Consider the following 53,113-nt stretch of genomic DNA (forward strand, 5'->3'; position numbering starts at 1 on the left):
GCCGAGGCCGCCGCCGTCCGCGAAGCCGCCGACACCCACGCCGAACGCGTCCGCACCGAGGCCGAGACCGCCGCCGCCGACCTCACCGAACGCACCACCGCCGAGACCACCCGCCTCCGGGCCGAGGCCGAGGCCGCCGCGGCGGAGCTGCGCGAGCGGGCCGAGGCCGAGCGGACGCTCGCCGACGAGCAGGCCGCGACGGTCCGCGCCGAGGCCGGCCGCGAGCTGTCCGAGGCCCGGGCCACGGCCGCGACGATCCGGGCCGAGGCCGGCGAGGAGCTGGAGCAGGCCCGGCGCGACGGCGAGGAGCTGGTCGCCGAGGCCAGGACCGAGGCCGCCGCACTGGTCGAGGCCGCCGAGGAGGGGGCCGCCGAGGTCCGCCAGTCGGTGGCCGGGCTGCACGAGACCGCCTCGCAGCAGATCGCCGAACTCCGGGCCACCGCCGAGCGGGAGTCCGCGGAGCTGCGCGAGCAGGCCGAGCGGGCCGCCGCCGAACTGCGCGACACCGCCGACCGCGAGACCACCGAACTGCGGGCACTGGCCGACCGCGAGACCGCCGAGCTGCGCGACACGGTCGAGCACGAGGTGGCGGAGCTGCGCGCGACCGCCGAGCGGGAGACCGCCGACCTGCGGGCCCGCACCGACGCCGAGACGACCGCGCTGCGCGAGCAGACCGAGCTGGAACTGGCCGCCGAGCGCGAGGCCGCCGAGGCCGAGCTGGCCCGGCACCGGGCCGAGGCCCTGGCCTGGGACGAGCAGCTGCGCGCCGAGGCCGAGGACACGCTGCGGGCCGCCCAGGAGGCCGCCGAGCGGCAGCGCGCCGAGGCCGAGGAGCTGGCCGCCCGGACGGTGGCTGCCGGCGAGGACCGGGCCGCCGCCGGCATCGCCGAGGCGGAGGAGTTCGCCGCCGCGCTGCGGGCCGAGGCCGAGGAGTACGCGCTCGCCACCCGCACCCTCGCCGACGACTACGACGCCGACACCCACGCCCGCGCCGACGCCTACGACGCGGACACCCGCGAGGCCGCCGAGCAGTTCGACAAGTCCACCCGCGAGCACGCCAAGTCCGTACTGGAGAAGGCCTTCGCGGACGCCGAGTCGCTCGGCGAGGACGCCCGCACCACCGCGCTGGCCACCACCGCCGCCGCCGAGGAGCAGGCCGACGCGATGGTCGCCGCCGCCCGCAAGGAGGCCGACCGGCTGGTCGCGGCCGGCGAGGCCACCGGGCAGGAGGCCGTCGAGAAGGGCCGCTCGGACGCCGACGCGCTGCTGTCCGAGGCCCGCCGGGACGCCACCGCGATCCGCGAGCGCGCCGAGGAGCTGCGCGAGCGCACCGACGCCGAGGTCGAGGCCCTGCACGAGCGCGCCCGCAAGGAGAACGCGCAGGCCATGAAGTCGGCCGGCGAGCGGGTGGACGCCCTGGTGACGGCCGCCCAGGACCAGCTGACCGAGGCCGAGGAGCAGGCGGTCGCCACCGTCGCCGAGGCCGAGGACCGGGCGGCGGCGCTGGTCGCGGGCGCCGAGGACCGCGCCAACGAGCTGACCTCGGAGGCGTCGAGCGAGGCCAGCAAGGTCCGGCTGTCCGCCGTCCGCAAGGCCGAGGGCCTGCTGAAGGAGGCCGAGACCAAGCTCGCCAGCTCCACCGACCGCGCCGAGGCCCTGATCGTCAAGGCCGAGGCCAAGCTGAAGTCCGCCCAGGACGAGGCGGAGGAGCGGCTGGAGTCGGCCGCCGCCGAGGCCGAGAAGCGGCTGCGGGCCGCCGACCGGACCGCGGACGAGCAGATCGAACTCGCCCGGGCGGAGGCCGAGCGGCTGCTCGCCGAGGCCAGGGCCGAGGCGCAGCGGGTCACCGACGAGGGCCGGCGCGAGCTGGACGAACTGGTGCGCCGGCGCAAGGACATCAACACCGAGATCTCCAGGGTGCAGGACGTGCTGTCCGCGCTGGAGGCCTTCGAGGCACCGTCACCGGTCGCACAGGCAAACGGGGGAAGTACCAAGAAGGACGGGGGTGCCAAGGCCGGTGCCGGAATTGGCTCTCCCCGATCGGGTGGCAATCGCTCCAAGAGCGCACCACCCGATTGAGCGGACATTGTCCGCGGGACAACGGCGTTTCGCCGCCGACACTCCGGTACCGTGTCAGGATTCCCTCAACCACCTCAGCGGTTTGACGACAGGAAGCCCAGAACCCCATGAGCGACAGTCACTCCCCTCACGGCTTCGACCTGGTGCGCCGTGGGTACGAGCGTGCCCAGGTCGACGAGCGGATCACCAAGCTGGTGGCCGACCGTGACAGTGCCTTGACCCGGATCAGCGCACTCGAGAAGCGCATCGAGGAGCTCCACCTGGAGACCCAGACCGCCCAGGCGGCGGTCGCCGAGGCGGAGCCGTCGTACGCCGGTCTCGGTGCCCGGGTCGAGAAGATCCTGCGCCTCGCCGAGGAGGAGGCCAAGGACCTGCGCGAGGAGGCGCACCGCGCCGCCGAGCAGCACCGCGAGCTCGCCGAGGCCGCCGCCCAGCAGGTCCGCACCGAGGCCGAGAACTACGCCAAGGACCGCAAGGCCAAGGCGGAGGACGAGGGTCTGCGGATCGTCGACAAGGCCAAGAGCGACTCCGCCCAGCTGCGCGCCGAGGCCAACAAGGACGCGCAGAACAAGCGCGAGGAGGCGGACGCCCTCTTCGAGGAGACCCGCACCAAGGCCGCCCAGGCCGCGCTGGAGTTCGAGACCAACCTGGCGAAGCGCCGCGAGCAGTCCGAGCGCGACCTGGCCGCCCGTCAGGCCAAGGCCGAGAAGCGGCTGGCCGAGATCGAGCACCGGGCCGAGCAGCTGCGCCTGGAGGCCGAGAAGCTGCGCACCGACGCCGAGCGCCGCGCCCGCCAGACCGTCGAGACGGCCCAGCGCCAGTCCGAGGACATCGTGGCCGACGCCAACGCCAAGGCCGACCGCATCCGCAGCGAGTCCGAGCGCGAGCTGGCGGCGCTCACCAACCGCCGCGACAGCATCAACGCCCAGCTGACCAACGTCCGCGAGATGCTGGCCACGCTGACCGGCGCGGCCGTGGCCGCCGCCTCGCTGCCGAACGACGACACCATGGGCGTGCCCGCCCAGCAGTCGCGCTGACGCGATCCGCGAGCCCCGACGGCCCCCGCCCCTCCCGGGCGGGGGCCGTCGGGCATTCTCGGACCGGGTGGGCGGCTCAGCGCGGGTAGGCGCCGTCCGGCCGCTGGTGACCGTGGCTCAGCTGGTTGCCCTCGTCGTCCGAGACGGTGCCGAACCACGAGGTGCACCAGACCGACACCGAGTCCGGCCAGTACTGCACCTCGAACGGGTGCCCCGGTCCGTAGTCGCCGTACGAGGTGACGATGAACGTCTCCCCCGGGCGCATCCAGTAGTCCTCCCCCAGCGGCTCCAGGGTCAGTTCGAGCAGCCCCTCGCCCCGGTTGGTCAACGGGATCCGGCCGGTCACCTCCAACGCGGAGAAGTCCCAGCCGCCGGCCTCCGCACGTTCCTCCCTCATCCCGCCGCCACCACCCGCTCCAGCAGCCGGCGCGCGACCGCGTCGAAGGCCTCCGGCGCCTCGATCGCGCTCAGGTGCCCCACCCGGGGCAGCACGGTCAGCTCGGCGTCCGGCAGCGCCCGGGCCATCGACTCGGCCTCGGTGACGGGCATCAGCGCGTCCTCTGCGCCCGCCAGCACGGCGGCCGGCACCCGCACCCCGGCCAGGACGTCCAGCCGCTCCGGACGGGCCGCCATGGCCCGCTGCGCCCAGGCGACGGTGGCCGGCGGGGCGGCGGCGATCATCCCCTCCACCCGGTCCACCAGGTGCTGGGAGTCCGGCCCGAGCTGGACGGCCGCCATCCGCTCGTCGAGCAGCAGCCGCACGCTGTCCCGGGCCAGCACCGCGGCGGCGATCCGCTCCCGGTTGGCCCTGGCCGGCTCGGGGTCGGCGGTGGCCTTGGTGTTGGCCAGCAGCAGGCCCGCCAGCCGGTCGGGGTGGCGCTCGGCGAAGGCCAGCGCCACGTACCCGCCCATGGAGAGCCCGCCGAGCACCGTCCGGTCGATCCCGGCGGCGTCCAGCAGTCGGGCGACGTCGTCGGCGACGGTGTCCAGCGAGGGCTCCTCGGAGCCCAGCCCGGCACCGCCGAAGCCGCGCTGGTCCGGGGCGATCACCCGGGCCCGGTCCCCGGTCGGACCGGGCAGCGCCTCCAGTTGGGCGGACCACATGGCGGCACTGAGCGGAAAGGCGTGCAGCAGCACGAGGGGAGTTCCGGTACCGCTCTCGCGGACCGACACTGCGGAGGGGAGCTGGGTCATGGGGCCACCGTATTCCGGTGCGCCCGGCGGGCCCACTCAGCGGGCCACCTTGTCCGCTTTGTCATAGCCTGACGGAGAGTAAGGGAGCAGCGATGATCGAGTTGCACGACCTGACCAAACGTTACGGCAAGACCCTGGCCGTCGACCGGCTGAGCTTCAAGGTCCCGCAAGGCGTGGTCACCGGGTTCCTGGGGCCCAACGGTGCCGGGAAGTCCACCACGATGCGCATGATCCTCGACCTCGACCGTCCCACCGGCGGCCGGGTCACCATCGACGGCAGAAGATACGGACAGCTGAGCGAACCGCTCAAGTACATCGGCGCGCTGCTGGAGGCCAAGGCCGTCCACCCCGGCCGTACCGCCCGGGACCACCTGCTCTGGCTCGCCCAGAGCAACCGGATCCCGGTGCGCCGGGTGGACGAGGCGCTCGCCCTGGTCGGCCTCACCCCGGTCGCCCGCAAGCGGGCCCGCGGCTTCTCGCTCGGCATGGGCCAGCGCCTCGGCATCGCCTGCGCGCTGCTCGGGGACCCGGAGATCGTGATGTTCGACGAACCGGTGAACGGGCTCGACCCGGAGGGCATCCTCTGGATCCGCAACCTCATGAAGCGCCTCGCGGCCGAGGGCCGGACCGTCTTCGTCTCCTCCCACCTGATGAGCGAGATGGCCGTCACCGCGGACCACCTGGTGGTCATCGGCCGCGGCCGGCTGCTGGCCGACCTGCCGATGGCCGAGTTCATCCGGCGCAACTCGCGCTCCGCCGTCCGGCTGCGCAGCCCGCAGCCCGAGCGGCTGCTCGACGCGCTGGCCGGCGCCGGACTGCGGCACGAGGCGGGCCCGGCGGGCTCGGTCGAGGTGGTCGACGGCGACCTCGCCGCGCTCGGCGAACTGGCCGCCGCGAACGGCGTGGTGCTGCACGAACTCAGCCCGCAGCAGGCCTCGTTGGAGGAGGCGTTCATGCAGATGACGGCCGACGCGGTGGAGTACCACGCCGGCGACGGGCCGGGCCGGGACGCGGCCGGCGCACCCGGCGTCTGGGGCGCCGACTGGAAGGGCGGGCCGGCGGGGCAGCCGGCCGCCCGCGGCACGGAGGAGAACTGAGATGGCGTCCTTCCCCGCGGTCCTGCGCTCCGAGTGGACCAAGATCCGCAGTGTCCGCTCGACGATCTGGACCCTCGCGCTGACCTTCGTGGTCACCCTCGGCGTCGGTGCCCTGCTGTCGCTGCTGACCAACAACAACTTCGAGGAGTTCCGCAGCGACAACACCCCGTTCGACGCCACCGGCACCGCCTTCTCCGGCATCCTCCTCGGCGAGCTGGCCATCATCGTCTTCGGCGTACTGGCGATCGGGAACGAGTACAGCAGCGGGATGATCCGGGTCACCCTCGCGGCCGTCCCGCAGCGCGGCACCCTGCTCACCGGCAAGGCCGTGGTGCTCGGGGGGCTCGCCCTGGCCGTCTCGCTGGTGACGGCCTTCCTGACCTTCTTCACCGGCCAGGCGCTGCTCGGCGACCACTCCACCTCGCTGGGCGAACCGAACGTGCTGCGCGCGGTGTTCGGCGCCGCGCTCTACCTCACGATGCTCTGCCTCTTCTCGGCCGGGGTCACCACGATGCTGCACAACCAGACCCTCGCGCTGGGCGTGCTGGTGCCGTTCTTCTTCCTGCTCTCGCCGATCCTCTCGGCGGTGCCGGGCGCCAAGACCGTCGCCCACTACTTCCCCGACTACGCGGGCTCCCGGATGCTGCTGGTCTACGAGCAGGAAGGCCAGCCGTACGGGCCGTGGGCGGGCTTCCTGATCTGCCTGGCCTGGACCGTCGCCGCGCTGGTCGGCGGCGCGCTGGTGCTGAAGCGGCGCGACGCCTGAGCCGGGCGGGACGTCAGGACCGGTCGGTGCGGGTCAGTAGCGGGGAGCGCCGCGGCCGCGGAGCAGGTTCGAGGCCCGGCGCTCCCGAGCGCCCCAGCAGGCCCGGTGCCAGTGCCGCCGGTCGTCCACGCCCGCGCCGTGCAGCGGCCACGCCACCAAGTGCCCCGTCCCGGGCGGGATCTCCTGGTCGCAGCCCGGGCAGCGGTAGTGCCGTCCGGCCGTCCCGGCGACCGTCTGCACCACCCAGTCGTCGCCCTGGTAGCTCTCGGTCCGTCGCATCGAGCTGCCCATCGGGGCGGCCGGCTCCGCCCGGTCCGGTTCGGCGGCGCTCTTGATCCGGTTGCGTCGGGGCGACACGTCGGGCTACCTCTCTGCGGGGTGTCGGGAACCGTTCCAGCGTACGGCCGCTCACCGCCCGGGTGGGCCACTATCACGGCATCGGAGGATGATCGGCTGTTTCCCGTGAGATCCACCCGATTCTCTGGGAAATTGGTGGTTCGGCGTGCCATTGGCACATGACATGGGCTACTCACGAGGGGACAGGCGGGGCCCGCAGACCCTGCGCGCACCCGAGGAGGCCTCACCATGACCCGAACCAGCACCCGCGCCGAGACCCGCCGGCCCATCGGGGTCCGCCCGCCGGCCCCCGGCCCGGCGCTGACCCCCACCACCGTGACGGCCGCCGCCGGCACCCCGCTGCCGGCGGACCGGCGCACCGGCGCCGCCACCGCGGACACCGCCCCCGTCCAGGTCGGCGCGTTCCTGCTCTCGGCGCAGTTCCCCGGCCAGACCCACGGGGAGGCGCTCGACCGCACCGTCCGCGCCGCCGTCGCGGCCGAACAGGCGGGACTCGACAGCGTCTGGCTGGCCGAACACCACTTCGTCCCGTACGGGGTCTGCCCCAACGCCGCCACCCTGGCCGCACTGCTGCTCGGCCGGACCAGGCGGATCGGCATCGGCACGGCGGTCAGCGTGCTCTCCACCACCCATCCGGTGGCCCTCGGCGAACAGGCGGCGCTGCTCCACCTCACCTCCGACGGACGCTTCACGCTCGGGGTGGGGCGCGGCGGCCCGTGGATCGACCTGGAGGTGTTCGGCGGCGGTGTCGACGCCTTCGAACAGGGCTTCCCGGAGCGGCTCGACCTGCTGCTGCGCTGGCTGCGCGGCACCCGGGTGGGCGCGGCCGGGCCGCAGTTCACCTTCCCCGAGGTCGCCGTGGTGCCCCGGGCCACCGAGCCGCCCCGGCAGCCGGACCTCGGCGCCTGGCTGGGCCTCGACGACCGGACCGGCACGCTGCGCTTCCCCCGGCAGCGCCAGGACGCCGACGGCTCCGCCGAGGAGCTCACCGCCACCGGCCGGCCGGTGGCCGGCCCGCCGATGGTGGTCGCCTGCACCTCGCCCGGCGGGGTCCGCACCGCCGCCGAACGGGGTCTGCCGATGCTGCTGGGCATGCACTCCGGCGACGAGGACAAGCTGAACATGCTGGAGCTCTACCGTTCCGCCTGGCTGGCGGCCGGGCGCGGCGAGGAGCAGCTGCGGCGGATCACCCGCCAGCACGTCGCGGCCGGGGTCGCCCAGGTCGACGACCGTGCCTCGACGGCCCGGGCCACCCTGCTGCGCGCCATGCCCGGCTGGTTCGAGTTCGGGCTCGGCGCCCACCGCACGGTGGACGGCCGGGAGCGGAAGATGCGGGACCCGCACCAGTACACCGAGCTGCTCTGCGACCTGCACGCGGTCGGGACCCCCAGGCAGTGCGCGGACCGGCTGCTGGCCACCGCCGAGCGGACCGGCATCCGCCGGTTCGCGCTGCTCGCCGAGGGCAGCGGCGACCGGGAGGCCACCCTGCACAACATCGCCCGGATCGGCTCCGAGGTCCTGCCGCAGCTGGGATGACACCCGGCTGCCGGGCCCCCCGCGACGGGGCCCGGCAGCCACCCGGAAACAACAGGCGAGCGGGCGACCCCGCCCCGAGGCCCCACAGACGAGCGGGCGACTACGACTAACAGTCCCGGAGTTCGTCGGACTGGTTGAGGAGCTGCTCACGGACCGAGGTGAAGCGGTCGTACCGCTTCTTGTTGGCGGAGGACGGCCGGAAGACCGCCACCCGGTGACAGTTCTGGAAGGCGAGGCGGACGCCGAAGTGCCGTTCCAGGGCCCCCCGGATGGCGTCGCTGGCCAGTGCCCGCAGGAGCTGGCCGCGGGCCTGCTCGCTGGGCGGCGGTACGTGGTTGTCGGCGAAGTCGGTGCCGTCGACCTCGGCCCGGGCGACCAGCGAGCTGATCAGCTCCCAGGCGTACGGCAGGGAGACGCGGACGCAGTCGACGAACTCCCGCTCGTCGACCTCGTCCCGCGCGGCCTTCTCCAGCAGGGCCGGTGAGACGTCGAGCGACATGGATTCTCCTCTCGCGGTCCGCCCACGCGGCGCGCGGGCGGTGATGCGTAGTCCAAGTCAGAGCTGAGGGTGAGGGTGCAGGCGCGTCTGTGTCCGGAACACCGTCGGACGGGTGTGACGCCGTCGGACGACCGTGTTTCCGGCAACACGCCAGGCAGGGGCGCCGCTGGTCCGTCGAGGGACGCGGCCGGGGCGCCGCCCGCTCAGAACAGCGTGGCAGCCAACGACGGACCAGACCGGTGGTTCCGGCGGATTCCTCCGGGAATACGCCCCCGTGCACCGGATTGGCCGGAACCTGTCGGATCGTTCATCTGAAGTCTCCATCCCCGTTGACAGCGCTCCCGCAAGCAAGCCGTCACACACCGTAGCTGTCTATGGTGATGGCCGCCAGGGTGCCGACAGGCTTTGACGGGATCGCAGGGCATCCATCGTGGCGGGGTTCGCGGATTCTTCACCCCGTCGTCGTGGAATCGCATCAACTGGCCCCGGTGGGCTAGCGTGGTCGACCGTGCGTCTCGTAATTGCCCGCTGCTCAGTCGACTATGCCGGTCGGCTCTCCGCCCATCTGCCCTCCGCCACCAGGCTCATCCTGGTCAAGGCCGACGGCAGCGTCAGCATCCACGCCGACGACCGCGCCTACAAGCCGCTCAACTGGATGTCCCCGCCGTGCGTCCTCAAGGAGGCCGACGGGGTCTGGACGGTGGAGAACAAGGCCGGCGAGAAGCTCATCATCACGCTGGAGGAGGTGCTGCACGATTCCTCCCACGAACTCGGGGTGGACCCCGGACTCATCAAGGACGGTGTCGAGGCACACCTCCAGGAGCTGCTCGCGGACCGGATGGAGGTGCTCGGCGCCGGCTGGTCGCTGATCCGCCGCGAGTATCCGACCGCGATCGGCCCCGTGGACATCCTGTGCCGCGACTCCGACGGCGCGACGGTCGCCGTGGAGATCAAGCGGCGCGGCGAGATCGACGGCGTCGAACAGCTCACCCGGTACCTGGAACTGCTCAACCGGGACCCGCTGCTGGCCCCGGTGAAGGGCATCTTCGCCGCGCAGGAGATCAAGCCCCAGGCCCGCGTGCTGGCCACCGACCGCGGCATCGGCTGCGTGGTGCTGGACTACGACGGGCTGCGCGGCATCGACGACGACAAGCTCAAGCTGTTCTGACCCCCGGCCGGCCGGTCAACCGGCCGGCGAGGACGCCGGAGTGGACGTCGTCGGGCTCGCCGAGCCCGACGGCGTCGTCGGTTCGGTAGGCGTCGGGGGCTGGGTCGGGGTCTGACTCGCCGTCGGGGAGGCCGTGGAGGGGGACGGGCTGGGCTCCCCGGTCGGCGGGGTGCCGCCGCCACCGGTCGTCCCGCCCGTGGTCCCACCGGTCGTTCCGCCGCCGCTCGTACCGCCCGTGCCACCGCCCGTACCGCCCCCGGTGCCGCCCCCGGGGGGCTGCGGCGGGTTGGGGGCCTGGGTCTGCGGCGGAGTGGTGCCGGTGCTCGCCCCCGGGCTCGGCGAACCGCTCGGCTTCTTCGAGGCCGAGGCCGAACCCGAGGCCGACGGCGAGCCGGAGGGCGTCCGGGAGGCCGTGGCGCCACCGCTCGACGGGGTACCGGCCGCCGACTGCTCCAGGACCGGCCCACCCGTCGCTCCGGTGGCCGGCAGGGTGACCGGCGAGGAGGCCCCGGAGGCCGTCGGCCGGGGCGAGGAGGGACGCGGCGAGGTCTCGGCACCGGGCAGCGTGGAGCCGTCGTCGCTGCTGCTGTGCGGGTCGTTGCCGCGGTCCTCCCCGGTCACCGTCAGCCCGACCGCCGTCCCAAGCACCCCCAGCGCCAGCACCGCCGCCGAGGCGGCGACGACCGCCCGCCTGCTCCGGCCGGGACCGGCCGCCGCGGCGGCGCCGATCCGCAGCGGCACCCGCGCGATGGCCCGGATACCGGGCCTGCGGACCGACGCCGAGCCCGCGGGCGCCGCGGCCGACAGCTGGCGGCCCTCGGCCCGCAGCAGATCGAGCATCCGGCGCGCCCCGGCCGCCCCGCGCACCTCGCCGAGCGCCGACCGCAGCGTCAGCGCGGCCTCCAACTCGGTGACGGCCCGCCCGGGTTCGTGGACGCAGAGGGCGTACACGCCGAGCTCGTGGTGGAACCAGGCCTCGTCGGCCCCGGCCCCGGTCCGCCGGGCCGCCTCCAGGCCGAGCTGCAGCGCCCGCTCCCAGGCCCCCCAGCGCAGCGCCAGGGCCAGGGCCGGGGCCGCCGCCCGGGCCAGCCGCCGCACCGAGTCGTGCCGCCCGGCGGCCCGGTCGGCGAGCAGCACGCCGATCACCACCTCGGCCTCGGCCGCGATCTGCGGCAGCGAGACCGAGGAGTGCCCGACCCACCAGGAGAAGTGCTGGGCGGCACCGTCCACGCTGTCCCGGGCCGGCCAGTGCGGGGCGAGCAGTTCCAGCGCCCCGGCGGTCAGCCGGTGGTGGCCGCCGATCGAGACCGCGAGTCCGGCGTCGGCGAGTTCGGCGAGCGCGCTCTCGCCCTGGCCGACGTCGATCAGGGCGGGCAGGTGCGGGGCGGTCGGGCACTCGCCGCCGAGGGCCACCGAGAGCCTCAGCACGGCCTGCGCGGTCTCGCTCAGCCCCTCGGCCAGCCGGACGGCGGGGAGGGTGGACTCGGCGACCGAGGGCAGCGGCACGGTGCCCCGCAGCGCCGCCTCGCGGACCGCCGGGTCGGGGTCGTGGACGGGCTCCCGGACGGCGCCGAAGACGTCCATCCGGTCCTCCTCGGCGGCGACCAGCGCGTCCACCGCGACGTCCCGCTGCCGCAGCAGTGCGGCGGCCTGGACGAAGCGCAGCGGCAGGCCCTCGGACTCGAACCAGAGGTCCACCGCCCAGGCCTTCTCGGCCGCGTCCAGGGGCCGTCCGGCCAGCCGGGCGGCGAGGGCCAGGCAGGCCTGCCGGGAGAGGCCGGCCACCAGGTGGTCCTGGAGCCGGGAGTCGGCCGGGAGCAGCGGGCCGTCGGCGGCGGAGGAGATCAGGAAGGCGCAGTCGGGGGCGGTGGCGAGCAGCGCCTCCAGTTCGGCGCCGTCGGGTTCGACCTCGTCGATGACGACGATCGCGCCGACGCCCGCGAGGTGCTCGGCGAGCTGGCCGGGGTCGGGGCGGAAGCCGGGGGCGTGGTGGGTCGCGGCGAAGAGCTCCTGGAGCAGGTCGGCGGCGGTGCGCCGGTGGCCGCGGAGCTGGACCACGCCGCCGGGGGCGAGGTCGCCGGCGGCCGCGGCGACGGCCGACAGCAGGGTGCTGCGGCCGGAGCCGGCCTGGCCGACCAGGCGTATCGAGCGCCCCTCGGCGAGCAGGCCGAGCAGTTGGGCGATGTCGGCCTCGCGGTCGAGCAGCAGGAGGTCGGCGGGGCCGGCGCCGAGCGCGAGCGGGCCGACCTGGCGGCCGGGGTCGCCGGCCGGGCCGCGGGCGGGTGTTCCCGGCCCGGTCCGGCGGGGGCGGGGGCGCCACTCCTCGGGACAGGGCCGGACCTCGGAGCCCTCGGGGCCGCCGACTCCCACCAGCAGTCCGCCGGAGACGAGTTCACCGTTCCGGGTGCGCACTGACTCCTGCCGGAAGTCCCCGGTTGGCTGTGCCACGTTCTGCTCCGCCCCGCGCTCGCGCCGTCGCTCCGTACCGGCCGGCGTCGTCCGCGGCCCGGGGCCGGGCCCCGGCGGCCGTTTCCTGACGCCAGACTCTCGCACATCAGCGCCCACCCGCGCAGCGTCGGGCCGTCACCGGCCGCCCGGCGCAAGGGCTTGCGGGGGCCGGGGCCGGGCCGGGGGTGTGTCCGGGGCTGTCGCCGGGGATGTGTCCGGGGCTGTCAGAGGGCCGGCAGGGTGGCGCCGAGGGGTTCGGCGGTGACGCCCTCGACGGCGAGGATGCGGTGCAGCCGGGTGGCCACCAGGAGGCGCTGGAGCTGGGCCGGGACGGAGCGGAGCACCAGCCGGCGCCCGATCCGGCCGGCCCGGCGGTGGGTGCCCATGATCACGCCCAGACCGGTGGCGTCCCAGAACTCCAGCCGGCCGAGGTCGAGCACGAGGTCGCCGAGGCCGCCGTCGACGGCCTGGTGCAGCCGCGCCCGCGCGTCGGCGGCGGTACGCACGTCGAGGCGGCCTTCGAGGGCCAGCGCCACGTGGTTGCCGGTGATGCGCATGCTCTCCTCCTCCGCGGGGCGGGCCCGGCGTGCCGGGGCGGACCGGGCTCGGCGCCGGTCCTGGCGGTCGGTGCCGCCGGGTGTCGGTGGCCGGGTGGGTCTCGGTGGGGACGGGTGCCGCCGGCGGTGCCGGGCCGGGGGCGGTGACGCTCCGGGCGCCGGGCGGGCCCAGCGGCCCCGCGCGCCGGCCCCGGACGGAATGCCGGGTTCCCCGTCATCCATCTGACGGCGTGCCGGGCCCTCGGGTTGCTGGTTCCGGCCGGATCTGAAGCAACTTCACTCGTCCGAGGGAATATACGCAGGAACTCTCCACACTTACGCTCGATTACCGCCCAAATCACCCGTCTGCGGCACCGGCGTGAGGAAACTCACCAGGCTCGGCAGAACGGGCCGCGCGGTCCCACGACCGCACGGCCCGTCCGATCCGTCGGCTCAGCCGGCGGCGGTCACTTGCCCGGGTACGGGTAGAAGCCGCGGCCGCTCTTGCGACCCAGGTCACCGGCGGTGACCATGCGCGCCATGATCTCCGGGGCGGCGAACTTCTCGTCCTGGGTCTCGCTGTAGATGTTCCGCGCGGCGTGCAGCAGGATGTCCACGCCGGTCAGGTCGGCGGTCTCCAGCGGGCCCATCGGGTGGCCGAAGCCGAGCCGGCAGGCGGCGTCGATGTCCTCGGCGGAGGCGACGCCCGACTCGTAGAGCTTGGCGGCCTCGACGACCAGGGCGGTGATCAGGCGGGTGGTGACGAAACCGGCCACATCGCGGTTGACCACCACGACGTCCTTGCCGACGCCCTCGGCGAAGGCCCGGGCGGTGGCCAGCGTCTCGTCGCTGGTCTTGTAGCCGCGGACCAGCTCGACCAGCTTCATCAGCGGCACCGGCGAGAAGAAGTGCACGCCGACGACGGACTCGGGGCGCGAGGTGGCGGCGGCGATCCGGGTGATCGGGATGGCGGAGGTGTTGGAGGCGAGCACCGCGCCGTCCTTGGCGAGCTTGTCGAGCTCCTTGAAGACGCCCTCCTTGACCTCCAGCTGCTCGAACACCGCCTCGACCACGATGTCCGCCTCGGCGACCGCGCCGAGGTCGGTGGTGGTGGTGATCCGGCCGAGCGCCGCCTCGGCGTCCTCGGCGGTGAGCCGGCCCTTGGAGACGAACTTGTCGTACGAGGCGCGGATGCCGTCGAGGCCCCGGCGCAGCGCCTCCTCGGTCACGTCGCGCAGGACCACCGGGTGCCCGGCCTGGGCGGAGACCTGGGCGATGCCGGCGCCCATCAGGCCGGCCCCGATCACGGCGATCTGCTTGCTGGACGCACTGCTCATGGCTTGGTCTCCCGATGCCGTCGCCGCCCTGGTGGGCGGGCCCTGAAGGCGGCTCAAGGCAGGGGTCACCCGCCGAGCCGCATCACTCATGGGCGGGACTTTAATGCCGATTCGGCGCCCGTGGTGGCTTCCGGGGGTGTGATCTGCGACAGACCTGAGCGGGCGAGAAGGTCAGCTGATCGGATCGATCGGACCAGTCAGATCATCAGCCCCAGATCCTGGGCCAGGATCGCCGCCTGCACCCGGCTGCGCAGCCTCAGCTTGGCCAGGATCCGGCTGACATGGGTCTTGGTGGTCGCCTCCGCCATCTCCAGCCGCCCGGCGATCTCACCGTTCGACAGCCCGGCGCCGATGCAGGCCAGCACCTCCCGTTCGCGCGGCGTCAGCCCGGCCACCGCCGCCCGGACCTCCGGCCCCACCTGCCGCTCCGGACGGGCGAAGGTCCCGATCAGCCGGCGGGTCACCGAGGGCGCCAGCATGCCGTCCCCGCGCGCCACCGTGCGGATGCCGTCGACCAGGGCGTCCGCCTCCAGGTCCTTCAGCAGGAACCCGGCCGCCCCGGCCCGCAGCGCCCCGTAGACGTACTCGTCCAGGTCGAAGGTCGTCAGCACCAGGACCTGCGCCGCCCCGGCCGCCACCACCTGGCGGGTCGCCGAGACCCCGTCCAGCCGGGGCATCTGCACATCCATCAGGACCACGTCGGGCCGCAGCTCCAGCGCCAGCCGGACGGCCTCCTCGCCGTCCGCCGCCTGGCCGACCACCTCCAGGTCCGGCTCGGCCCGCAGGATCATCACCAGCGCCGCCCTGACCGCCGCCTGGTCCTCCGCGACCAGCACCCGGATCGTCATGACCGTCCCGCCCCTTCGTCCGTCGCCTGCTCCCGCGGCAGTACCGCGCGCACGTTCCAGCTCCCGTCCTTCGGGCCGGCCTCGAAGCTGCCGCCGAGCAGCGAGGCCCGTTCCGCCATGCCGACCAGCCCGGCCCTGGCACCCGGCAGCGCCTGCCCGGCCCCGCTCCGGAACGGGCTGTCCACACTGATCCGCAGCTCCTCGGCCCGGAAGTCCAGCAGCACCCGGACCTCCCCCGGGCCGGCGTGCTTGAGCGCGTTGGTCAGCGACTCCTGCACGATCCGGTACGCGGCCAGCCCGACCGGCACCGGCAGGACCCCGCGCTCGCCGCACTCGGTCAGCTCGAAGTCCAACCCGACGTCCCGCCCGGCCGCCCGGGCCTTGGCGAGCAGCGCGTCCACCGCCGACAGGTCCGGCGCGGCGTACGACTCGTCGGCCTCGCCGCCGCCGCTGTCCCGCAGCAGCCCGACGATGCGACGCATTTCGGCCAAACCCTGGACGCTGTTCTCGCGGATCACGCCGAGCACCTCCAGCACCGGATCCTCCGCCGGCCGCCCCTGACGCCGCGCCATCGACTGCGCGCCGGTCGCGTGGATCGCGATCGCCGACAGGTGGTTGGCCACCACGTCGTGCAACTCGCGTGCCATCCGAGCCCGTTCGGTGACCACCGCCTCGCGCCGGTCCATCTCCGAGAGCAGCGCGGTCTGTTCCGCCCGCAGCCGCTGGGTCTCCGCCTCCTGCCGGTGCTTGCGCACGATGTCGGCGCTCCAGAGCGGGCCCAGGAAGACCAGGGTGCTGATCACCACCACCGTGACGGCCGTACCGGTGTCGCTGTAGACGAAGGTCAGGGTGGTCAGCACCAGCACCGAGATGGTGCCGCTGATGTGCAGGATCGGCGACATCCGCCGGGGTCCGTACAACACCGCCGCGTAGAGCAGGTCGGTGTACATGATGGTGGTCGCCAGCAGGGCGCCGGAGAAGATGCTCCCGGCGAAGACCAGCCCGCCGAGGACCGCGATGGTGATCGGCCTGGTCCGCCGGACCAGTTCCAGGGCCGCCATCGCCAGCAGCGCCGGCAGCACCTGCCAGCGGGGGATGGCCGAGGAGTGGTCGTACACCTGGAAGGCGATCAGCAGCAGTCCGCCGGTCAGCCCGGCCAGCGCGATCGTGGCATCGACCTGCCGTGGGGTGGGTGTGGGTCTGCGCACGGCCCCATCAGATCATCCCCGGCCCCGCGGCCGACTCCGGAGGCGGGAGGAGCGCCGCTACATCGAAAGATGCAGAACGGGTCCGTCCCCGCCGACGACGCGCGCGCGGGGGTACCGCGGGGAGGCTGGGAGCGTCGTCGAGAACTGGAGCACACCATGATCGTCACTCTTGTCCTCGCCGCCGAGGTCGCCTTCTGGGTGGTTCTCGCGCTGGGCCTGGCCGCCCGCTACCTGCTGCGGTGGCAAAGGGTGAGCACCGTCCTGCTGGTCGGGCTGCCCGTGATCGACCTGGCGCTGTTCCTGCTCACCTTCCTCGACCTGCGCGGCGGCGCCACCGCCTCCTGGACGCACGCGCTCGCCGCGAGCTACCTGGGCTTCTCGGTCGGCTACGGGCCGTCGGTGGTCCGCTGGGCCGACGACCGGTTCCAGCACCGCTTCGGCGGCGGCCCGAAGCCGCTGCCCGCGCCCAAGTACGGCACCGCCCGGAGCCGGCACGAGTGGCGGATCTGCCGGCGCACCCTGGTCTCGGTGGCGATCACGCTCACCCTGATCACCGCGCTGAAGCTCTTCACCGACGCCACCGGGACCGGGGTGTTCGACCAGTGGTACTGGCGGCTGGGCATCGCCGCGGTGGTGAACCTCGTCATCGCCACCAGCTACACCCTCTGGCCGAAGCAGCCGCCGGCCGGCGCGATCGTCGAGGACGGCCGGATCGTCGGCCGGCAGATCCCCGAGCGGGCGGAGCACCACTAGGACAGCGGCGGACGCAGGTACGGGTGCGGGTGCGGTGGACCGGACGGGAGACGGTCCACCGCACCCGCGCGCGGTCGTCTCAGCGGTTCTCGCCCGGCACCCAGAGCACGTCGCCGCGCTCCTTGTTGGCGGCCCGGGCCAGGATGAACAGCAGGTCGGACAGCCGGTTGAGGTACTTGGCGGTCAGCGGGTTGACGGTGTCCCCGTGGGTGTCGATCGCCGCCCAGGTGGCCCGCTCGGCCCGCCGCACCACCGTGCAGGCCAGGTGCAGGTACGCGGCGCCCGGGGTGCCGCCGGGGAGGATGAAGCTGCGCAGCTTCTCCAGCTCCGCCAGGTAGTGGTCGCAGTCCGTCTCCAGCTTGTCGATGTAGGACTGCTCGACCCGCAGCGGCGGGTACTTGGGGTCCTCCACCACCGGGGTGGCCAGATCGGCACCGACGTCGAAGAGGTCGTTCTGCACCCGGGTGAGCACCGTGACCACATCGGCCGGCAGCGCGCCGGCCGCGATGGCCACGCCGATGGCGGCGTTGGCCTCGTTGGCGTCCGCGTAGGCGACCAGGCGGGGATCGGTCTTGCTCGTGCGGCTCATGTCACCGAGCGCCGTGGTGCCGTCGTCGCCGGTACGGGTGTAGATGCGCGTCAGATTGACCATGCGGCCACCCTAGCCGGGCCGGTTAGGCGGCGTTAACCCCCGAAAACGTCGCTGCGCGACGTTGACCTCCCCCACCCCGAGGGTCCGTCGCTACGCGACGTTGACCTCCCCCAGCCTCCGGCCGGGGGGACCCCCACCCCGAGGGTCCCGTCGCTACGCGACGTTGACCCTCTGCCCGGGCGGGGCCGCTTCGAGCCAGGCGAGGAAGCCGGTGAGCGCGTCCTCGCTCATGGCGAGCTCCAGCGGGGCGCCGTCGTGCAGACAGCGCAGCACGACCGAGCCGGAGAGCAGGGCGAGCTCCTCCTGCCCCTCCGGGTAGCGCCGGCCCAGCACCTCGATCTCCCGGCGCGGCAGCACCTTGCGGGGGCGCGGGGCGTAGGAGAAGACCCGGAACCACTCGATGGAGTCGCCGCTGTACCGGCCGATACCAAAAACCCACCCCTTGCCGTCGGTCTGGGGAACCGGGGCCGAGGTGGGTTTGCCGTTCTCGTCGAGGTCGGGCTGCGTGGAGGCGTCGACAGGCATTTTGAGCCGGTAACTGCAGTCGAAGGTGCCGCCGACCCGCTGGATCACACGGCGGCGTACCGCGAACGCGACCAACCCGATCACTCCGAGCGCCACGACCGCCGCACACACCACAAGGGCGAGGACCATGCTCACCTACCTCCTCGCTACCCGCGTTCCCCGTTCGGCCGTACCAGGCGACCGCGTTGACCTACCAACTGAGACGACAGTCCCGGGGTCACGCTCACGCGTCCCCGGGACCGTCGGTCGACCCCGCTCAGGCGGGGTCCGGCACAATCAGGCGCGGGCCTTGAGGCCGCGCGCCGCGAACAGCCGGACCTCGGCGCGCCGCTCGGCGTGCTCGTCCAGGTCGGACTTGGCCTTGTCCAGTGCGCGCTCGGCGCGCGCGACGTCGATCTCGTCCGCCAGCTCGGCGATCTCCGCGAGCAGAGACAGCTTGTTGTCGGCGAAGGAGATGAAGCCGCCGTGCACCGCAGCGATCACGGTGCCGCCGTCCGTGGTGCGGATGGTGACCGGACCGGTCTCCAGCACGCTCAGCACCGGGGTGTGACCCGGCATGATGCCGGTGTCACCGGAGGCCGTACGGGCGACGACGATGGTGGCCGCACCGGACCACACCTTGCGGTCGGCTGCGACCAGCTCGACGTGCAGCTCAGCCAACGTGGGCTCCTAGGCTCATGCAACCCCCGATTACTCGGGAGTTTCGGTAAGAATAACGGGCCCGCGCCCCCGGCATGAAACCGGCGGCACGGATTTGACCGGAATCACAGCCGATGCGACGCGAGGGGTGGGTCCCAGGGCTGGGGCCCACCCCTCGCGATCACGCTCGGCTGCTACCGGCCGCGACTACTTCTTCGCGAGCTCGGCGGCGTTGCGCTCGAGGTCCTCGATGCCACCGCACATGAAGAACGCCTGCTCGGGAACGGCGTCGTACTTGCCGTCCGCGATCGAGTTGAAGGCCTCGATGGTCTCGGACAGCGGCACGGTCGAACCCTCGACACCGGTGAACTGCTTCGCCACGTAGGTGTTCTGCGAGAGGAAGCGCTCGATGCGACGGGCACGGTGGACCGTGATCTTGTCCTCCTCCGACAGCTCGTCCATACCGAGGATGGCGATGATGTCCTGGAGGTCCTTGTACTTCTGCAGGATCCCCTTGATACGGATGGCCGTCTCGTAGTGGGTCTGCGCGATGTACCGCGGGTCGAGGATGCGGGACGTGGAGTCCAGCGGGTCGACGGCCGGGTAGATGCCCTTCTCCGAGATCGGGCGCGACAGAACGGTCGTCGCGTCCAGGTGGGCGAAGGTGGTGGCCGGGGCCGGGTCGGTCAGGTCGTCCGCGGGGACGTAGATCGCCTGCATCGAGGTGATCGAGTGACCGCGGGTCGAGGTGATGCGCTCCTGCAGGAGGCCCATCTCGTCGGCCAGGTTCGGCTGGTAGCCCACCGCGGAGGGCATACGGCCGAGCAGGGTCGACACCTCGGAACCGGCCTGGGTGAACCGGAAGATGTTGTCGATGAAGAGGAGCACGTCCTGCTTCTCGACGTCACGGAAGTACTCCGCCATGGTCAGCGCGGAGAGCGCGACCCGCAGACGGGTGCCCGGCGGCTCGTCCATCTGGCCGAAGACCAGCGCGGTCTTGTCCAGAACGCCCGAGTCGACCATCTCGTCGATGAGGTCGTTGCCCTCACGGGTACGCTCGCCGACGCCGGCGAAGACCGACACACCACCGAAGTTCTCGGCGACGCGGTAGATCATCTCCTGGATCAGAACGGTCTTACCGACACCGGCACCACCGAACAGACCGATCTTGCCACCGGTGACGTACGGGGTGAGGAGGTCGATGACCTTGATGCCGGTCTCGAACATCTCGGTCTTGGACTCGAGGTCCTTGAAGTCGGGGGCCTTGCGGTGGATCGGCCACCGGACCTGGACCTGCGACTCGAACTCGTCCTTGTCGACGTTCAGCACCTCACCGAGGGCGTTGAACACCTTGCCCTTGGTGATCTGGCCGACCGGCACCGAGATGGCGGAACCGGTGTCGGTGACCTGCGAGCCACGGACCAGGCCGTCGGTCGGCTGCATCGAGATGCCGCGGACCAGGCCGTCGCCGAGGTGCTGGGCGACCTCGAGGGTGAGGATCTTCTTGCCGCTGCCGTCGGGGTTGTCCACCTCGACGTGCAGGGCGTTGAACATGTTCGGGATCGCGTCGACGGGGAACTCCACGTCGACGACCGGGCCGATGACCCGCGCGACGCGGCCCGTCGCCGTGGTCGGCTCAACAGTGGTAGTCATACTCATTCGCTCCCGCGGCTCGCGTCAGCGAGCGCGTTCGCGCCACCGACGATCTCGCTGATTTCCTGGGTGATCTCGGCCTGGCGGGCCGAGTTGGCAAGCCGCGTGAGCGACTTGATGAGCTCGCCGGCATTGTCCGTCGCGCTCTTCATCGCGCGGCGGCGGGCGGCGTGCTCGGAAGCGGCCGACTGCAGCAGCGCGTTGTAGATCCGGCTCTCCACGTACCGCGGCAGCAGCGCGTCGAGGACGCCCTCCGCCGACGGCTCGAAGTCGTAGAGCGGGAAGATCTCCTTCGCCGACGACTCCTCGCTGACCTTGACCTCGTCGAGCTTCAGCGGCAGCAGCCGCGCGTCGACGGCGGTCTGCGTCAGCATCGACTCGAACTTGGTCGAGATCACGTGGACCTCGTCCACCCCGCCGGTCTCGGCCGTGAAGGCCTCGATCAGCGCGGCCGAGACGAGCTTGGCGTCGGCGTAGGTCGGCTTGTCCGAGAAGCCCGTCCACGACTCCGCGACCGCGAGGTCACGGAAGCCGTAGAACGAGACGCCCTTGCGGCCGACGGCGTACGTCACCACGTCCTTGCCCTCGGACCGCAGGCGCTCGGCGAGCGCCAGCGAGGCCTTGATGGCGTTGGACGAGTAGCCGCCCGCCAGACCGCGGTCCGCCGTGATCAGCAGGACTGCGGCACGCGTGGCGTTCGGGTTCTCGCTGGTGAGCGGGTGCTTGGCGATGGACCGGGTGGCCACTGCCGTCACCGCCCGGGTGAGCTCATCGGCGTACGGGGTGGAGGCGGCCACCGCGCGCTGCGCCTTACCGATGCGCGCCGCGGAGATCATCTCCATCGCCTTGGTGATCTTCTTCGTCGCGGTGACAGAGCGGATCCGGCGCTTGTAGACCCGAAGCTGTGCTCCCATGGGTCGTTACGTCCTTTCCCTCGCTACCGGACTCAGGCCTGCTCGGAGAGCAGCTTGCCGTCAGCGGTCTGGTAACCCTGCTTGAACTCGCCGATCGCGGCGGTCAGGGCGTCGACGGTGCCGTCGGCGAGCAGACCGGTCTCGACGATGCCCGCGAGCAGGTCCTTGTGCTGCAGGCGCACGTAGTCCAGGAACTCGCGCTCGAAGCGGCGGATCTCGGCGACCGGGACGTCGTCCAGCTTGCCGTTGGTACCGGCCCAGATGGAGACGACCTGCTCCTCGACCGGGAACGGCTGGTACTGGCCCTGCTTCAGCAGCTCGACCATGCGCGCACCGCGCTCCAGCTGGGCCTTGGAGGCCGCGTCCAGGTCGGAACCGAAGCCGGCGAAGGCCTCCAGCTCACGGTACTGGGCGAGGTCCAGGCGCAGACGGCCGGCGACCGAGCGCATGGCCTTGATCTGGGCGGAGCCACCGACGCGGGAGACCGAGATACCGACGTTCACGGCCGGGCGGATGCCGGCGTTGAACAGGTCGGACTCCAGGAAGCACTGGCCGTCGGTGATCGAGATGACGTTGGTCGGGATGTACGCCGACACGTCGTTGGCCTTGGTCTCGATGATCGGCAGACCGGTCATCGAGCCGCCGCCCAGCGCGTCGTTCAGCTTCGCGCAGCGCTCCAGCAGACGGGAGTGCAGGTAGAAGACGTCGCCCGGGTACGCCTCGCGGCCCGGCGGGCGGCGCAGCAGCAGGGAGACGGAACGGTAGGCCTCGGCCTGCTTCGACAGGTCGTCGAAGATGATCAGGACGTGCTTGCCGTCGTACATCCACTCCTGGCCGATGGCGGAGCCGGTGTACGGAGCCAGGTACTTGAAGCCGGCCGGGTCGGAGGCGGGAGCAGCCACGATGGTGGTGTACTCCAGCGCGCCGGCCTCCTCCAGGGCGCCACGGACGGACGCGATGGTCGAGCCCTTCTGGCCCACGGCGACGTAGATGCAGCGGACCTGCTTCTCCGGGTCGCCCGAGCGCCAGTTGTCGCGCTGGTTGATGATCGTGTCGACAGCCACCGCGGTCTTGCCGGTCTGGCGGTCGCCGATGATCAGCTGGCGCTGGCCGCGGCCGATCGGGGTCATCGCGTCGATGGCCTTGATGCCGGTCTGCAGCGGCTGCTTGACCGACTTACGGGCCATAACACCCGGGGCCTGCAGCTCCAGGGCGCGGCGACCGGTGGCGGCGATGTCGCCCAGACCGTCGATCGGGTTGCCCAGCGGGTCCACGACGCGGCCGAGGTAGTTGTCGCCGACCGGCACGGAGAGGACCTCGCCGGTGCGACGCACCGTCTGGCCCTCCTCGATGCCGCCGAACTCACCGAGGATGACGACACCGATCTCGCGGGTGTCGAGGTTCAGCGCGAGGCCGAGCGTGCCGTCCTCGAACTTCAGCAGCTCGTTCGCCATGACCGAGGGCAGGCCCTCGACATGGGCGATACCGTCCGCCGCGTCAGTGACCGTGCCGACCTCTTCCACAGAGGCGGCGTCCGGCTGGTACGACTGGACAAAGTCGGCCAGCGCGTCCCGGATCTCCTCCGGACGGATCGTAAGCTCCGCCATCAGGCTTCCCTGCTCTCCTAGTTTGCGATCCTCGGCCCGCCATTGAGGGCCGCAAGTGCTCGACTCTCGGCCGGGTCGTATGAACCGGCCGTACGTTTTGCCGACTCCGGTGGAGCCGGTTTCCCGACCGAGGGTCGGATGTGCTGCTTCGGTGCTCAGCCTTCGAGTACCTGGCGAGCGCCCTCAAGGCGGCTCGACACGGTGCCGTCGATGATCTCGTCACCGATCTGCACCCGGACACCGCCGACGACCTGGGGGTCGATATCGATGTTCAGGTGGACCTGGCGGCCGTACAGCCGGCCGAGGGCGCCCGACAGGCGCTCCTTCTGGCTGTCCGACAGCGGCACCGCGGTGGTGACCTGGGCCACCATGCGATCGCGCCGGGCGGCGGCGAGCTTGGAGTAGGACTCCAGTCCCTGCTCCAGGCTACGGCCACGCGGGTTGTTGACGAGGCCGGTGACCAGCCGCACGGTGCCCGCGTTGGCGCGGCCGCCGAGCAGCTTCTTGATCAGGCCCGCCTTGGCGACAGCGCCCGCCTTGGGCTCGGTCAGCGCGGCGCGCAGCTCGTGCGAGCCGCTCACCACCCGGCCGAAGCGGAAGAGCTCGTCCTCGACGTCGTCCAGGGCGCCGGCCCTGTCCGCGGCGATGACCTCCGCGTACGCGGCCAGCTCCTCCACGGCGTCGACCAGGTCACGGCCACCCGACCAGCGGGAGCGGACCAGGCCGGAGACCAGGTCGGCCGTCTCGCCGGAGACCTGGCCGGCCAGCAGCGAGGAGACCAGCTGAGCCTTGTCCTGACCCGACCGGGACGGGTCGGTCAGGACCCGTCGCAGCGAGACCTCGCGGTCCAGCAGGACCGTGACGGCGGTGAGCTCCTCGGCGAGCCGGGCCGCGTCCACCGAGGTGGAGTCGGTCAGGCTCTCGAGGTTCTGCCGCCCGGCGGCGAGGGCCTCACGGCTGGCGCCGATCACTTCGCCGCACCCTGAGCAACGGCGGCCTTGGCCTCCAGCTCGTTCAGGAAGCGGTCGACAACGCCGCTCTGCCGCGTCTGGTCCTCGAGGGACTCACCCACGATGCGGGACGCCAGCTGGGTGGCCAGCGAGCCCACGTCCTGGCGCAGGGCGGCGGTCGCCTGCTTCTTGTCGGCCTCGATCTGGGCATGGCCGGCGGCGACGATGGCCTCGCGCTGACGCTGGCCCTCCTCGCGCAACTCGTTGAGCTGGGCGGCGCCCTGCTCGCGAGCCTGCTCGACAATGCGGGCAGCCTCATGACGCGCGTCGGCGAGCTCGGCGCGGTACTGCTCAAGCAGGGCCTGGGCCTCGGCCTGAGCGGCCTCGGCACGCTCCATGCCACCCTCGATGGCGTCCCGGCGCTCCGACAACACCTTCTCGATGCTGGGGAGGAGCTTCTTGCCAAGGATGCCGAAGACGATGAAGAAGCAGAGCAGGCCGATGATGATCTCGGGCCACGCGGGGAGGAGAGGATTCATGATCTCCTCCTCCTGCGCGAGCTTAGCCGCGATGCTCATATCTGGACCTTCCTCGAAGGGTCTACGGCGGGGATTACTTGGGGCCCTGGCCGAAGACGAACGGCATGACGATGCCGATGAGGGCGAGCGCCTCGGTCAGCGCGAAGCCGATGAACATGTTGGAACGGATCAGGCCGGCGGCCTCGGGCTGGCGGGCCATGGCCTGGACGCCGTTGCCGAAGATGAGACCGACACCGATGCCGGGGCCGATCGCGGCGAGGCCGTAGCCGATGGACGCGACGGAACCGTAGACGCCGACCTCAGCGAGCATGCTCATTGCAATGTGTCCTTTGCAGGGGTGGTGAACCGGCGGTGATTGGCCACCGGGCGATCATCGGGGGGTGGTTCGGGGAGGGCCGGGGCCCTCAAGCTCAGTGCGCCTCTTCGAGAGCACCGGCGATGTAGCTGCTGGCCAGCATCACGAAGATGTAGGCCTGCAGGAACTGGACCAGCAGCTCGAAGGCGGTCAGGCCGAGGGTCACGACGAACGAGACCGAGCCGTACAGCGCGCCCAGGGTCGGGCTGAGCAGGTACCAGGAGGCGATGGAGAACATCACGATCAGCAGGTGGCCGGCGAACATGTTCGCGAAGGCTCGGACCGCGAGCGTGAAGGGGCGCACGAAGATGTTCGAGAAGAACTCGATCGGCACCAGGATGAACATGACCCAGCCGGGAATGCCCGACGGCCAGCAGAGGTTCTTGAGACCGCCGACGAAGCCGTGCTTCTTGAAGGTCAGCGTCATGTAGGTGACCCAGACCACGGCCGCGAGGCCGGCCGGGAACGCGATCGCCGCGGTCACCGGGAACTGGGCGAACGGGATGATCGACATGATGTTCATCAGCCAGATGAAGAAGAACATCGAAACGAGCATCGGGACGTACTTCTCGCCCCGCTTGCCGATCGTCTCCAGCACGATGGAGCGCTTGACGAAGTCGTAGCCGATCTCACCGACCAGCTGCAGCTTGCCGGGGACGAGACGCGGCTTGGCGAAGGCGGCCCAGAAGAAGCCGATCACCAGAACCGAGACGACCATCGACAGCAGCATCGGCTTGTTGAACTCGAAGCTGCCGATCGTGAAAATCGGCTCGAACTGGAACTCGTTCAGACCCGGGGCCGGGAAGCCGCAGCCAGCGTCCCCGAAGTGGCAACTGCCTGAGGCGAGGGACGTGAGTTCAGCACTCACCACGGACTCCTTCGTCGTGACGCATGGTTACGGCAACCTCGGTGTGTCGGCGTGGCCTGCGACCACGGAGCGGCACTGGAACTTGATGGATTTCTCGCCGACCCCACCCGGCGGTGCGCTGCACCACCGCGGGATCATCGAAGACTTCGCGGATCCGGGGGGCGATCGATCCGCGCTGCGGATGGACCTGGCCTCTTCCCGTACTCCGTTGTTGCGACGGACGATAGCAGTCCGTCAGCGCGGCATAAACACCGCCCCCCTCGTTGGGGGGACAGTGGGCCGTCGTCACTGTTGACGCCCCTTGTCCGAGGGCTTCTCGGCCTTGTTTTCGGAGGCGTCGGCCTCGACGTAGAAGGTCTTGGCCTTGAGGAAGCCGCGCACCTGGAAGCCCGTCCAGATCAGCACGCAGCCCAGCAGGGTGAAGGCGAAGGCCTGCCGGTTGAAGAGCTCGGTGTCCTTGAAGACCGCCAGCACGATGCCGACCAGCAGGATCTGCGTGGTGTACACCAGCAGCCCGACGGCCATCATCATCTGCGGGTTCGACCTGGTCAGCCGGTCGAGGGCGACCTGGCCGGAGGCGAAGAAGACCAGCACGAGCAGGGCGCCGAAGAGGGCCCCGAGCAGGCCCTTGCCCCCCGCGACGGCGAAGGAGATCGCCATGGCGATGACTCCGGCGACCGCAGTGGGGATCGCGGCGCCTCGGAGGATCCGGGCGTCGTTGGACGGCATGTCGGCAACTCCGGCGGCATGTCGATGTGGCGGGGGGACGGGCACAGAACTCGGTGGTGATACCGGACCGGAACCACCGCGGGCCGGCCGCTCGACGGCGAGCCCGTCGAGTGGGACCCGCCAGGGACGGAAGTCATCCACCTGTCAGGTCTTTCGGCGCGTTCTCGGTACTCGTGAACGGTATCACAAACTATTTGATGAGAGCTTTACCATGAATATGTGGCACCTGTCACACCGATGGCCCAAGGGTGCCGCCGATCGGGTGAACCCGCTTGACGCGCCCTCACCTCTCCCCGTGGCCGCGGCCGTTGCCGTGTCCGCGGCCGGTGACCGCCGAGGATCCCTTGGGCACTCCGCCGAGCAGCCGCTTGTCCTCGGCCGACAGTTCGGCCATCGGCTCGGAGTCCGTACGTCCGGCCGATTCGGCGGTGAGCTCGGTGCTCTCCGCGACCGGGGCGGCAGCAGCGGCAGCGGGCCTGGCCACCGGACGGCGGCGGTAGCGCGGCGGCACGAAGGCCTGCACCGCGCGCGGGGCCCGGGGCCGGAACCGCGGGGTGAGCAGCACCACCAGGCCGACCAGGCAGAGCCCGGCCAGCGTGAGGACGACGGTCCGGCCGGTGTTGGTGACCGAGAAGGCGACGGTCCCGAAGGCGATCAGCGCGGCCCAGAAGTACATGATCAGTACGGCGCGGCTGTGCGAGTGGCCGACCTGGAGCAGTCGGTGGTGCAGGTGCCGCTTGTCGGCGGCGAACGGGGACTGGCCCGCCCAGGTGCGGCGGACCACGGCGAGCAGCAGGTCCGCCAGCGGCAGCGCGATGACCGTCAGCGGCAGCAGCAGCGGGATGTAGATCGGCACCAGGGCGTGCACGGTGGCGGTCTGCGACCCCAGCTCGCTGGTGATGAGGTCGGGATCGACCCGGCCGGTGATGGAGATCGCGGCGACGGCCAGCATCAGGCCGAGCATCATCGAGCCGGAGTCGCCCATGAAGATCCGGGCCGGGTGCATGTTGTGCGCCAGGAAGCCCAGGCACATGCCGATCAGCAGCACGCTGAACAGCACCGCGGGGGCGGCGTCGGAGATCGTGTAGCCGTACCAGAGCCGGTACGAGTACAGGAAGAAGGCGATCGCGGCGATGCAGACCATGCCGCCCGCCAGGCCGTCCAGTCCGTCGATGAAGTTCACCGCGTTGACCATGACGACGACCAGGACCACCGAGATGACCATGCCCTGGGTCGGACTGACCGCGACCGGCCCGACGCCGGGCACCGGCAGGGTGATCACCGTGACGCCCTGCCAGACCATCACACCGGCGGCGATCATCTGGCCGCCCAGCTTCACCAGGGCGTCCACGCCCCACTTGTCGTCCAGCACGCCGAGCAGCCACATGATGCCGGCGCCGGAGAGCAGCGCGCGGATGTCGGTGCCCTGGGAGAACACCTTGCTCAGGTTGTCGAGCTGGGAGGCGACCAGGATGCCCGCGCAGAGGCCGCCGAACATCGCGATGCCGCCGAGCCGCGGCGTCGGTTCGCGGTGCACGTCGCGCGCGCGGACCGGGGGCATCGCCCCCGCCGCGATGGCGAACTTCCGGACCGGGCCGGTCAGCAGATAGGTGACCGCCGCGGTGCAGAACAGCACCAGCAGATACTCACGCACCACTGGCCTCCCGCAGCGCTGTCCGACGGTTGGGTACCGAAGGTACTCCCGTGCCTGTCCGAGGTTCGAGGTGCGTCGCCACGGCACACACCTTATTGAGTCGGACGCCGGTGGCACGCATCGCGGTTCGCCCTACCGGGTAGGAGATTCGGAAGCGCGGTCAACGCCGCACGGCAAAGGCCCGCGCGAGCTCCCTGACCCGCTCCGCCACCCGGACGTCCGTACCCCCGGCGAGCAGCCGTCCGATCAGGGCGGCGATCTCCGCCAGCTCCGTCTCCCCCATGCCCTGCGTGGTCACGGTACCGGTCCCGAGCCGGATCCCGGAGGCCTCCGACGGCGGCGCCGGGTCGTACGGCAGCGCGCACTTGCCGAGCAGCAGCCCGGCGGCCGCGCAGCGGCGCTCCGCCTCGGCCCCGCTGACGCCGAGCGCGCCGACGTCGGCGGTCACCAGATGGGTGTCGGTCCCCCCGGTCAAGGGCCGCGCGCCCACCGCCGCGAGCCCGTCCGCGAGCACCCGTGCCCCGGCCACCGTGCGGTGGGCGTAGGCCCGGAAGGCGGGGGTGGCGGCCTCGGCCAGCGCGACGGCCTTGCCGGCCACCTCGTTCATCGCGGCGCCGCCCTGGCTGAACGGGAAGACCGCCCGGTCGACCCGCTCGGCCAGCTCGGCGGTGCACAGCAGCAGACCGCCGCGCGGGCCCCGGAGCAGTTTGTGGGTGGCCGCCACGGTGACGTCCGCGTACGGCACCGGGGACGGCGCGACACCGGCCGCGACCAGGCCGGTGGTCTGCGCGACGGAGGCCACCAGATAGGAGTCCGTCTCGTCGGCGATCGCCCGGAAGGCGGCCCAGTCGGGGTGCCGCGGGTAGGAGATGGAACCTGCCACGATCGCCTTCGGCCGGTGGCGCAGCGCCAGCTCGCGGACCTGGTCGAGGTCGATCAGCCCGTCCTCGCGGCGCACCCCGTAGCCGACGAAGTCGAACCAGCGGCCGGAGAAGTTGGCCCGCGAGCCGCAGCTGAGGTGGCCGCCGTGCTCCAGCGACATCGCCAGCACCACGTCGCCGGGCCGCAGCAGCGCGGCGTAGGCGGCGAGCATCGCCGCGGTGCCGGAGCGCGGCTGGACATTGGCGTGCGGGGCGGCGAACAGCTCGCGGGCCCGGTCGATCGCCAGCAGCTCGGCGGCGTCGGCGAGCGAGCAGCCGGCGTGGTGGCGTCGGCCGGGGTAGCCCTCGGCGTACTTGTCGATCAGCGGGCCGACGAGGGCCGCCAGCACGGCCGGGCGGGTGAGGTTCTCCCCCGCCAGCAGCTGGATCGTCTCGGCCCGCCGTTCGGCCTCGGCGGCCATCAGGTCGGCCAGCTGGGGATCGGCCCGGAACAGGGCGGCGGAGAGCGCCTCGGGGGTCTCGACGGGGCCGGTCGCGGCATCGGTGACGGTCATGGCGGGGGCTCCCGGGCGCGTCGGGTCGGATCCCTCCAGCGTAGGACCGCCCCCGCGCCCCGGCACGGCGGCGCGTGCCGGGGTACGCCCGGCCGTACGAAGCGGCGCGACCGGGCCGGTGGTGCCACGGCGACCGGCCGGCGAGCGGGTCGGCGCTCAGTGCAGCGCGCGGACCCCGGTGAGAGCGGTGACCACGGGGTCGACGGCGTGGAATATCTCCTCGCCGCAGTTGCGGAACATCCCGATCGGCGCGCCGTACGGGTCGTGCAGCTCGTCCGTCTCGGGGTCGGCGGCCAGCAGCCAGCCGCGGAGCGCCGCGGCGGCCCGGACCAGGGCCCGGGCGCGCTCGGTGACGTCGGCGCCGCGGCGCGGGTCCGGCAGGGTCCCCGGGTCGATCGTCCGGACCAGCCGGGTGAACTCCTTCAGGGTGAAGGTGCGCAGCCCCGCCTCGTGGCCCATGGAGATGACCTGGGCCCGGTGGTCCAGGGTCGCGGTGAGCACCAGGTCGGCCTCGACCACGTGCTCGTCCAGCAGTTCGCGGCCGGTGAAGCCGCCGCTGTCGGCGCCGTACTCGTCCAGCACCGTGGCGGCGTGGTCCTCCATCGGCGCGCCGACATGGCCCCAGGTGCCGGCCGACTCGACCAGGATCCGGCCGGCCACCCGGGGGTTCAGCCGGGTGTCCAGCTCACGCCGGGTGAGCCGCTCGGCGATCGGCGAGCGGCAGATGTTGCCGGTGCACACGTACAGGATCCGGAAGTGGTCCAGCGGCCTGGGTCCCACGCTCAGGTACGGCGATATGCCGGGCCCGGCATGGAGGGAGGCGGCCGTCAACTGCCGGCCTCCAGGTCGGGGACGACCTCCCTCAGCTGCTCGACGGAGATCGCGCCGGCCCTCAGCAGTACCGGCACCTTGCCGGTGACGTCGACGATCGACGAGGCCTGGGCGTGGTCGGCGGTGCCGCCGTCCAGGTAGACCGAGATGGCGTCGCCGAGCTGCTGCTGGGCCTCGTCGCAGGTGGCCGGGGACGGGCCGCCGGTCCGGTTGGCGCTGGAGACGGCCATCGGACCGGTGGCGTTCAGCAGTTCGATGGCGACCGGGTGCAGCGGCATCCGGACCGCGACGGTGCCACGGGTCTCGCCGAGGTCCCAGCGCAGCGAGGGCTGGTGCTTGGCGACCAGGGTGAGCCCGCCCGGCCAGAAGGCGTCGACGAGCTCCCAGGCCTGCTCGGAGAAGTCCGTGACCAGGCCGTGCAGGGTGGTCGGCGAGCCGACCAGGACGGGCGAGGGCATGTTGCGGCCGCGGCCCTTGGCGGCGAGCAGGGCGGCCACCGCCTCCGGGGAGAAGGCGTCCGCGCCCACCCCGTAGAGGGTGTCGGTGGGCAGCACGACGAGTTCGCCGCGGCGGACGGCAGAGGCGGCCTCACGCAGACCGGTGGCGCGGTCCCCGGCATCGGCACAGTCGTAGCGGCGGCTCATCGGTGCGGTCCCCTTCCGGACGGGCTCATGGTGGTGCTCGTGGTGGTGCTCGTGCTGGTGTCGGCGGCGCCGCTCCGGCGCCCCGACGGGCCGCGGTGCCCGTCGGCCACCCGGTCGGTCACAGCGACGCCTTGCGGGCCGTGGTGAAGCGCGGGCGGTTGTTCAGATCGCGGTGGTCGGCGGTGTCGGTCCAGCCGGCCTCCTCGTTGAAGATCCACGGGACCTGGCCGCCCTGGGTGTCGGCGTGCTCGATCACCACGGCGCCGCCCGGGCGCAGCAGGCGGGCGGCGACGCGCTCGATGCCGCGGATGGTGTGCAGGCCGTCCTCGCCGGAGAACAGCGACATCTGCGGGTCGTGGTCGCGGGCCTCCGGCGCCACGTACTCCCACTCGGTGAGCGGGATGTACGGCGGGTTGGAGATGACCAGGTCGAAGCGGCCGTCCCAGGCGCGGTCGTCCTCGAAGGCCCGGGTGGCGTCGCCCTCGTGCAGGGTGACCCGGGCGCGGTCGGGCGAGGAGCCGATGTTGCGCCGGGTGTAGGGCAGCGCGCCCTCGTCCAGCTCGAAGGCGTGGACGACGGAGCGGGGCAGCTCCTGGGCGAGGGCGAGCGCGATGGCGCCGGAGCCGGAGCAGAGGTCGACGACCAGCGGCTCGGCCACGTCCATGTCGCGGACGGCGTCTATGGCCCACTCGACCACCGACTCGGTCTCCGGGCGGGGCACGAAGACGCCGGGGCCGACCTCCAGCTCCAGGTAGCGGAAGAACGCCCGGCCGGTGATGTGCTGGAGCGGCTCGCGGGCCTCCCGGCGGGCCACCGCCTCCCAGTACCGGGCGTCGAAGTCGGCGTCCTTGACGGTGTGCAGCTGGCTGCGCCTGACGTTGTGGACGTGTGCGGCGAGTTCCTCCGCGTCGAAGCGCGGCGACGGCACGCCGGCCGCGGCCAACCGCTGGGTGGCCTGGGCCACCTCGGCGAGTAGCAGGTTCATCCGTACGACCTCTTGCTTCCGCTCTCCGGCCTCGACGTCGGTCCCGCCGCCGCCGGTGTCAGTTCTGTTGGGCCGCGGCGAGCTTGGCCGCGGCGTCCGCGTCGACGCAGGACTGGATGACGGCGTTCAGCTCGCCGTCCAGCACCTGGTCCAGGTTGTACGACTTGAAGCCCGTCCGGTGGTCCGAAATGCGGTTCTCCGGGTAGTTGTACGTCCGGATCCGCTCGGAGCGGTCCACCGTGCGGACCTGGCTGCGGCGCGCGTCCGAGGCCTCGCGCTCGGCCTCCTCCTGCGCGGCGGCCAGCAGCCGCGAACGCAGGATGCGCATCGCCTGCTCCTTGTTCTGCAGCTGGCTCTTCTCGTTCTGGCAGGACGCCACGATACCGGTCGGCAGGTGGGTGATCCGGACCGCGGAGTCGGTGGTGTTGACCGACTGGCCGCCCGGGCCGGAGGAGCGGTACACGTCGATCCGCAGGTCGTTGGCGACGATCTCGACCTCGACCTCCTCGGCCTCGGGGGTGACCAGCACGCCCGCCGCCGAGGTGTGGATGCGGCCCTGGGACTCGGTGGCGGGGACGCGCTGCACGCGGTGCACGCCGCCCTCGTACTTCAGCCGGGCCCAGACGCCCTGGCCGGGCTCGGCGTTGCCCTTGGTCTTCACGGCCACCGAGACGTCCTTGTAGCCGCCGAGGTCGGACTCGTTGGAGTCGATGAGCTCGGTCTTCCAGCCGATCCGCTCGGCGAACCGCAGGTACATCCGGAGCAGGTCGCCGGCGAACAGCGCGGACTCCTCGCCGCCCTCACCCGCCTTGATCTCCAGGATGACGTCCTTGTCGTCGTTCGGGTCGCGCGGGACCAGCAGCAGCCGCAGCTCCTCGGTCAGCTCCTCGCGCCGGGCCTCGCCGGACTTCACCTCGGCAAGGAACTCCGGGTCCTCGGCGGCGAGTTCGCGGGCGGCCTCGATGTCCTCGCCGGCCTGCCGCCAGGCCCGGAAGACCCGGGTGATCGGCGTCAGTTCGGCGTAGCGCTTGGCCAGCTTGCGGGCGTTCGCCTGGTCGGCGTGGACGGACGGGTCGGCCAGCCTCGCCTCGAGGGCGGCGTGCTCGACGAGGAGCTCTTCGACTGCCTCGAACATGGGGTGGCCTTCTTCCCGGGGATCGGCGGGTGGATCTGAGGGGGACCGCGGAGCGCGGAGGGTGCGAGGGACGCGAACGGCGCCGGTCCCCCATGCCCCCGGAACGAGTACGGGGGCACCGGGAACCGGCGCCGAGGGAGCGCTAGGCCTTCGCGCTGTGGGTCTTGCCGAAGCGGGCCTCGAAGCGGGCGACGCGGCCACCGGTGTCGAGGATCTTCTGCTTGCCGGTGTAGAACGGGTGGCACTGCGAGCAGACCTCGGCGCGGATCTCGCCGCTCTTCTCGGTCGACCGGGTCGTGAACTCGGCACCACAGGTGCAGGTCACGTGGGTGAGCACGTACTCGGGGTGAGCGTTGGACTTCAAGGGGTTCTCCTAGTGTTCGGGAGGGCACCGGGTCGGCGGCGGGGACGCCGCTCGTGAACCGGGACCGACGGACCAGTCTGCCAGGACCGGCCGCTTCTTCCCAAACCGGGGGGCGCTCCGGGATATTCCGGACCCCGCCGGACCCCGCCGGGGGCCGACCGGGTCTCGCCCGGGGCTCAGCCGCGTCGGGCGGGGGCGGTCGTGGGTGCCGTCGTGGGTGCCTTCGCCGGGGCCGTGGGGGTGGCCTGGGCGGGGTTTGGCGGCTGGGTGGCGGCCACGGCCTCGGGGACCGGCCGGTCGGCCTTCAGGGCCGCCCACAGCTGGTCGGCCTGCGGCTGCAGCTGGACCACCCGGTCCGGGTCGCCGGGGGCGGCCGTCACCGGCAGGGTGACCATGCCGAGCTGGTCCGGCCCGATCCCCTTGAGCTGCTCGGCCAGGCCGACCAGGGAGTTCACCGAGGCGAGCGCGGAGTCGGTGGTGATCGAGCGGGTCAGGGTGTCGCCGACCGACCAGAGCTTCACCGGGTTGGTCATCAGCCCCACGCCGCCGGCCTGCTTGAGCAGCGAGCGCACCATCTGCTTCTGCAGCTCGATCCGGCCGAGGTCGCTGCCGTCGCCCACGCCGTGCCGGGTGCGGACGAAGGCGAGCGCCTGCTTGCCGTCGAGGTGGTGCTCGCCGGGCTGGAGGTCCAGGCCGCTGTCCTTGTCGTGGATGGCCACGGTGGTGGTCACGGTGGCGCCGCCGACCGCGTCCACGAGCCGGGCGAAGCCGGCGAAGTCCACCTCGACGTAGTGGTCCATCCGCAGCCCGCTGAGCTGCTCGACGGTCTTCACCGCGCAGGTCGCGCCGCCGGCCTCGTAGGCGCTGTTGAACATCGCGCGCTTGGCGGCCGGCACCGCCCGGCCCTGCCGGTCGGTGCACTCGGGGCGCGGGACGAGGGTGTCGCGCGGTATGGAGACCACGTCGGCGCGGGAGTGGTCCTGGTTGACGTGCAGCACCATCGCGGTGTCCGAGCGGGCGGTGCCGCCGGTGTCGCCGCCGGCCAGGTCCGCGTTGCCGCCGGCCCGCGAGTCCGAGCCGAGCACCAGCAGGTTGAACGAGCCGTCGGTGGCCGTGGGCGGGCGGGAGGTGCCGAGCCGGCCGTCGATGTCGACGCTCTTGATGTTGCCGTCCAGCCGCAGGTACGCGTACCCGGCGGCCCCGGCGCCGAGGACGACGAGCGCGACGGACCCGCAGGCGGCCGCGCGCAGGAGCTTGCGGCGGCGGCTCGGGACCCTCTTGTGTTCGGCCATACGGTCCAGAATAAATCGGACAAGATGCTTGAAAGAGTCCAGACTGTCCCAAGTCTGGAACAAACACCGGTCCGGAACGCGGCGAGCCCCGGGCCGCTCGCGCGGGCCGGGGCTCGTCCGTGTACCGAGGAAGGTCAGTCGCTGGACCCGGGGGTCGTCTTGGCGATCTGCATCAGGAACTCGGCGTTGCTCTTGGTCTGCTTCATCTTGTCCAGCAGCAGCTCGATCGCCTGCTGCGAGTCGAGCGCGTGCAGCACCCGGCGCAGCTTCCAGACGATGGCGAGCTCGTCGGCACCGAGCAGGATCTCCTCCTTGCGGGTGCTGGAGGCGTCCACGTCGACGGCCGGGAAGATGCGCTTGTCCGAGAGCTTCCGGTCGAGCTTGAGCTCCATGTTGCCGGTGCCCTTGAACTCCTCGAAGATCACCTCGTCCATCCGCGAGCCGGTCTCGACCAGCGCGGTGGCCAGGATGGTCAGCGAGCCGCCGTTCTCGATGTTGCGCGCGGCACCGAAGAACTTCTTCGGCGGGTACAGCGCGGTCGAGTCGACACCACCGGACAGGATGCGGCCGGAGGCCGGCGCCGCCAGGTTGTAGGCGCGGCCCAGACGGGTGATCGAGTCCAGCAGGATCACCACGTCGTGGCCCAGCTCCACCAGGCGCTTGGCGCGCTCGATGGCCAGCTCGGCGACGGTGGTGTGGTCCTCGGCCGGGCGGTCGAAGGTCGAGGAGATGACCTCGCCCTTCACCGACCGCTGCATGTCGGTGACCTCTTCCGGACGCTCGTCGACCAGGACGACCATCAGGTGGCACTCGGGGTTGTTGTGGGTGATCGCGTTGGCGACCGCCTGCAGCACCATGGTCTTACCGGTCTTCGGCGGCGCGACGATCAGACCGCGCTGGCCCTTGCCGATCGGCGACACCAGGTCGATGATCCGGGTGGTCAGGATGCCCGGGTCCGTCTCCAGACGCAGCCGGTCCTGCGGGTACAGCGGGGTCAGCTTGTTGAACTCGGGGCGGCCGCGGCCGCTCTCCGGGTCCATGCCGTTGACGGAGTCCAGCCGCACCATGGCGTTGAACTTCTCGCGGCGCTCGCCGTCCTTGGGCTGGCGCACCGCGCCGGTGATGGCGTCACCCTTGCGCAGGCCGTTCTTGCGGACCTGGGCGAGCGAGACGTAGACGTCGTTCTGGCCCGGCAGGTAGCCCGAGGTGCGGACGAACGCGTAGTTGTCGAGGATGTCCAGGATGCCCGCGACCGGGATCAGGACGTCGTCCTCGCCGATCTGCGGCTCGGCGACACCGGCCTCGAAGCCCTCGCGGCGGCTGCCGCGGCCCCGGCGGTCGCGGTAGCGGCCGCGGCGGCCGCGCCGGCCGTCACCGAACTCGTCGTCGTCGAAACCGCCCTGCGGCGCCTGCGCCTGCGGCTGGGCCTGCTGGGTGGCGGGCTGGCGGCTCTGCTGGCCCTCGCCCTGGGTGCCCTGCTGGCCGCCCTGGCGGTCGGCACGGTCGGTGCGGTCCGCACGCTCGGGGCGGTCGGTCCGGTCCCGGCGGTTGCGGCGGTCGCGACGCGACTCGCGCCCGTCGCCGTCCTGGCCGGCCGGGGCCTCGGCGGTCTCCTGGCGGCCCTCGCGCTCGCCGCCCTCGCGGCGGTCGCGACGGTCCCGGCGGTCGCGGCGGGTCTCGGTGCGACCCTCCTCGCGGCCCTCCAGGGCGCGGGCGCCCTCGGGACGGGCCTCGGCCTGCTTGGCCTCGGTCGCCACGGCGGCGGGCGCCTCGGTGGCCTCGGCCACCGGCGCACCGGCGGCGGAGGTGGCCCGACGGCGGGTGCGCTCGGCCCGGGCCGGCGCGGCGGTCTCGGCGGCGGCCTGGACCGGGATCTCGATCTGGGCCTGCGCCTCGGCGGCGGCCGGGGCCTCGGCCCGGGCGGCAGCGGCCTTGGTGGTCCGGCGGGCGGGCTTCTCGGCCGGCTCGGCGGTCTCGGCCTTGGCCGCGCGCTTGGCGGCCGGAGCGGCGGTGGCGCCGGCGAGGAGCGGGTCGCCCCCGCTCTTCTCCTTGATGGTCTCGATCAGCTGGCTCTTGCGCATCCGCCCGGTACCGGTGATGCCCAGGTCACCGGCGAGCTTCTGCAGCTCCGCCAGGACCATGCCGTCCAGGCCCGCGGCGGCGGTGCGGCGGCGCCGCGCCGGGGCCGCGGGGGCGGCGGCGGCGTCCGACGCCTCGGCGTCCGGGCGCGCGCCCATCAGATCGGTGGTGTCGCTCACTAAGGGTCCTTCCCTGGAGCGGACGTCGGCCTGTCTGGCTCGGCGACCGGTTGTGCTGTCCTGACCAACGCTCGACTGCGTCGGTCCGAGGCGGTGTTCCCCCGGACGGCGGTGCCGGTCGGGGGAGAGCTGCGAGGTGCGGTGCTAGAAGCACGGTGGTGCTGAGTGGCGTGGCGGGACGGTCGTGTGCCCGACCCTCCCCCGGCCGCCGGCCGGGAGCTGCCCCCACGCTGCCTGCGAATCCCGGGCCCCCGTCGCGTGACGGTGGCCCGTGCTCCGCCCGTCCTGTTCCTCCAGGTGGGAGGCCGCGGGGTGGGAGTCAGGTGCCGTCACGGCTTCGGGATGCGGCCGCAAGTCGCGCAGGCAGGCTGCGTACGCGCTGCGGTGGGCTCCCGGAGAATCGTCGCCCCGTGCATCGCCTGGACTCCGCTGACGCGGAGTGCTGGGATCGGGACGCGGCGCACCGAGCCCCGGAGGGCACCTGGTGCAGCAATGAGGTTAACACTACCGACCCCCTCAGACATTCCCCAGCCTTGCGCTTGCCAATCGTGTCCGGACGGCCCGGTGCCGGCGCACCGGGCCGGACCGCCGCGGACGGGGTGTTTCAGACGTCGAGCGGGAGCACCGAGGCTCCGGTCCGGTCGAGTTCGAGCCGGTGGGCGTCGAACGCCGGGCCGCCGCTGCCGTGGTCCGCCGCGAAGTCCAGGACCTTCTGCACGCCCGCCTCGTCGGTGAGCGCGAGCACGGTCGGACCGGCGCCGGAGATCACGGCGGGCACGTTCTCGGCCCGCAGCGCGGCCACCAGCGCGGCGCTGTCCGGCATCGCGGAGGCCCGGTAGTCCTGGTGGATCCGGTCCTCGGTGGCGGCGAGCAGCAGGTCGGGACGCCGGGTGAGCGCCTCGACCAGCAGCGCGGACCGGCCGGCGTTGGCGGCGGCGTCGGCCAGCGGGACGGTCCTCGGCAGCAGTCCGCGGGCGGTCTCGGTGAGCACCTCGGTGGCCGGGACGAACACCACCGGGACGACCTCGGCGGAGGGCTCCAGGGCGATCGCCCGGGCCCGGTCCTCCTCGGTCCACGCCACGGTGAAGTTGCCGCGCAGGCAGGCCGCTACGTTGTCCGGATGGCCCTCCAGCTCCGAGGCGAGCGCCAGCAGCGCGTCGTCGTCCAGGGCGGACGGGCCGCCGATGGTGACGGCGCGGGCGGCGACGATGCCGGCGCAGATCGCGGCGGACGAGGAGCCCAGGCCGCGACCGTGCGGTATGCGGTTGGCGCAGACCACTTCGAGGCCGCGCGGCTGGCCGCCGAGCCGGTCGAAGGCGGCGCGCATCGAGCGGACCAGCAGGTGGCGCTCGTCGCGCGGAAGCGTCTCGGCGCCCTCGCCCGCGATGTCGACGGAGAGCCCGGAGTCGGCGACCCGGACGACCACGTCGTCGTACAGGCCCAGGGCGAGTCCGAAGGCGTCGAACCCCGGACCGAGGTTGGCGCTGGTCGCGGGGACCCGGACCCGGACGGCGGCGGCACGGAACGCAGGACCGGCCATGCGGTGGACTCTCCTGGGGAAATCGGGCGGCGCGAAGCGCGTCGGTGCGAGGGTGGGGAGCGGGCCGCGGGGCCCCGGCCGGGGCGGGCGGTCACATTCGGTGGTGCGGCCCGGAACGGGGTCGGACCCGGGGCATGTGCCACACGGCCGCACCCAGAGTATCGAAGACAGGTTCCACAGCGGTACACCCCGTGGGCCTTCGATCTGGTGTGTTGCCGGTTCTGGCCGGAATTCATGCCGGATTCGGATCCGAATCCACCACTGAATTGACACAAAAGTGTCAGTCGAGAACGAGACCGGGCCGACCCCCGAAAGGGTCGGCCCGGGGTGGGGGGATGTTCGTCCACCCGCCGTCCGTACGGTGTTCCGCCGGACGCTCCGTCAGTCGAGCAGGCCCAGCTGCCGGGCGGCGGCCTCGGGGTCGATCGGGACGATCCGGGGCTGCGGCGCGCCGGCCACCGCCCAGTCCGGGTCCTTGAGGCCGTTGCCGGTCACGGTGCAGACGATCCGCTGGCCCGGGTCGACCAGGCCGGCCTCCGCCTTGGCCAGCAGGCCGGCCACCGAGGCGGCCGAGGCGGGCTCCACGAAGACGCCCTCCTGGGAGGCCAACAGCCGGTACGCGGACAGAATCTGACGATCCGTCACCTTGTCGATGAGACCGCCCGATTCGTCCCGCGCGGCGAGCGCGAAGTCCCAGGAGGCCGGGTTGCCGATCCGGATCGCGGTGGCGATGGTCTGCGGCTTGAGCACCGGGGCGCCGTCCACGATCGGGGCCGAGCCGGAGGCCTGGAAGCCCCACATCCGCGGGGTGCGGGTGGCCAGGCCGTCCGTCGCGTACTCGCGGTAGCCCTTCCAGTACGCGGTGATGTTGCCCGCGTTGCCGACCGGCAGGACGTGGATGTCCGGGGCGTCGCCGAGCATGTCGACGATCTCGAAGGCGGCGGTCTTCTGACCCTCGATCCGGACCGGGTTCACCGAGTTGACCAGCGCCACCGGGTACTTCTCGGACAGTTCACGCGCAAGGGTGAGGCAGTCGTCGAAGTTCCCGTCCACCTGGAGGATCTTCGCGCCGTGCACCAGCGCCTGGCCCATCTTGCCGAGGGCGATCTTGCCCTGCGGGACCAGCACCGCCGACACCATCCCGGCCCGCACCGCGTACGCGGCGGCGGAGGCGGAAGTGTTGCCGGTGGAGGCGCAGATGACGGCCTGGGCGCCGTCCTCCTTCGCCTTGGAGATGGCCATCGTCATGCCGCGGTCCTTGAAGGACCCGGTCGGGTTGGCGCCCTCGACCTTGAGGTAGACCTCGCAGCCGGTGCGCTCGGACAGCACCTGGGCGGGGACCAGCGGGGTGCCGCCCTCCAGCAGGGTGACCACGGGGGTCGCCGCGCTGACCGGCAGGCGGTCCCGGTACTCCTCGATCAGACCCCGCCACTGGTGGGTGTGGGTGCCTCTGGCGGCGTTCTCGGCAACGCTGCTCATCATCTGTTCCTATTCCCCTTCGACCCGCATGGTGCTGGCCACGTCGCGCACGCTGTCGAGTGCGCGGAGCTTGTCGACCGTCGCCGACAGCGCGGCGTCGGTGGCACGGTGGGTGACCACGACGAGCGAGGCGTCGCCGTCGCGGCCCTGCTGGCGCACGGTGTCGATGGAGACACCGTGCTCGGCGAAGACGGAGGCGACCTGGGCGAGCACCCCCGCGCGGTCGTCGACGTCCAGGCTGACGTGGTAGCGGGTGACGACCTCGTCCATCGGCTTGGCCGGCAGCTGGGTGTACACCGAGTCACCGGGGCCGGTGGCACCGGCGAGCTTGTTGCGGCAGACCGCCACGAGGTCGCCGAGGACCGCCGAGGCGGTCGGCGCGCCGCCCGCGCCCGGGCCGTAGAACATCAGCCGGCCGGCCGCCTCGGCCTCCACGAACACCGCGTTGTACGCCTCGCGGACCGAGGCCAGCGGGTGGGACAGCGGGATCATCGCCGGGTGGACCCGCGCGGTCACCGACTCGCCGTCGGCGGCCCGCTCGCAGATCGCCAGCAGTTTCACCACGCAGCCCATCTCCTTGGCGGAGGCGATGTCGGCGGCGGTCACCTCGGTGATGCCCTCGCGGTACACGTCCGCGGCGGTCACCTCGGTGTGGAAGGCGATGCCGGCCAGGATCGCGGCCTTGGCGGCGGCGTCGAAGCCCTCCACGTCGGCCGTCGGGTCGGCCTCGGCGTACCCGAGCGCGGTAGCCTCCTCCAGCGCCTCCGAGTACCCGGCGCCGGTGGTGTCCATCTTGTCCAGGATGAAGTTGGTGGTGCCGTTGACGATGCCCAGCACCCGGTTCACCCGGTCGCCGGCCAGCGACTCGCGCAGCGGGCGCAGCAGCGGGATCGCGCCCGCCACCGCGGCCTCGTAGTAGAGGTCGACCCCGGCCGCGGCGGCGGCCGCGTGCAGCTCGGTGCCGTCCTGGGCGAGCAGCGCCTTGTTGGCGCTGACCACCGAGGCGCCCTGCGCGAACGCCGCCAGGATGAGGTTCTTGGACGGCTCGATGCCGCCCACCACCTCCACCACCACGTCGATGTCGCCCCGGGTGACCAGGGCCTCGGCATCGGTGGTGAGCAGGTGCTCGGGCACGCCCGGACGGACCCGCCCCTGGCGCCGGACCGCGATACCGGCGAGCTCGACCGGCGCGCCGATGCGCGCGGCGAGGTCGGCGGCGTCTGTCGTCATGATGCGCGCCACCTCGGAGCCCACCACACCACAGCCCAGCAACGCCACCTTCAGCGGCCGCGTACGCATCATCCGACTCCGCTCTGCATTCGTCGTTCTTCGGTCGTTCCGGCGGGCATTTCGGTGTCCCGCCGGACTTTCGGTCTCTACCAGTCTCCGGGACTTTCCGTACGGATCTACGGTCGTTCCATGATCTGAGACAAGGATTTCGTCATCCGATATCGAGACGCAGGAGATCCTCCTCCGTCTCGCGCCGGACGATCACCCGGGCCGCACCGTCCCGGACGGCGAGCACCGGAGGCTTCAGGGCGTGGTTGTAGTTGCTCGCCATCGAGCGGCAGTAGGCACCGGTGGCGGGCACCGCGATCAGGTCGCCGGCGGCCAGGTCGGCCGGCAGGAAGGCGTCCCGCACGACGATGTCGCCGGACTCGCAGTGCTTGCCGACCACCCGGACCAGCATCGGTCCGGCCTCACTGGTGCGCGACACCAGGGCCACCGTGTACTCGGCGTCGTAGAGCGCGGTCCGGATGTTGTCGGACATCCCGCCGTCCACGCTGACATAGGTGCGCAGGCCCTCGAGCGGCTTGACGGTGCCGACCTCGTACAGGGTGAACGCGGTCGGGCCGACGATCGCCCGGCCCGGCTCCACGCTCAGCCGGGGGGCGGTCAGGTTCGCGGCGGCGCACTCGCGGCGGACGATCTCGGCCAGCGCGGCCGCGATGTGGGCCGGCTCGCGCGGGTCGTCCTCGCTGGTGTAGGCGATGCCGAGGCCGCCGCCGAGGTCGATCTCGGGCAGCTCGACGCCGTGCTCGTCGCGGATCGACGCCAGCAGGCCGACCACCCGGCGGGCGGCCACCTCGAAGCCGGCGGTGTCGAAGATCTGCGAGCCGATGTGCGAGTGGATGCCGCGCAGTTCGAGGCTCCCGGGGTGCGCCAGCACCCGGCGGACCGCCTCGGCGGCCGCTCCCCCGGTCAGCGAGAGGCCGAACTTCTGGTCCTCGTGCGCGGTGGCGATGAACTCGTGGGTGTGCGCCTCCACGCCGACGGTGACCCGGATCAGCACCGGCTGGCGGACGCCCTGGCGTCCGGCCACGGCCGCCAGGCGCTCGATCTCCTCGTAGGAGTCGACCACGATGTGCCCGACGCCGGTCTTCACCGCGTGCTCGAGCTCGTCCACCGACTTGTTGTTGCCGTGCAGCGCGATCCGCTCCGGCGGCATCCCGGCGGCCAGCGCGACGGCGAGTTCGCCGGTGCTGCACACGTCGAGGTTGAGGCCCTCCTCGTGCAGCCAGCGCACGACCGCCTTGGAGAGGAAGGCCTTGCCGGCGTAGTAGACGTCCGCCTCACTGCCGAAGGCGTCCCGCCAGGCGCGCGCCCGGGAGCGGAAGTCCGCCTCGTCCATGACGTAGGCCGGGGTACCGAACTCGGCGGCGATGCGGTTCACGTCCAGGCCGCCGACGGTGACGACGCCGTCGGCGCCGCGCGCGACCGTCTCCGACCAGACCTTGGGGTCGAGCGCGTTCAGGTCCGCCGGCGGGGCCTGGTAGTGCCCCTCGGGCAGTACGTCACCGTGACGGGGGCCTGCGGGATGTGCGGAGCGAGACATGTCCTCGGTTTCCTCGACCTATGGCGAGGGGCGGCGACGGTCCCCGTTGACCGTCAGCCGCCCCCGCTGTGCGCATGGGGGTGGTGCCTACATCCGCTCGGGCGACGTCACGCCCAGGAGCGTGAGGCCGTTGGCGATGACCGTGCGTGTCGCGTCGGCCAGCCAGAGGCGGGCGTGCGTGAGGTCAGTGACCTCCTCGTCGCCCTTCGGCAGGATCTGGCAGTTGTCGTAGAAGCGGTGGTACTTGCCCGCCAGCTCCTCCAGGTAGCGCGCGACCCGGTGCGGCTCGCGCAGCTCGCCGGCCGTCGCCAGGACCCGGGGGAACTCGCCGAGCTGGCCGAGCAGGTCGGACTCCCACTCGGTGGAGAGCAGCTCGGGTTTGAAGTCGGCGGAGCGCGTGATGCCCAGCTCGCCGGCCTTGCGCTGCACCGAGCACATCCGGGCGTGCGCGTACTGGACGTAGAAGACCGGGTTCTCGTTGGTCTGGCTGGTCAGCACGTTGATGTCGAGCGTGATGGTGGAGTCCGTGGAGGACCGCGCCAGGGTGTAGCGGGCCGCGTCCACGCCGATCCACTCGACCACGTCGTCGATGGTGATGATGTTGCCGGCCCGCTTGGACATCCGGACCTCTTCGCCGTCGCGAAGCATCTTCACGAACTGGCCGATCCGGACCTCGATGTTGCGGTCCATGTCGTCGCCCGCGCAGGCCGCGATGGCCTTGAGGCGGTTGACGTAGCCGTGGTGGTCCGCGCCCAGCATGTAGACCGAGACCTCGGCACCCCGGTCCCGCTTGGACAGGTAGTACGCGGCGTCGGCGGCGAAGTAGGTGGTCTCGCCGTCGGCCTTGATCAGGACGCGGTCCTTGTCGTCGCCGAAGTCGGTGGTGCGCAGCCAGATCGCACCGTCCTGCTCGAAGACGTGGCCCTGCTCGCGCAGCCGCTCCATGGCCTTCTCGACGGCGCCGGAGTCGTGCAGCGACTTCTCCGAGAACCAGACGTCGAAGTGGGTGCCGAACTCCTCCATCGAGCGCTGGATCTCGGCCACCATGAGCTTGAGGCCCTCGGTGCGGAAGACCTGCAGCTGCTCGTCCTCGGAGAGGTCGAGCACGCCCGGGACGCCCTCGGTGATCGCCTTGGCGATGTCGGCGATGTACTCGCCGACGTAGCCGTCCTCCGGGACGGGCCTGCCGTTGGCGGACGCCTGGAGCGACTTGGCGAACTTGGAGATCTGCACGCCGGCGTCGTTGAGGTAGTACTCGGTGGTGACGTCGGCACCGGAGGCGCGCAGCACCCGGGCCAGCGAGTCGCCGACGGCGGCCCAGCGGACGCCGCCGATGTGGATCGGGCCGGTCGGGTTGGCGGAGACGAACTCCAGGTTGATCTTCAGGCCCTTGAGCGCCTCGTTGCGGCCGTAGCCCTGGCCCGCCTCGACGATGGTGCGCGCCAGCTCGCCCTGGGTGGCGGCGTCGAGGGTGATGTTCATGAAGCCCGGGCCGGCGATGTCGACCCTGGTGACGCCGGTGATCCCGCGCAGGCGCTCGGCCAGCAGTTCGGCGACGGCTCGCGGCGGCTTGCCGGCCGGCTTCGCGAGCTGGAGGGCCACGTTGGTCGCGTAGTCGCCGTGGTCCCTGTTCTTGGGCCGCTCGATCGTCACGTGCTCGGGCACGGCGACGGCCAGCTCGCCCGCCTCGACGGCGGCGCTCACTGCGGCCTGGACTGCCTGGGAAAGCTCTGCGGGGGTCACGACGCCAAGCGTAGGCGAGAGGGGGTGGGCCCTCGCCACTCGGTTTGCCGGTTGAGACACCGGGGCGCCCCGCTCGGGCCCGATCACTCAGGCCCGATCACTCCGGCCTGTTCGCCCAGGGCGAAACCCGTCCACCGCCCCGCGGTCCCGGTCGCGCTCCATCAGCCGCCGCACCAGCGCGACCAGGTCCGCCGGATCGAAGGGCTTGCCGAGGTAGCCGTCCACCCCGACCGACTCCCCCAGATCCAGATCGGACGGCGAGCAGGCACTGACGATCGCGATCGGCAGCAGCCGCGTCCCCGGCGCCGCCCGCAGCCGGGCCGCCGTCCGCAGACCGTCCAGCCTCGGCATCATCACGTCCAGCGTCACCACGTCGGGCTTCACCTGGCGGACCACCTCCAGGCACTCGGCACCGTCGGCGGCGGTCACCACCTCGAAGCCCTCGAGCTCCAGGTTGACCCTGATCAGCTGGCGGATCACCTCGCTGTCGTCCACCACGAGGACCCGCCCGGACACTCCCGACACCTCACCGAGGGTATCGGCGGGCCCGCCGCCCCGTCCGGGCTTTGGCCACTTCCGCCCGACGGGCTGTGCGGACCCGGCGTCGGACCGCCGGTCGGACCTCCGGGAAACGCGTGCACGGAGCACGGCGCGGGCCTGGTAGTGTTCTCCACGTCGAAGCGAACGCGACGACAACAACGAGCAAGCCCCCGTAGCTCAGGGGATAGAGCACCGCCCTCCGGAGGCGGGTGCGTAGGTTCGAATCCTACCGGGGGCACTTCGCAAGAAGTGCAGAACAGGCCCAGGCCAGTGGCGAGTTGCCACCGGACTGGGCCTGATTCGTTTTTCCGGCACTTCCGTTTTTCCGGCGCTGACACCCGGTCAACCCGTGGGGCCGGGTCGCGGCCCCACGGGGACGGTGGTCAGCTCGCGGCCGCGGCGCCCGCGCCGGTGGGGGCGGCGAAGGTCTCGGCGGGGCCGAAGTCGGTGAAGGTCACCTTGTTGACGGCCTTGGCACCCTTGCTGACCACACCCTGCTCGACGTACCGGGTACGGCCCTGGGCGTCGATCCACTGGTCGAAGTCGAAGCCGGTGATGCCCTTGGTCTTCGACGAGCGGTAGGTGCGCGGGTCGATCTCGGCGATCTGCTCCAGGTCGATGTGGCCGGACAGGTGCTGCGTCGGGACGCCGTCGCGGGTCTCCGCGCCCTTGCGGGCGGACGGGCCCTGGGCCAGCAGCAACTTGGCGTAGACGGTGTAGTCGAGCGCCGAAGTGTCGGCGGACTTCGGCCCCTTGGTCCACTGCTCGCCCGGGCCCATGCGGGTGTACGTGGCGTCGGCGGTGGTGACCGTCTCGACCACGAGCTCGGCCTCGGCGATCTTCATCTCGCCGCGACCGGTGTAGGCCGTGTTGAGGTTCTGCCGGGCGGTGGTGATCCCGGCGGCCTTGCCCCCGACCTCGGTGACCATCTTCAGGGAGACCGCGTAGGGCTCCTTGCTCGCGTTCTCCACGGCCTTCGCCGGGTCGAAGTCCCCGGCCGGGGCGGCGGGGGTCGTGACGACCGGCGCCGGGGTGGTGGCGGCCGGGGTCGGGGTCTCGGTGGCGGTGGGCGAGGGGGCGGCCGCGGTGGTCGCGGGCGCGGCGGCGGTGGTCGCCGGGGCGGGGGCCCCTGCGGTCTTGTCCTCGGTGTCGTTGCAGGCGGTGAGCGCGGCCAGGGCGAGGGCGGTCGCGGCAGCGGCGATGACGGTGGTACGGCGCATCGTGGTGGAAGTCCCCAAGGCGGAAAACGGTGGTCAGTGCGCGGAGAGCCTCCCACAGGGCGCGATCACCGGTCGAAACGGAGTTCGATCCGGCGGGCGGCCGGGCAAGGAGGACGCGGCGGCGGACTTCACGGGCGGGCGGGAGCGTCCGCCAGCCGGTCCATCAGGCGGGCGGCGAGGCGGAGGACTTCGCGCTCGGTCTCGGAGAGGGCGCCCAGCGCCTCCGCCAGCCAGGCGTCCCGGCCGGCCATGTCCCGGGCCAGCGCGGTGCGGCCGTCCGCGGTGAGGTGGAGGACTGACTGCCGGCGGTCCCGCTCGCCCGGGACGCGGCGGAGCAGGCCGTCCCGCTCCAGTTCGGCGAAGACCCGGGTCAGCGACTGCGGCTGCTGGTGGTCGGCGGCGGCCAGCTCCCCCGGGGACATCGGGCCGTGCCGGAGCAGGTGCCCGAGCACGCTCAGCTTGTTGAGGCTGAGGCCCTCCCCCACGCGTTCGGAGCGCAGTCGGCGGGCCAGCCGGACGGTGCCCTGGCGGATCTCCGCCGCCTCCGGAAGCCACGGCTGATCAATCTCCATATTGCTACGCTAACACTTACTGTTCTGACAGCAGAGAATCGGCACTTCCTCGGTCAGCGTGAGCAGGCAAGGGAGAAATCCGTACGTGATGAGTAGATATCTCTCCTGGCTCCGCCAGGCTGTGCGCTTCGACCCCGGGCTGCTGCTGCTCCGCGGGACCGCCGTCACCACGGCCGCCATGCTGGCCGCGTACGGCTCCGCGCTGCTGGTCGAGCACTTCGCCCACCTGCGGGTCGACGTGGTCGTCCAGACCGTGGTGCTGGCCGCCACCGCCGCCAAGGTCCAGTCCGCCGCCGACCGGTACGACCGGCTGCTCGGACTCGCCGTCCTGCCGGCGGCCGCTGCGGGCGCCGCCGAGATCGGGCGGTTGATGACCCTCCACCCGAACGCCGCCGACGTTCTCTTCACCCTCGGGACGGCGCTGGCGGTCTGGGTCCGCCGGTTCGGCCCCCGGGCGACCCGGGCCGGCGGCCTGCTGGTGCTGCCGCTGGTGGCGCTGCTGGTCATGCCGCCCGACGCCGGGCCGGTCCCCGGCCACGACCACACCCTGTGGGTCGCGCTGATCGCGGTGGCTTCCGGCGCCTGGGTGGCCCTCTTCCAGGCCGCTGCCGTCCGGACCGGGCTGGTGCCGGCTCCCGTCCGGGCGCCCGCGCCGGAGTCGGCACCGGAGTCGGCACCGGAACCGGAGGCTCGTCGGCGGCCGGGCGTCCACACCCGGATGGCCCTCCAGATGGCGGGCGCGGTCGGTGGGGCGTTCCTCGCCGGGCGGGCCGTCTGGCCGGACCACTGGGCCTGGGTGGTGCTCACCGCGTTCATCGTGTGCAGCGGCGCCCGCGGCCGGGGCGACGTGCTGTTCAAGGGGTTGCAGCGGGCGGTCGGCGCAGCTGCGGGCACGGTGGTCGCGACGGCCGTCGCGGGTTCCTTCGGCCCGCACGAGGACGCCGCCGTCGTACTGATCTTCGCGGTCCTCGCGCTCGCCACCTGGCTGCGCGAACTCAGCTACGCCTACTGGGCGGCCTGCGTCACCGCCGTGCTCTCCCTGCTCTACGGCTGGTTCGGCCAGAGCTCGGACGACCTGCTGCGCACCCGGTTGGCGGCGATCGGCCTCGGCGCGGCCGTCGGCATCGCGGCCTCCTGGCTGATCCTCCCGCTCCGGACCCGGGACGTGCTGCGCCGGCGGACTGCGGACGCGCTGGCCGCGTTGACCGAGCTGCTGGGTGTCACGGGCACCGACCGGCCCGCCCTGCTGCGCGGGCGGGCGCGGTTCGCGTACGGGGCCGCGCAGCTCGAACTGCTGGCCCGCCCGCTGCGGGCCGAGCGCCGGGCCGGGCGGTCGGCCCGGCGGCTGACCGGGCGCGGGGGCGGCTCCCCCACCGTCCGCCCGTACCGGGCCGACGTGGTGGACGCCGTCAGCGCCTGCGAAGCCCCGCTGGGCGTGCTGGTGGACGGGGCGGTCACCGACCCCGCGCTCTGGTCCGACCCCCGGGTGGCCCGGCTCAACCGGGCGGTGGCCGCGAACAGCGCGGCGGTCCGGCGGGCGATCGGCCGGCGGCCCGGGCCCGCCTACCAGGGGATCCGGGCACGGATCCCCCGACAGCCGGGAGCGGCGCCGGTCGGCCCGCCCGAGCAGCTGCGGATGCTGGCGGCACTGCTCGCCGTCGACGACGCGCTCGGCACGATGGCCGCAGTGTTCGGCGACCCGCCGCAGGCCGAGGCAGAGGACGGCAGGGAGGTGGGGATCTCCTCGTCCTCGCCCTCGCCCTCGTCCTCGCCCTCCTCCTCCGACAACTGATCTCGACCTCGCGCAGTGCCGCTCCGGCACTGGAGCGGCACTGCGAGACACAGCAGGCTCCCGGGCGCAGCGGGCCCGGGGAGAGGTCTACGGAAGGTACCGCTCCAGGGCCTTCGCGCCCTCTTTCTCGATCAGCTGGCGGGCCCGCTCCAACCGCTCCGGGGTCGGCTCACGGCCACTGGCCATCACCAGGTCCTCGGCATCGAACGGGTGCTCCGAACCCGTGAAGAGCCGCTGCGGCGCCTGCTCCGACCCGCCATTCACTCCGTCGCCCATTTCGTGCACCTTTCTCGACACCCGGCACCATCTGTTCCTCCAGCCTGATCCGGAACCCACCACAACGCACCCTGAAAAGCAGTGCAGGTACGGCGGCCCCAGGACGGGCCCGGGCGAAGAAGGCGGACAACGATGTCCCGGCACAACCAAGATCACCTGCCGGGGGACAGCCCTGATCGTTCCGGTGGCGGGCCTCTCGAGCTCAGATGGAGAGCCGGTCGCCGAGTTGGCTGCGGAGATACAGGACGGTGTGACCGTGCCGTGCGCGGGTGACCAGTCCGGCCCGGTGCAGCACGCCGAGGTGCTGGCTGACCGTGCCCGGACTGGTGCCGAGGCGGCGGGCGAGGTCGGTGGTCCCGGCGGGCTCGGCCAGCAGGGTGAGGATCCTGGCGCGGGTGCGTCCCATGAGGTCCGCCAGCGCGGCGGGCACGGCAGCGTCGGTATGCCATACCGTGGCGCGGCCCCGGGCCGGGTACCAGACCCGGGGCGGGAGCGCGTGGTCGACCAGGGTGACGGCGTGGTCGCAGAAGAGGGAGGGGGTGAAGGCCACCCCGCGGCCATCCACGTCGAGGTCCAGCCGGGCCTCGGGGAAGGCGTCCAGGAGCAGGGTGCCGTCCTGCCAGCTCAGTCCGGGGTCGATGTCGGCGAACAGCGCGGCGGCTCCGCCGTCCGCGAGTCGTCTGGCCCGGTGCAGGATGTCGGCCCGCAGCACGGCCTCGATCTTGGGCCAGTGCGGCGCGATCACCAGGGCCCAGTACCTGTACAGGGTGTCGGTGATGGCCGACAGCGTGCCAAGGGGGTCGTCCAGTGCTCCGTGCAGCCGGGGGTGCAGTGGTCGGCCGCTGGCCGCTTGGAGCAGGTCGGCGGTGACGCGCTCGGCCGGGGTCGCTCGCAGCACGGCGAACTCGTCGTCGATGTCAGGGGCGGGGACCGGGGGCTGGGGGGTGAGGAAGTCGGGCAGGAAGCGCCGCGGCCCGACCAAGGCCTGCAGCAGCGGCCAGTCCACGTGGTCGAGCAGCGGGGCGGCCTGGCGCAGCAGCGGCTGGTGCGCGGCGTGCCGGATCGGGTTGTGCCACGCCCACAGGCTCAGCACGGTCTCCTGGAGCGGTGAGACGGCGAACCGGACGGCGGCGAGGTCGCCCACGTCCAGGCGGAGCAGCAACATTCGGCCCATCCTAAATGTCTGGCCCGGTGTGGCCCGGCCTGGTGGGATCGGCGGCATGGATTCTGCTGCTTCCGGTGCTGCACCGGCGACCTACGACCGTATCGGTGTCGACTACCGGCGGGTGCGGGTGCCCGACCCGCGACTTGCCACGTTGATCCGGCAGGCGCTGGGCGAGGCGCGCACGGTGGTCAACGTCGGTGCCGGGACTGGCTCCTACGAGCCGGAACACGCGCACGTCACCGCTGTGGACCCCTCCCAGGTCATGCTCGACCAGCACCCGGGAGCGAACAAGGTCCGGGCTGGAGCGGAGGACCTCCCGTTCGCGGACGGGGCCTTCGACGCCGCCATGGCCGTGATGACCGTCCACCACTGGCCCGACCTGCACCGCGGGCTCGCCGAGTTGCGCCGAGTGGCCCGCCGGCAGGTCATCTTCACCTGGGACCCGACGCACCCGCGGGAGCTGTGGCTGCTCGATGAGTACCTGCCGGAGATCCGCGCCCTGGAGCATGCCCGCTTCACTGCGCTCGACCAGGTGGCCGAGGCCCTGGGCGCGCACACAGTCCTGCCCTTCCCGATCCCGCACGACTTCACCGACGGCTTCCAGATCGCCTACTGGCGCCGGCCGGAGATGTTCCTGGACCCGGTCCTGCGGCAGGCCAGCTCGACGTTCGCCCAACTGCCCTCGGCCGTGGTGGAACCGGCGATGGCCCGGCTCCGCGCGGACCTGGCCTCAGGTGCCTGGCACCGCCGCCACTGCGACCTGCTCGAACAGGACAGCGTGGACTACGGCTACCGCCTCCTCATTGCAGACTCACCGGCATGACCCCACGGCCCTCACAACGCGCCCCCCGGGAGATCGACCGAGCACAGCTGGGGAGCGAGTGAGCGCAAGGTGGCCGTTTCGGGGAGCACCGTCAACCGCCAACACTTCGAGATCATTTGTGAGGGATGATGGCGGTATGCGTGGTGAGGACGGGTTGTTCGAGGTCGAGCCGGCCGAGAAGGGGCAGTCGCAGGGCCGTCCGGCGGCGGTGGACAAGCGGTTCAGGGCGTTCGACCCGCACCAGGTCCTGCTGCTGCCCCGTCGTTGGACGACTGGCTGTGCCAGGACCACCTCGCCCGGTTCGTGGCCGACCTGGTCCACGACGTCCTCGGCCTGACGGCGGTCCGAGCCGACTACACCGAGAAGCGCGGCTACCCGCCCTACGAACCGCGGCTGATGCTACGTCTGCCGAGCCACTGATCATGAGTGTTGCGAGGACCGCCAGAAAGTAAGTGGGGCGGTTTCTCACGGTCGTTGCAACACGTCGTCTGTTGTTTCAAGCCGTGAAGAGTCCAGCCAGAGGCTCGGCCCGGGTTGCCCGCCCGAGCCTCTGCCGTCGCATGGGGACGTTGTCCTCACTCGGATGCCACGCGGCTAATCCGTCTTGACCGGCACGAGCGCCCAGGCATTCTGGAGGTCGGAGCTGAAAGGCGCCAGCTCGAGCACAGGCGGATAGATCGGCTTCGGCGACACCACCACCAGCAGGTCCTTGTCGGGAACACGGATGAAGTAGGGGGTAGGCAGCGGCGACTGCGGAGCCGGCTCGAGCCTCCACTCACGAGTGGGGAAGTCACTCAGCGGCCCCAGGATCACCCTCGCGCCGGCCTCCGGCTCCTTGTAGCTCAGGGAACGAGAAGGGAAGAGGCGGGCGGGAATCTGGATGGCACAGGTGCCATCAGGCATGACCTCCACCGCAAACTGTTGCTCGCTCTCCGGCGCAGCCCCCTGAGGCACCACGGTCACACCCTGTTCCCCGGCTGTGAGGACTCGCGCCTCGGGGCCTTCGGTGCCGGGCCAGCAGATGATGCGATAGACGCCAGAGGACAAGGTCATGGGTGACTCCTTCACCTAGTGGTCACCGCGGCCACGACCGACTCCGGTCGACCGCCTCCTGCGGCGACAAGTGGGCCGGACCGCAGATCGGCCGGACCACCAGGCAATACTGCAGAAGCCCTGAAGACGCACCACAAGACGGCAAACCACCCGAACGAGGGAAATCCCAAGGGGTCAGGCCCTAGCCGACGAGAAGCTTGGTCAGGCGTTCGGCCGGGGTGTCCCAGCAGAGCGTCCTGCGAAAGGTCAGTGCCCTTGGGGAACTACTGCCGCAGCAGGCCGTTCGTGTTCTCGTTGGAGCCGAGCTGCCAGGGCGAGGCGGGATCGCAAAAATAGACCGGCATCCCGGTGGCCACAGTGTTGCGAGGACCGCTAGAACCCAAGTGGGCTCCAGCGAGGGCCCTTGAGCGCCACCTCCCAAGCCCCGGGGGCGGAGTGGGAAGTCGGTGCCGTCGACTTCCTGGTCCTGGGTTTTCCCGCGGTGGCTCCCTTGCTGGGTGCAAGGGAGCCACCGGGGAGGGTCACTGGGGCATGTGGGGTTGGTGGTCGGTCTGGTGGGCGGTCCAGGTGTGTTCGGTGGTGCCGTCGGGGAGGGTGTGGGGTTCCCAGTGGCCGTGGCGGGTGATCGGGGGTGGGGGGGGGCCGATCTTGAGGGCGGTGACGACGCCGGTGACGACGGTGGCGATGGCGAGGGCGAGGAGGACGGCGAAGGCGGCGCCGACGAGGAACCTGCTCACTTCCGGGGCACCTCGCGGAGCAGGGTGAGGAGGTTGAGGAGGGTGGAGACGGGGGCGTCGCCGAAGTCGACGAGGAGGCGGCCGTCGATGGTGGGCTCCGAGACCGAGATGGAGCCCCAGCGCAGGCCGAGGGGTCTGCCGCGTTCGTGGAGTTCGAGGAGGAGGGCGGTGACCTCGGGTTCGGTGTAGGTGCGCAGGATCTTGTCGTGGGGGTCGATGGGGCCGTTCACGCGGCGGCGTCCAGTTCGAACCAGACGCGCTTGCCGTTCTTGGCGGGGTCGGCGCCGAAGCGGTGGGTGAGGGAGCGCACGAGGTGGAGTCCGCGCCCGGACACCGCGTAGGGGTCGGCGGAGATGCGGGGTTCGGGGAGGGTGGGGCTGTCGTCGGCGACGGACACGCGCAGGGTGCGGGTGGGCAGGAGGACGACCACGACGGTCGGCGCCTG

General features: G+C 72.2%; 52 protein-coding genes, 1 tRNA gene and 2 pseudogenes. 11 read left to right on the forward strand and 44 right to left on the reverse strand.

Features of this window, described 5'->3' with window-relative positions; genetic code table 11:
* A partial coding sequence (locus tag ADK60_RS26120) for a polarized growth protein Scy-related protein (RefSeq protein ID WP_502687458.1) occupies nucleotides 1-2,079 on the forward strand: 2,079 nt, incomplete at its 5' end.
* A 107-nt stretch (nucleotides 2,080-2,186) separates the two neighbouring features.
* Nucleotides 2,187-3,116: a coiled-coil domain-containing protein gene (locus tag ADK60_RS26125; RefSeq protein WP_030302799.1), complete on the forward strand. Its 930-nt coding sequence runs from the start codon at nucleotides 2,187-2,189 to the stop codon at nucleotides 3,114-3,116.
* A 76-nt stretch (nucleotides 3,117-3,192) separates the two neighbouring features.
* Here ADK60_RS26125 and ADK60_RS26130 read toward each other — a convergent pair whose 3' ends face one another.
* Complete coding sequence (locus ADK60_RS26130; protein WP_053649243.1) at nucleotides 3,193-3,513, reverse strand: hypothetical protein; 321 nt, start codon at nucleotides 3,511-3,513, stop codon at nucleotides 3,193-3,195.
* Nucleotides 3,510-4,310 (reverse strand): alpha/beta fold hydrolase, encoded by an 801-nt coding sequence (locus tag ADK60_RS26135; RefSeq protein ID WP_045941611.1) that lies wholly within the window; start codon nucleotides 4,308-4,310, stop codon nucleotides 3,510-3,512. The genes ADK60_RS26130 and ADK60_RS26135 overlap by 4 nt, the downstream gene beginning before the upstream one ends.
* A 92-nt stretch (nucleotides 4,311-4,402) precedes the next feature.
* On the opposite strand from ADK60_RS26135, the gene ADK60_RS26140 reads away from it, so the two are divergent.
* Together ADK60_RS26140 and ADK60_RS26145 are read left to right on the forward strand one after the other, a co-directional pair.
* Nucleotides 4,403-5,407, forward strand: coding sequence for an ABC transporter ATP-binding protein (locus ADK60_RS26140; protein ID WP_045941612.1), 1,005 nt, complete (start codon nucleotides 4,403-4,405; stop codon nucleotides 5,405-5,407).
* Between the two features lies 1 nt (nucleotide 5,408).
* Nucleotides 5,409-6,173 carry an ABC transporter permease subunit gene (locus tag ADK60_RS26145; protein WP_045941613.1) on the forward strand — a complete coding sequence of 255 codons (765 nt, stop codon included), beginning with the start codon at nucleotides 5,409-5,411 and terminating at the stop codon, nucleotides 6,171-6,173.
* A 33-nt stretch (nucleotides 6,174-6,206) separates the two neighbouring features.
* Here ADK60_RS26145 and ADK60_RS26150 read toward each other — a convergent pair whose 3' ends face one another.
* Nucleotides 6,207-6,530 carry an Rv1322 family protein gene (locus tag ADK60_RS26150; RefSeq protein WP_030392768.1) on the reverse strand — a complete coding sequence of 108 codons (324 nt, stop codon included), beginning with the start codon at nucleotides 6,528-6,530 and terminating at the stop codon, nucleotides 6,207-6,209.
* 228 nt (nucleotides 6,531-6,758) lie between these two features.
* Here ADK60_RS26150 and ADK60_RS26155 point away from each other — a divergent pair, with 228 nt between their 5' ends.
* Nucleotides 6,759-8,066 carry an LLM class flavin-dependent oxidoreductase gene (locus ADK60_RS26155; protein WP_079008693.1) on the forward strand — a complete coding sequence of 436 codons (1,308 nt, stop codon included), beginning with the start codon at nucleotides 6,759-6,761 and terminating at the stop codon, nucleotides 8,064-8,066.
* Between the two features lie 106 nt (nucleotides 8,067-8,172).
* Here ADK60_RS26155 and ADK60_RS26160 read toward each other — a convergent pair whose 3' ends face one another.
* A complete protein-coding gene (locus tag ADK60_RS26160) occupies nucleotides 8,173-8,565 on the reverse strand; it encodes an SCO5389 family protein (RefSeq protein WP_045941614.1) in 393 nt (130 codons plus the stop codon).
* A 508-nt stretch (nucleotides 8,566-9,073) separates the two neighbouring features.
* Between ADK60_RS26160 and nucS the strand changes: the two genes are divergently transcribed.
* Nucleotides 9,074-9,733, forward strand: coding sequence for an endonuclease NucS (gene nucS / locus ADK60_RS26165; RefSeq protein ID WP_045941615.1), 660 nt, complete (start codon nucleotides 9,074-9,076; stop codon nucleotides 9,731-9,733).
* A 15-nt stretch (nucleotides 9,734-9,748) separates the two neighbouring features.
* On the opposite strand, the gene ADK60_RS26170 is transcribed toward nucS, so the two are convergent.
* From ADK60_RS26170 to ADK60_RS26190, 5 genes are all read right to left on the reverse strand, one after another.
* Nucleotides 9,749-12,145, reverse strand: a complete 2,397-nt coding sequence (locus tag ADK60_RS26170; RefSeq protein WP_053649246.1) for a hypothetical protein — start codon at nucleotides 12,143-12,145, stop codon at nucleotides 9,749-9,751.
* Nucleotides 12,146-12,405: 260 nt separating this feature from the next.
* Nucleotides 12,406-12,738, reverse strand: a complete 333-nt coding sequence (locus ADK60_RS26175; protein WP_030392773.1) for an STAS domain-containing protein — start codon at nucleotides 12,736-12,738, stop codon at nucleotides 12,406-12,408.
* Between the two features lie 446 nt (nucleotides 12,739-13,184).
* A complete protein-coding gene (locus tag ADK60_RS26180) occupies nucleotides 13,185-14,054 on the reverse strand; it encodes a 3-hydroxyacyl-CoA dehydrogenase family protein (protein WP_053649248.1) in 870 nt (289 codons plus the stop codon).
* 197 nt (nucleotides 14,055-14,251) lie between these two features.
* A complete protein-coding gene (locus ADK60_RS26185) occupies nucleotides 14,252-14,902 on the reverse strand; it encodes a response regulator (protein ID WP_045941621.1) in 651 nt (216 codons plus the stop codon).
* Nucleotides 14,899-16,110 (reverse strand): sensor histidine kinase, encoded by a 1,212-nt coding sequence (locus ADK60_RS26190; protein WP_053649250.1) that lies wholly within the window; start codon nucleotides 16,108-16,110, stop codon nucleotides 14,899-14,901. The genes ADK60_RS26185 and ADK60_RS26190 overlap by 4 nt, the downstream gene beginning before the upstream one ends.
* Nucleotides 16,111-16,266: 156 nt before the next feature.
* On the opposite strand from ADK60_RS26190, the gene ADK60_RS26195 reads away from it, so the two are divergent.
* Nucleotides 16,267-16,863: a hypothetical protein gene (locus ADK60_RS26195; RefSeq protein WP_053649251.1), complete on the forward strand. Its 597-nt coding sequence runs from the start codon at nucleotides 16,267-16,269 to the stop codon at nucleotides 16,861-16,863.
* 79 nt (nucleotides 16,864-16,942) lie between these two features.
* Here ADK60_RS26195 and ADK60_RS26200 read toward each other — a convergent pair whose 3' ends face one another.
* From ADK60_RS26200 to ADK60_RS26325, 26 genes are all read right to left on the reverse strand, one after another.
* A complete protein-coding gene (locus ADK60_RS26200; RefSeq protein ID WP_045941623.1) occupies nucleotides 16,943-17,515 on the reverse strand; it encodes a cob(I)yrinic acid a,c-diamide adenosyltransferase in 573 nt (190 codons plus the stop codon).
* Between the two features lie 153 nt (nucleotides 17,516-17,668).
* Nucleotides 17,669-18,169 carry a DUF2550 domain-containing protein gene (locus tag ADK60_RS26205; RefSeq protein WP_045941624.1) on the reverse strand — a complete coding sequence of 167 codons (501 nt, stop codon included), beginning with the start codon at nucleotides 18,167-18,169 and terminating at the stop codon, nucleotides 17,669-17,671.
* A 147-nt stretch (nucleotides 18,170-18,316) separates the two neighbouring features.
* Complete coding sequence (locus ADK60_RS26210; protein WP_030392780.1) at nucleotides 18,317-18,700, reverse strand: F0F1 ATP synthase subunit epsilon; 384 nt, start codon at nucleotides 18,698-18,700, stop codon at nucleotides 18,317-18,319.
* A 186-nt stretch (nucleotides 18,701-18,886) separates the two neighbouring features.
* Nucleotides 18,887-20,332: a F0F1 ATP synthase subunit beta gene (gene atpD / locus ADK60_RS26215; RefSeq protein ID WP_045941625.1), complete on the reverse strand. Its 1,446-nt coding sequence runs from the start codon at nucleotides 20,330-20,332 to the stop codon at nucleotides 18,887-18,889.
* 2 nt (nucleotides 20,333-20,334) lie between these two features.
* A complete protein-coding gene (locus ADK60_RS26220) occupies nucleotides 20,335-21,246 on the reverse strand; it encodes a F0F1 ATP synthase subunit gamma (RefSeq protein ID WP_053649253.1) in 912 nt (303 codons plus the stop codon).
* 32 nt (nucleotides 21,247-21,278) lie between these two features.
* Nucleotides 21,279-22,853, reverse strand: a complete 1,575-nt coding sequence (gene atpA / locus ADK60_RS26225; protein ID WP_045941627.1) for a F0F1 ATP synthase subunit alpha — start codon at nucleotides 22,851-22,853, stop codon at nucleotides 21,279-21,281.
* A 155-nt stretch (nucleotides 22,854-23,008) separates the two neighbouring features.
* Complete coding sequence (locus ADK60_RS26230; RefSeq protein WP_053649255.1) at nucleotides 23,009-23,824, reverse strand: F0F1 ATP synthase subunit delta; 816 nt, start codon at nucleotides 23,822-23,824, stop codon at nucleotides 23,009-23,011.
* The gene (locus ADK60_RS26235) at nucleotides 23,821-24,381 is read right to left on the reverse strand and encodes a F0F1 ATP synthase subunit B (RefSeq protein WP_053649257.1); all 561 of its coding nucleotides are present in this window, start codon (nucleotides 24,379-24,381) and stop codon (nucleotides 23,821-23,823) included. Before ADK60_RS26235 ends, ADK60_RS26230 begins: the two co-directional genes overlap by 4 nt.
* 34 nt (nucleotides 24,382-24,415) lie before the next feature.
* A complete protein-coding gene (gene atpE / locus ADK60_RS26240; RefSeq protein WP_030302757.1) occupies nucleotides 24,416-24,658 on the reverse strand; it encodes an ATP synthase F0 subunit C in 243 nt (80 codons plus the stop codon).
* Between the two features lie 94 nt (nucleotides 24,659-24,752).
* Nucleotides 24,753-25,565, reverse strand: coding sequence for a F0F1 ATP synthase subunit A (atpB, locus tag ADK60_RS26245; protein WP_053649258.1), 813 nt, complete (start codon nucleotides 25,563-25,565; stop codon nucleotides 24,753-24,755).
* 285 nt (nucleotides 25,566-25,850) lie between these two features.
* Nucleotides 25,851-26,294, reverse strand: coding sequence for a Cg1360 family ATP-synthase-associated protein (locus ADK60_RS26250; protein WP_053649260.1), 444 nt, complete (start codon nucleotides 26,292-26,294; stop codon nucleotides 25,851-25,853).
* A gap of 283 nt (nucleotides 26,295-26,577) precedes the next feature.
* Nucleotides 26,578-27,948 carry an MraY family glycosyltransferase gene (locus tag ADK60_RS26255; protein WP_053649262.1) on the reverse strand — a complete coding sequence of 457 codons (1,371 nt, stop codon included), beginning with the start codon at nucleotides 27,946-27,948 and terminating at the stop codon, nucleotides 26,578-26,580.
* 160 nt (nucleotides 27,949-28,108) lie between these two features.
* Nucleotides 28,109-29,383 (reverse strand): serine hydroxymethyltransferase, encoded by a 1,275-nt coding sequence (glyA, locus tag ADK60_RS26260; RefSeq protein ID WP_053649264.1) that lies wholly within the window; start codon nucleotides 29,381-29,383, stop codon nucleotides 28,109-28,111.
* A gap of 156 nt (nucleotides 29,384-29,539) precedes the next feature.
* Nucleotides 29,540-30,181 (reverse strand): arsenate reductase/protein-tyrosine-phosphatase family protein, encoded by a 642-nt coding sequence (locus ADK60_RS26265; protein ID WP_045941638.1) that lies wholly within the window; start codon nucleotides 30,179-30,181, stop codon nucleotides 29,540-29,542.
* Between the two features lie 29 nt (nucleotides 30,182-30,210).
* On the reverse strand, nucleotides 30,211-30,858 hold the full coding sequence (locus tag ADK60_RS26270) for an L-threonylcarbamoyladenylate synthase (RefSeq protein ID WP_053649266.1): 648 nt from the start codon (nucleotides 30,856-30,858) through the stop codon (nucleotides 30,211-30,213).
* 118 nt (nucleotides 30,859-30,976) lie between these two features.
* Nucleotides 30,977-31,843, reverse strand: coding sequence for a peptide chain release factor N(5)-glutamine methyltransferase (gene prmC, locus ADK60_RS26275; protein ID WP_030392793.1), 867 nt, complete (start codon nucleotides 31,841-31,843; stop codon nucleotides 30,977-30,979).
* Nucleotides 31,844-31,901: 58 nt separating this feature from the next.
* Complete coding sequence (gene prfA, locus ADK60_RS26280) at nucleotides 31,902-32,978, reverse strand: peptide chain release factor 1 (protein ID WP_053649268.1); 1,077 nt, start codon at nucleotides 32,976-32,978, stop codon at nucleotides 31,902-31,904.
* Nucleotides 32,979-33,120: 142 nt separating this feature from the next.
* The gene (gene rpmE, locus ADK60_RS26285) at nucleotides 33,121-33,342 is read right to left on the reverse strand and encodes a 50S ribosomal protein L31 (RefSeq protein ID WP_045941635.1); all 222 of its coding nucleotides are present in this window, start codon (nucleotides 33,340-33,342) and stop codon (nucleotides 33,121-33,123) included.
* Nucleotides 33,343-33,518: 176 nt separating this feature from the next.
* Nucleotides 33,519-34,634 (reverse strand): LCP family protein, encoded by a 1,116-nt coding sequence (locus ADK60_RS47820; RefSeq protein ID WP_053649269.1) that lies wholly within the window; start codon nucleotides 34,632-34,634, stop codon nucleotides 33,519-33,521.
* A 134-nt stretch (nucleotides 34,635-34,768) separates the two neighbouring features.
* A complete protein-coding gene (gene rho / locus ADK60_RS26295) occupies nucleotides 34,769-36,892 on the reverse strand; it encodes a transcription termination factor Rho (RefSeq protein ID WP_053649271.1) in 2,124 nt (707 codons plus the stop codon).
* 604 nt (nucleotides 36,893-37,496) lie between these two features.
* Nucleotides 37,497-38,432 carry a homoserine kinase gene (gene thrB, locus ADK60_RS26300; protein ID WP_045941642.1) on the reverse strand — a complete coding sequence of 312 codons (936 nt, stop codon included), beginning with the start codon at nucleotides 38,430-38,432 and terminating at the stop codon, nucleotides 37,497-37,499.
* A 381-nt stretch (nucleotides 38,433-38,813) separates the two neighbouring features.
* Nucleotides 38,814-39,911, reverse strand: coding sequence for a threonine synthase (gene thrC, locus ADK60_RS26305; protein ID WP_045941643.1), 1,098 nt, complete (start codon nucleotides 39,909-39,911; stop codon nucleotides 38,814-38,816).
* A 9-nt stretch (nucleotides 39,912-39,920) separates the two neighbouring features.
* Nucleotides 39,921-41,213, reverse strand: coding sequence for a homoserine dehydrogenase (locus ADK60_RS26310; RefSeq protein WP_045941644.1), 1,293 nt, complete (start codon nucleotides 41,211-41,213; stop codon nucleotides 39,921-39,923).
* 139 nt (nucleotides 41,214-41,352) lie between these two features.
* Nucleotides 41,353-42,747, reverse strand: a complete 1,395-nt coding sequence (lysA, locus tag ADK60_RS26315; protein ID WP_053649273.1) for a diaminopimelate decarboxylase — start codon at nucleotides 42,745-42,747, stop codon at nucleotides 41,353-41,355.
* Between the two features lie 87 nt (nucleotides 42,748-42,834).
* Entirely contained in the window at nucleotides 42,835-44,490 is a 1,656-nt protein-coding gene (argS, locus tag ADK60_RS26320) for an arginine--tRNA ligase (protein ID WP_053649275.1), read from the reverse strand.
* Between the two features lie 87 nt (nucleotides 44,491-44,577).
* A complete protein-coding gene (locus ADK60_RS26325) occupies nucleotides 44,578-45,015 on the reverse strand; it encodes a response regulator (RefSeq protein ID WP_107094720.1) in 438 nt (145 codons plus the stop codon).
* 181 nt (nucleotides 45,016-45,196) lie between these two features.
* On the opposite strand from ADK60_RS26325, the gene ADK60_RS26330 reads away from it, so the two are divergent.
* A tRNA-Arg gene (locus ADK60_RS26330) sits at nucleotides 45,197-45,268 on the forward strand.
* Nucleotides 45,269-45,413: 145 nt separating this feature from the next.
* On the opposite strand, the gene ADK60_RS26335 is transcribed toward ADK60_RS26330, so the two are convergent.
* Both ADK60_RS26335 and ADK60_RS26340 read right to left on the reverse strand, forming a co-directional pair.
* Nucleotides 45,414-46,268 (reverse strand): LppX_LprAFG lipoprotein, encoded by an 855-nt coding sequence (locus ADK60_RS26335; protein ID WP_159400591.1) that lies wholly within the window; start codon nucleotides 46,266-46,268, stop codon nucleotides 45,414-45,416.
* Nucleotides 46,269-46,378: 110 nt separating this feature from the next.
* Entirely contained in the window at nucleotides 46,379-46,822 is a 444-nt protein-coding gene (locus ADK60_RS26340; RefSeq protein WP_045941648.1) for a MarR family winged helix-turn-helix transcriptional regulator, read from the reverse strand.
* 88 nt (nucleotides 46,823-46,910) lie between these two features.
* Here ADK60_RS26340 and ADK60_RS26345 point away from each other — a divergent pair, with 88 nt between their 5' ends.
* A complete protein-coding gene (locus ADK60_RS26345; RefSeq protein WP_107094721.1) occupies nucleotides 46,911-48,614 on the forward strand; it encodes an FUSC family protein in 1,704 nt (567 codons plus the stop codon).
* A gap of 87 nt (nucleotides 48,615-48,701) precedes the next feature.
* Here ADK60_RS26345 and ADK60_RS26350 read toward each other — a convergent pair whose 3' ends face one another.
* Both ADK60_RS26350 and ADK60_RS26355 read right to left on the reverse strand, forming a co-directional pair.
* Nucleotides 48,702-48,890 carry a hypothetical protein gene (locus ADK60_RS26350; RefSeq protein WP_053649283.1) on the reverse strand — a complete coding sequence of 63 codons (189 nt, stop codon included), beginning with the start codon at nucleotides 48,888-48,890 and terminating at the stop codon, nucleotides 48,702-48,704.
* 202 nt (nucleotides 48,891-49,092) lie between these two features.
* Nucleotides 49,093-50,055 carry an ArsR/SmtB family transcription factor gene (locus tag ADK60_RS26355; RefSeq protein WP_053649290.1) on the reverse strand — a complete coding sequence of 321 codons (963 nt, stop codon included), beginning with the start codon at nucleotides 50,053-50,055 and terminating at the stop codon, nucleotides 49,093-49,095.
* 55 nt (nucleotides 50,056-50,110) lie between these two features.
* Between ADK60_RS26355 and ADK60_RS26360 the strand changes: the two genes are divergently transcribed.
* Together ADK60_RS26360 and ADK60_RS42345 are read left to right on the forward strand one after the other, a co-directional pair.
* The gene (locus ADK60_RS26360) at nucleotides 50,111-50,878 is read left to right on the forward strand and encodes a class I SAM-dependent methyltransferase (RefSeq protein ID WP_053649292.1); all 768 of its coding nucleotides are present in this window, start codon (nucleotides 50,111-50,113) and stop codon (nucleotides 50,876-50,878) included.
* Between the two features lie 208 nt (nucleotides 50,879-51,086).
* Nucleotides 51,087-51,286 (forward strand): annotated as a pseudogene (locus ADK60_RS42345) (transposase); the annotation flags it as partial.
* A gap of 186 nt (nucleotides 51,287-51,472) precedes the next feature.
* On the opposite strand, the gene ADK60_RS26365 reads toward ADK60_RS42345, so the two are convergent.
* From ADK60_RS26365 to ADK60_RS26380, 5 genes and pseudogenes are all read right to left on the reverse strand, one after another.
* The gene (locus ADK60_RS26365) at nucleotides 51,473-51,931 is read right to left on the reverse strand and encodes a hypothetical protein (RefSeq protein WP_053649294.1); all 459 of its coding nucleotides are present in this window, start codon (nucleotides 51,929-51,931) and stop codon (nucleotides 51,473-51,475) included.
* Between the two features lie 181 nt (nucleotides 51,932-52,112).
* Nucleotides 52,113-52,290: pseudogene (locus ADK60_RS43835) on the reverse strand (transposase); the annotation flags it as partial.
* Between the two features lie 162 nt (nucleotides 52,291-52,452).
* Entirely contained in the window at nucleotides 52,453-52,668 is a 216-nt protein-coding gene (locus tag ADK60_RS26370; protein ID WP_053649296.1) for a hypothetical protein, read from the reverse strand.
* Nucleotides 52,665-52,898, reverse strand: a complete 234-nt coding sequence (locus ADK60_RS26375) for a hypothetical protein (protein ID WP_053649299.1) — start codon at nucleotides 52,896-52,898, stop codon at nucleotides 52,665-52,667. Before ADK60_RS26375 ends, ADK60_RS26370 begins: the two co-directional genes overlap by 4 nt.
* Nucleotides 52,895-53,113 (reverse strand): ATP-binding protein (locus ADK60_RS26380; RefSeq protein WP_199839759.1); only part of this gene is annotated, 219 nt, incomplete at its 5' end. The genes ADK60_RS26380 and ADK60_RS26375, both read right to left, overlap by 4 nt.

Source organism: Streptomyces sp. XY431 (assembly GCF_001279805.1).
Lineage (GTDB): Bacteria > Actinomycetota > Actinomycetes > Streptomycetales > Streptomycetaceae > Kitasatospora > Kitasatospora purpeofusca.

Excerpts from the sequence above, each read along its gene's own strand:
- ADK60_RS26125 (WP_030302799.1), top strand. The coding sequence starts at position 2,187 with ATGAGCGACAGTCACTCCCCTCACGGCTTCGACCTGGTGCGCCGTGGG.
- ADK60_RS26130 (WP_053649243.1), bottom strand. The coding sequence starts at position 3,513 with ATGAGGGAGGAACGTGCGGAGGCCGGCGGCTGGGACTTCTCCGCGTTG.
- ADK60_RS26135 (WP_045941611.1), bottom strand. The coding sequence starts at position 4,310 with ATGACCCAGCTCCCCTCCGCAGTGTCGGTCCGCGAGAGCGGTACCGGA.
- ADK60_RS26140 (WP_045941612.1), top strand. The coding sequence starts at position 4,403 with ATGATCGAGTTGCACGACCTGACCAAACGTTACGGCAAGACCCTGGCC.
- ADK60_RS26145 (WP_045941613.1), top strand. The coding sequence starts at position 5,409 with ATGGCGTCCTTCCCCGCGGTCCTGCGCTCCGAGTGGACCAAGATCCGC.
- ADK60_RS26155 (WP_079008693.1), top strand. The coding sequence starts at position 6,759 with ATGACCCGAACCAGCACCCGCGCCGAGACCCGCCGGCCCATCGGGGTC.
- ADK60_RS26160 (WP_045941614.1), bottom strand. The coding sequence starts at position 8,565 with ATGTCGCTCGACGTCTCACCGGCCCTGCTGGAGAAGGCCGCGCGGGAC.
- ADK60_RS26175 (WP_030392773.1), bottom strand. The coding sequence starts at position 12,738 with ATGCGCATCACCGGCAACCACGTGGCGCTGGCCCTCGAAGGCCGCCTC.
- ADK60_RS26180 (WP_053649248.1), bottom strand. The coding sequence starts at position 14,054 with ATGAGCAGTGCGTCCAGCAAGCAGATCGCCGTGATCGGGGCCGGCCTG.
- ADK60_RS26185 (WP_045941621.1), bottom strand. The coding sequence starts at position 14,902 with ATGACGATCCGGGTGCTGGTCGCGGAGGACCAGGCGGCGGTCAGGGCG.
- ADK60_RS26195 (WP_053649251.1), top strand. The coding sequence starts at position 16,267 with ATGATCGTCACTCTTGTCCTCGCCGCCGAGGTCGCCTTCTGGGTGGTT.
- ADK60_RS26200 (WP_045941623.1), bottom strand. The coding sequence starts at position 17,515 with ATGGTCAATCTGACGCGCATCTACACCCGTACCGGCGACGACGGCACC.
- ADK60_RS26205 (WP_045941624.1), bottom strand. The coding sequence starts at position 18,169 with ATGGTCCTCGCCCTTGTGGTGTGTGCGGCGGTCGTGGCGCTCGGAGTG.
- atpD (WP_045941625.1), bottom strand. The coding sequence starts at position 20,332 with ATGACTACCACTGTTGAGCCGACCACGGCGACGGGCCGCGTCGCGCGG.
- ADK60_RS26220 (WP_053649253.1), bottom strand. The coding sequence starts at position 21,246 with ATGGGAGCACAGCTTCGGGTCTACAAGCGCCGGATCCGCTCTGTCACC.
- atpA (WP_045941627.1), bottom strand. The coding sequence starts at position 22,853 with ATGGCGGAGCTTACGATCCGTCCGGAGGAGATCCGGGACGCGCTGGCC.
- ADK60_RS26235 (WP_053649257.1), bottom strand. The coding sequence starts at position 24,381 with ATGAGCATCGCGGCTAAGCTCGCGCAGGAGGAGGAGATCATGAATCCT.
- atpE (WP_030302757.1), bottom strand. The coding sequence starts at position 24,658 with ATGAGCATGCTCGCTGAGGTCGGCGTCTACGGTTCCGTCGCGTCCATC.
- ADK60_RS26250 (WP_053649260.1), bottom strand. The coding sequence starts at position 26,294 with ATGCCGTCCAACGACGCCCGGATCCTCCGAGGCGCCGCGATCCCCACT.
- glyA (WP_053649264.1), bottom strand. The coding sequence starts at position 29,383 with ATGACCGTCACCGATGCCGCGACCGGCCCCGTCGAGACCCCCGAGGCG.
- ADK60_RS26270 (WP_053649266.1), bottom strand. The coding sequence starts at position 30,858 with ATGAGCCGCCGCTACGACTGTGCCGATGCCGGGGACCGCGCCACCGGT.
- prmC (WP_030392793.1), bottom strand. The coding sequence starts at position 31,843 with ATGAACCTGCTACTCGCCGAGGTGGCCCAGGCCACCCAGCGGTTGGCC.
- prfA (WP_053649268.1), bottom strand. The coding sequence starts at position 32,978 with ATGTTCGAGGCAGTCGAAGAGCTCCTCGTCGAGCACGCCGCCCTCGAG.
- ADK60_RS47820 (WP_053649269.1), bottom strand. The coding sequence starts at position 34,634 with ATGGCCGAACACAAGAGGGTCCCGAGCCGCCGCCGCAAGCTCCTGCGC.
- thrB (WP_045941642.1), bottom strand. The coding sequence starts at position 38,432 with ATGGCCGGTCCTGCGTTCCGTGCCGCCGCCGTCCGGGTCCGGGTCCCC.
- thrC (WP_045941643.1), bottom strand. The coding sequence starts at position 39,911 with ATGAGCAGCGTTGCCGAGAACGCCGCCAGAGGCACCCACACCCACCAG.
- ADK60_RS26310 (WP_045941644.1), bottom strand. The coding sequence starts at position 41,213 with ATGATGCGTACGCGGCCGCTGAAGGTGGCGTTGCTGGGCTGTGGTGTG.
- lysA (WP_053649273.1), bottom strand. The coding sequence starts at position 42,747 with ATGTCTCGCTCCGCACATCCCGCAGGCCCCCGTCACGGTGACGTACTG.
- ADK60_RS26340 (WP_045941648.1), bottom strand. The coding sequence starts at position 46,822 with ATGGAGATTGATCAGCCGTGGCTTCCGGAGGCGGCGGAGATCCGCCAG.
- ADK60_RS26345 (WP_107094721.1), top strand. The coding sequence starts at position 46,911 with ATGAGTAGATATCTCTCCTGGCTCCGCCAGGCTGTGCGCTTCGACCCC.
- ADK60_RS26350 (WP_053649283.1), bottom strand. The coding sequence starts at position 48,890 with ATGGGCGACGGAGTGAATGGCGGGTCGGAGCAGGCGCCGCAGCGGCTC.
- ADK60_RS26355 (WP_053649290.1), bottom strand. The coding sequence starts at position 50,055 with ATGTTGCTGCTCCGCCTGGACGTGGGCGACCTCGCCGCCGTCCGGTTC.
- ADK60_RS26360 (WP_053649292.1), top strand. The coding sequence starts at position 50,111 with ATGGATTCTGCTGCTTCCGGTGCTGCACCGGCGACCTACGACCGTATC.
- ADK60_RS26365 (WP_053649294.1), bottom strand. The coding sequence starts at position 51,931 with ATGACCTTGTCCTCTGGCGTCTATCGCATCATCTGCTGGCCCGGCACC.